This is a genomic window from Aeribacillus composti (assembly GCF_007827555.1).
GTDB classification, from domain to species: domain Bacteria; phylum Bacillota; class Bacilli; order Bacillales; family Aeribacillaceae; genus Aeribacillus; species Aeribacillus composti.
In genome coordinates this window covers 1-57,039 of record NZ_VISS01000026.1, presented here as the reverse complement: position 1 = coordinate 57,039, position 57,039 = coordinate 1, and the positions used below count along the sequence as shown (strand labels likewise).

Here is a 57,039-nt window from a genome sequence, read left to right as displayed (position 1 = left end):
TAAGGCTCGCCGCGGGCTTCTCCGTAAACGGCATTGGCTAAAAGATTTAAGTCATTTTGTGAAAAGCCTCCAGGCATATTCACCGCCATCGGCTGTACCGATTTCCCTGTTTGTTGTTTATTTTGGGCTGCTTGCTGTTTAGGAGCAGCCTGCTTTTGCCCTTGTCCAGCCTGACCAGCTTGTTGTTTTTTTGGCGGTACATTTTTTGCGAGATTTTTTTCGGTTTGCTTCCGCCATTTTGCGCGCAGCTCCTCAGAAGGCGCTGTTTGGATTTTTAGCGGCACTCCGCCATAATGGGTAAAGTCTCTGCCTTTTCGAATTTGTTCGTGGACAAAAGATTTATAATATTTTGTCGTATTGATAAGCTTTTGTTTTGTTTCAGGACCAACTAAACCATCTACTTCTTTAAGTCCGAAATTATTTTGAAATTTTCTAACTGCCCAATAAGTATTCCATCCATATACCCCATCAATTTTCCCATGATAATATCCGTTATATTGAAGTCTTGCCTGCAGTTCAATGACATCATCACCTGTCGCACCTCTCTGAATCACTTGTTCGCTAAAAGCATGAACATGCAGCTGATTGTTAGAAAGAATAAGAAAAACGATTAAAACAAAAGCGTTTGCGAGCAGATATTTCATGTTTTTTCCCATCATCATGCCTCCTCACTTTATATCGTTACATGTATTTTCTGTAGTAGATGTCATTTTATACAACAAAAAAACCGGCTCATGCCGGTTCAAAAATTTTTTTATCCTGATATTGTTTCGATATTTTGCTTGTATACCATGCGCGCTTTTTTTGCTTTATGAAGCCCAAACCACCATAAAAACACCATAAACGGAGTGACCCAAAACTTCCAGTCTTCATTGGAAAGCAAGATATAATTGTACGTTCCGTGCAAAAGAAACGGAATAACTAGAGAATAAAAGAGCCATCTTTTTTTAAGCCTATCATTCGAAAATTTGCTTTTTCCTAAATAATACCCCATGATGACACCGAACAATGCATGGCTTGGGACTGGAAAAATTGCGCGCCCGAATGCAAACTCCACACCGTTCGCAATTAAATATAAAATATTTTCCAATGTCGCAAAGCCGAGAGAGATGGACACACCATAAACGATTCCATCGTAATGTTCATCAAAATGAAAATGGGAGTAAATTGTAAAATAAAAAATAAACCATTTAAAAAACTCTTCCAATAAACTCGAAGCAAAGAAAGCTTGTAAAAAAGAAGAGGGAAATACATTTTCTGTTTCCAGAACGTATTCAATAAACATAATTGGAAAAACAAGCAGCGCACCGAAAATAAACGTCCGAACAACCATGTAAAGGGGTTCCATTTCATATTGATCCTTCAAATAAAAATATGAAAGTATTGCCAGCCCTGGTGCAATGCCTGCTGTAATAATCGCAATCATAATGACAGCCTCTTTTCTTCTAGTATCTCCTTATTTATGTATAGATTTATCAGAATGTTCCTTTTAAAATAAAACAAAATAAAAGAATGAGAAATGATGATTCATGTTAGAGCAGCAGTAAGTTGTTAAAAACATCCTTTTGATAAAATGGTAACATGTATATGACAAAATGAAAATCAAAAATAAGCATGAAAAAATGAAACTTTAATGAAAGGGATAAAAAGATGAAGAAAGTATTGATTTTACATACAGGCGGTACAATTTCAATGCTGGAAGATGAACAAAGCGGTGCAGTGAGACCAGAAGGGTCCAATCCTCTAACAAATTTTTCATTGAATGTAAACAATGTACAAACAATCGTAAAAGAGCTTTTTAACTTGCCTTCCCCGCATATAACTCCTAAGGAAATGCTGGAAATTAAAAAAGAAATCGAACATCATGCCAAAAATGGAAGCATCGACGGTGTCGTCGTCACTCATGGAACGGATACTTTAGAAGAAACAGCTTATTTTTTAGATTTGACTCTTGACCTTCCCATCCCCGTTGTTGTAACGGGTGCGATGAGGTCAAATAATGAACTCGGATCAGACGGATTATATAATTTATTGATGTCCATAAAAGTTGCTGCTTCCGACAAAGCGAAAAACCTTGGTGTGTTAGTTGTCATGAATGACGAGATTCATACAGCAAAAAACGTCACAAAAACGCATACAAGCAATATCGCTACATTCCAAAGTCCGCAATACGGACCGATCGGTATTGTGAACAAAAAAATTCTGGCATTTCATCACTATCCGTTAAGAAAAGAAACATATAGTATAACGAAAATCTCTAAACATGTGCTCCTTTTAAAGGCGTATGCAGGCATGGATGAAAAAATAATGGAAGCAGTTGAAGGACTGAATCCGGATGGAATCGTCATTGAAGCTTTAGGGCAAGGAAATTTGCCGCCGGCTTTAGTCCCCGGCATGAAACGGCTTATTGAGAAGAAAGTGCCGATCGTCATTGTCTCACGATGTTTTAACGGCATTGTGCAGGATGTCTATGATTATCAGGGCGGAGGAAAACATTTAAAACAGCTTGGCGTTATATTTTCGAACGGATTAAACGGGCAAAAAGCTAGAATAAAGCTTTTAGTGGCTTTAGAAAAAACGAGCGATTTAACTGAAATAGAAGAAATGTTTTCGAAATAATAAGCTGTTGTGATGATCAACACAAATTTTACTAAAAAATGTTACAAGTAAAGGGGTGTCTAATAAGCCGTTTTTACGGCTTATTGACGTCCCCATTAATGTGTTAGAAACGTTGATATATCGGTGTTTATGATTTTTTGTTTTCAATGGCGATTTGATTTCTGGACGGCCCCACAACTTATGAAAGCAACAAAATCAAGTAGAGAAAAACGGATTGTTTTTCTCTACTTGATTATTTTCGGGACATCCCCTATTTTTATACTCTTTTGATAATTTCTTCTGCGATCAATTCCCCGTGAAATCTGCCGTTTTCGATAAAAATCTCATTCGCATCATTTCCAGCTGCGATGACACCGGCTATAAAAATCCCGTTTACATTCGTTTCCATTGTATCGGGATTGTAGTAAGGTCTGCCTGTCTGCTCATCAATAAGTACACCCATTTTTTTCAAAAAGTTATGATCTGGATGGTAGCCAGTCATGGCAAAGACAAAATCACAAGGAATAGTTTTTTCTTCTGTTCCGTTCACAATATAACTAATAGAGTCATTTTTAATTTCTTTTACATCTGCCCGAAATTCCATTTTTATATAGCCTTTTTTGATAAGAGAATCAAATTCCGGCAATATCCAAGGCTTAATGCTTGAAGAATACCCGCTTCCTCGGTACAATACAGTTACTCTAGCCCCGGCTTTATAAAGCTCAAGCGCGGCATCAACACTTGAGTTTTTCCCGCCGATCACAACGACATCTTTATCAAAATATGGATGAGCTTCTTTAAAATAATGGAAAACGTGGGGCAGATTTTCGCCTGGAACATTCATGTAATTTGGATTATCATAATAACCTGTAGCAATCACAACAAATGACGCACGATATTTTCCTTTTTCCGTCGTTACCATGAACGTTCCGTCCTGCTGCTTTTCTACCTTCTCTACTTTTTCATATGTATGAATGCGCAAATTTTTTCGCTTCACAACTTCCCGGTAGTAAGCAAGCGCTTGATTGCGGACAGGCTTTCGGTTTTCTGTGATAAATGGGACTCCGCCAATTTCAAGCCTGTCTGCTGTGCTGAAAAAGGTTTGATGTGTTGGAAAGCGATAAATGGAATCAACAATATTTCCTTTTTCAATAACTAAAGGATTTATTCCTTTTTCCTTCAATTCGATCGCAGCCGATAGTCCACATGGACCTCCGCCGACAATGATCACTTTTTCTTCTTGCATCATGATCACTCCTATAGCATTAAGCGGCTGGTGACAAAAGAAAAATTTCCCCTACATTATCATAGGGGAAACTGCAAAACGATGCAAATATTATACCCATCCGCGATATCTGCATGCTTCTGCCATTTTTCTTACGCCTACCATATATGCAGCAAGCCGCATATCTACTCTTCTGTTTTGCGCCGTTTCATATACAGTGTTAAATGCTTTCACCATCATTTTTTCCAATTTTTCTTCCACTTCTTCTTCAGACCAATAGTAGCCCTGATTATTTTGAACCCATTCGAAATAAGAAACCGTTACTCCTCCCGCGCTTGCCAATACGTCAGGCACGAGTAAAATTCCCCGGTCCGTTAAGATTTGAGTGGCTTCAACAGTTGTCGGACCGTTGGCTGCTTCTACGACAATTTGAGCCCGAATATTATGGGCATTTTCTTCTGTAATTTGGTTTTCAATCGCCGCAGGAACTAAAATTTCGCAATCAAGTTCTAACAATTCTTTATTAGTGATCGTATCATTAAACAATTTCGTAACAGTTCCGAAGCTGTCGCGCCGGTCTAATAAATAATCGATGTCTAGTCCGTCTGGATCGTACAGACCGCCGTATGCATCGGAAATACCTACAACTTTTGCTCCGGCATCATGCATAAATTTTGCTAAATAACCGCCTGCATTTCCAAATCCTTGGACAACGACCCTAGCCCCTTGTAAAGAAATTCCACGCTTCTTCGCTGCTTCGCGAATGCAAATGGTCACGCCTTTTGCCGTTGCCGATTCACGGCCATGTGAACCGCCGAGAACGAGAGGCTTGCCGGTAATAAATCCTGGCGAATTAAATTCATCAATCCGGCTGTATTCATCCATCATCCAAGCCATGATTTGCGAGTTCGTAAATACATCAGGTGCAGGTATATCTTTTGTAGGGCCAACAATTTGACTAATTGCCCGAACGTATCCTCTGCTTAATCTTTCTAATTCCCTGAACGACATATCTCTTGGATCACAAACAATTCCACCTTTTCCACCACCGTAAGGCAAATCAATAATTCCGCATTTTAGACTCATCCAAATTGAAAGCGCTTTTACCTCGTTTTCAGTTACATTTGGATGGAAGCGAACGCCTCCTTTTGTAGGTCCTACAGAATCATTATGCTGCGCCCGGTAGCCAGTAAATATTTTAACAGAACCGTCATCCATGCGAACAGGTATTTTCACTGTCAGCATGCGAATCGGCTCTTTTAATAATTCATACACCTCTTCTGGATAACCTAGTTTTCCTAACGCTTTATGTATTACCTTTTGCGTAGCTTTTAGCACATCATGCTTGTCATTGCCTTCGGCTACCATAATAAGTAAACCTCCTATATGTTCTTTAATAATGAAAAGGAAAAGTCCACCTTTCATGACTTAGTATACACCTTCTATAAATTAATTCAATCATTAATTCATAGAAAATAAAGGGATACTGAATTTCTTGTTAAAAAAAGAAAGCGGCAAACCGCTTTGTTTTTTATCAAATAAAATACTAAATCTACGCAAAAAAAGCTGATAAAACATCGCTGAAAGGCGATGTTTTGTCAGCCTCAGGAAAAATAGTCATTCAAAAGACGAACAGCGTGATCCTTTATCAATAATTTTCCATATTCATGCAGTCTATGAGTTGTCATATGTGTCGGCGTTCCATATTCCGCTAAAATTGCAACAAGATGCTCCGTTTCAATCTTAGAGATGTCATCAAACAGCAGGTAGTATCGTCCCTGATATGAATATAGCGCGCCTTCTGTTATTTCGAAACGTTGAAGAACTTTTGCAAGATCGAGGACATCTTCGAAATTCAAAAACTCATACAATATATCTTGATGTTCATCCACTTTTACTTGCATTTCAATATAATCATCTAAAAATTCATCTTCAAGTTCTTCATCATTATTTTTGGAAACAATAATCACCATTCCCTGTGCTTTTAGTGAATAAACCTCGACCGCAATCGAACCGTTTGCATGAAAATCGAGTTCTTCACTTGCCTCATTGATCATTTCCCGGAAAAGCTGATGAACTTTTAAAGAGTTGTTCCATAGATCTTCTTTTGTTAAGCCGCGATCCGACAAATCATCTAGAGTCAGGAAAATTTTAATTTTATTATGATTAAGACGCTCGAGCCGCATCTTCTTCCCTCCTGCCGTCAATACATCATACGATATTGTATGTTGATTCTAAAAGATGGTTCTTTAGTTAGTAAACAGTTTACAATTACGAGGGGGTGAAGACAAGCATTTTTACTCACAAATCACATTTTTATTTCGTTTTATAATAGAGATTAATATCGAATTCTTTTTTCATAACAGAAAAAACCTTGTCGCGATTCATCCACTCTTCTTCGCTTTTCCAAAAATCAGTGCTTTTATCAATAATTTCCCATCTAAGCTCATGATATTCTTTTTCCGCTTTTTCTTCTTTCTTTTTAAAATAAACGGCTGTTGAATAGCTGAATGCAATCAGCAAAACGGCGAATAAGTGTGATGATTGAAAAAAATAGAATAAAACAAACAAAAGATCTGTTTCCAATCGTTGATATACGTTGAAATAAATAAACACTATAAAAATAATCACTTCCACAAATGTAATTATTTGCCAAACCAAACATTTCTGTTTATATGTTTCGAATTCTCTTTTACGCTCAATGAGCCCTTGCAGCATATGCTTGGTAGGTTGATCTGTATAGGGCAGATCTTTAATTTGCCTTTCCATTCGTTTAAAATCCCCCAAAGTTTTTTGTACAAGTTATGCATGATCTTTTTCAAATATGAAAAATTTTTATTTATTGGGGATTATCTAAAGGGATTTTTAAAACTTGTCCGACATAAATGTTGGAATCTTGAAGATGATTCCATTCTCGAATAAGCTCTTCGCCATTTCGGCTTTTATAATACTTCATCGAGATTTTATATAGCGTTTCGTTCGGCTGGACAACATGAGTAATGATGCGTCTGTTTTCTTCCATGTTTCCATCGCTTTCATTTCCAGAAATTTCTTTTCGGGTTTCGTCTCTTGTGCTGTTGGAAGAGGATTGTTCTTCAGTCGTTGGAGAAGCTTCCTGTTCATTCTGATTTCCTTCTTTGTCTGAGTTAGAGGAATTATTTTCTTCCACTCTCTCTTCTTGAACAGACTTCCCGCTATTATTTTTAATAATTACAGAGTCAAAATCTGAAAGATTTTCCCCGCTACGGTTTGATTGATTTCGTTCCAAATAAGAAGTTAAAAATAAAACAACGACTGGCACTAATATAAAAAGAAAGACGAGAATACGCAAAAGCGGATAGTTCATTTTCTTTTTTTTCTTCCGCCTTTTTTTATGCACTTCACTCCGAGACGGATATGTCCCCGTTCTCTCTTTTATTTCATCAATCATTTTTTCCCTTAAACGCTCAGCTTGGTCATGTTCATACGGACTTGTCATCTTCTTCATCGTCCCTCCCATCGCCTTTACTATTTTTCAAATATTGAAAGCGAATTTGCACTGCCGATACAAAGTCGATAAGAAAATGAGCGAAAATTGTTGTTAAAATATTCTCAGTCAGTTCAAATATCACTCCGAGAAAAAAACTGACGAACAAAACCGTTGCAAATAACAGCCATTTTGAAAGATAACGAAAATGCATGAAGGCAAAGATCAAACTGGCGATAAACAGTCCGAAATGGGTTTGCAGAACCCCGCGAAACAATATTTCTTCCGCAAAAGCAACGATAAGGGTCATCCAAAAAATTTCCGGCAAGCTTCTGTTTTGAAACAGTTTTTCATTGATTCCTCCATCATCGTACCAGCTTTTTGGCGCCCATTTCATAATTACCAAATCAATGAGCAGAACGATAACTGTTGCAAGCAAGCCAACAGCTATCGTTTCCCAACTCAATTCCCATAATTGAAAAAAATCCTCCGCACGGTCAAAAAAAATGAACCCTAAAATAATCGATATAAGAAGAAATAGCGACTGAGTGACCATGAGATGAAATAAAAGCTCTCGATCGGTCATGTTCTTTATCAATTCTTCTTGTCTTTTAATCACGCCTTCACCCACTTTGACGAAACAGCCTTTTTAATTCTTGCTTCCAATCCCACTTTATCATTGGCTGGGATGAATGAATTTTTTTTCGGATAAAAAAACGATCGTTTATTCCGCAATTGTCGCAGCAAATCGAAACCTTTGTTGAAGGTTTTTCCTGAAAATAGCTTAAAATCATGTTCCGCCTGCATGCTTTTGCTCGTAAAAATGCTTCCATGTCGGCTAATTTTTTAAATTTCATTTTCATTCGATCTTCAATCTTGCTCCATACATAATTTACGATCTGATCAGTCGTCCAATGATACATGTTTTCATCCAACATTTGGAAATTATATTGTAAAAATCTCCTCTGTACATCAGACAAGCCGAAGCTGCTCCACTCTTCATCTGTTAAATCAAAGCATCCCTTTAACCGAATCGTTTTAACAATCAACTCAATCTCTTTTTTTTCAGGAAATTCAGAACGTATTATCGACCGGGGAAACTCCTCGTCACCCTTTGCTACAAGTGCAATTGCAATGCTTTGGTTTCCATCTCTTCCGGCCCGGCCTATTTCTTGTACGTATGATTCCATGTCAGCAGGATAATGGAAATGGATGACAAATCGAACGTCTTTTTTGTTTATTCCCATTCCAAAAGCATTTGTCGCCGTTATAACCGAAAGTTCGTCATTTAAAAATTGCTGTTGAATCAACATTCTATCTTCATATTCCATTCCGCCATGATAATAAGCCGCATTTGTCATTCCCTTTTGTTCAATCCATCTGGCAAGCTCTTCCGCCCACTTTCTTGTGGAGCAATAAATGATACCCGGCCCTTCTAACATTTTCAGCCATTCGGCTAATCGCTCCAATTTTTCCTCTTGGCTGCTTACGGCTTCAACATTAATGGCAACGTTTTGCCTGTCAATAGAATGAATATGAAATGTTGCATCGGTTAAATGCAAGCATTTCGCGATATCGTTCAGCACTTCTTTAGTGGCTGTGGCGGTCATCGCCAAACAAGGAGGAGAACCGATCATCTCCCTTACCTTTCCGAGCTTTAAATAGTCAGGCCGAAAATCATGTCCCCACTGTGAAATGCAATGCGCTTCATCGACGACAAATAAAGATATTTGGATTTGCGCCAATGCATCCAATAGCCTTTTTGATTTAAACATTTCAGGCGATAAAAATATAAATTTGTAACGGTGCAATTGCCGAAAAGCTTTTTCTTTTTCATATCGGGTTAAAAAGCTGTTTAATGCAATGACTCTTTTTTCTCCAAACATTTTCATCTGCTGTTCCTGGTCTTGCATGAGCGACAATAGCGGGGACACTATTAATACAGCACCTTGTAAACAATAGCCAGAAAGCTGATAGCACAATGATTTTCCACCGCCTGTCGGCAGCATGGCAACTACGTCATGTCCGCTAATAACATCTTCAATTATTTCCTTTTGGCCTGTTTTAAAGCTTGAATAACCGAATTTTTCCTTCAGCAAAGTAAAAAGATCTTTCGTCATTGCCATCTCCTTATTGCAGCCATTGCCAGCCGAATTTGAAAATAGCTGTATTGATCTTGAAGATATTCTTTAACTGTTTTCAGCTTGTTTGTTTGCAGCTTTTCAATCGCTTGCCCGATTTTGAGCACATCTTCTTTGCTTACATAAGGTTCGAAGGCAAAATCGTGCATGTTTAAAGCAATCTCAACAATATGGTCCTCAATCGTATTTCTTTTAAGCTTTCGGACTGCTGCAATTTCATCAATGTCCAACCCCTCCGCCAACAAGCAGTACGTTTTTTCCGCCGATGCGGTTAGCGGGTGTTTTTTTATCAAATCTCGTAAAAGACCGAATAATATCGGATATTGATCAGAACGTTTTTGCAATTCGTTCACCATTTGAATGACGGCAGCTTGAAACATAAGCTTCAAATAAAAAGGATCTTCATTCGCAGCTGCTGCAAGCTGTTCAAAGGTGATTCCATTTTTTTTAAAGCCGGACAAACGATTGACAACTAAGATAGCTCCCTTTTCATCTAAACATTCAAGCAAACGGTTCATTTCCAAAAACGTTCGATTTCCGATATTTTTCTTTGTCTCTTTCATCTGTAATATGTATGTTTTGACAAAATGCAACAGCTGACCATTATTTGTTATAGGTAAAAATTTCGAATGGTTATAAACTAGATGGGAAACCGTTTGAACAAATAAAGATAAACGCTGCCAAAAAATTTTTCCTATATCATTGTAGGTGGCCCCATCCAGCTTATCAGGAAACGGTTTTTCTGACAAAAATTCTTGCAGCACCCGTTCGCCGTTCATTGTGACCATATAAAACTCGCCTTTTACTTGTTTGACATATGACAGCTGAACCAATCTGTTTAACAAGTGATTATATTCTTCAAGCTCGAGCTCACGGCAAATCCCAAATAAGTTCGATAAATGAAAAATAATGCTATCTTGAATCGTTTGAGAAGATTTTTTTCCTTTTAATAAATGAAAAACAGCTGCTTTCGATCGCTCGCATTTGAGCTGTTGAAAACAATAAAGGATAATTCCTTCCAAATAAGAGAGAGGCATTTGATCACCTTAAAAATTGAAACCTTCTGTTCAATCCTTATTTTATCAAAATTTATCCAATAATTGTCGAAAAATATATAATGAATGATTGATTTAAGTAAGTTTATCGAAATACTATGACTTTTCATCTTTTTTTATTGAAATGTTTAATATTCCATCTTACAATAATTATGTGGTATTCTGATTATTATATAAAACATTCTGAAGTGGAAGATAAATGTTTCTTTCTCTTTTATGACTTCTACTCATTTCATTTATACAGGAGGTTAGACAATGCCAAAATATACAATCGTTGACAAAGAAACATGCATTGCATGCGGTGCATGTGGGGCAGCAGCGCCAGATATTTATGATTATGACGACGAAGGAATCGCATACGTTATTCTAGATGATAACCAAGGGACGGTTGAAGTTCCAGAAGTTTTAGAAGATGATTTAATGGATGCTTTTGAAGGTTGCCCAACAGATTCCATTAAAATTGCTGATGAACCCTTTGACGGCGATCCTTTAAAATTTGAATAGCTGTTTCATCAGCTTTAAAAGAACAACCCCCACGGAAAAACGAATTTCTGTGGGGGTTTTGTGTATCATAATTCGGAGCACCGTTATGATGCGAAACATCATAGCGGCTGATCTCCGCTTTTTTGCATATAAATTTATGCATTTTGCACGTTAAATTTATGTTGAAGCCATTCTTTTATTCTGCCGTAAATCATTAAAAAGACAATGGCAATAATTGTTCCTTTAATGAGGTTAAAAGGCAAAATCCCGGCAATAATGACTTGCTTCACTTCTGCAATCGACATTTGCGGCATATTTAAAAACAGCGTATATGCCGGCAAAATGAAATAATAGTTCAATAAGCTCATGGCTACTGACATCGAAATGGTCCCGGCAGCTAAACCGAAAAGAACCCCTTTCATCGAACGAACTTTTTGAAACACGAATGCAAACGGCAAAAGGAAAAACAATCCGGCCAAGAAATTTGCCAACTGATCAATCGGAACTCCTGTCGCGCTTCCTTGAATGATGTAATGAAGCGTATTTTTAATCGCTTCTACAGCCAATCCTGCAATCGGCCCTAATAAAATCGTCGCCAGCATAGCAGGAATTTCGCTGAAATCAATTTTTAAAAATGCCGGAAGTCCCGGAAGCGGAAAGTTAAGAGCCATAAGCAAGTAGGAAATCCCGCTCAACATTCCTACAAAAACAAGTTTAAATGCCTTTGATTTTAACACAGTCCTTCTCTCCTTTTCTTTCTGTGATCCATCTTGAAAAGAAGGAAGGGTCCATCTCCTGCTTCAATAAAAAAACCCTCTACATTGACGCAGAGGGAGAATTGTAAGCAGGTTTAAATAAACGTTTCAATGATCATATTTTTTGAAACGCCTGAACCCTCATCTTCTCCCATCCAGACTATACTGTCGGCTCTGGATTCTCACCAGATCCACCGTAAAGGAAAAACACCTTTACGGGTCACGGGCTAAAAAAGCTTAAAAGCTTTTATCACCGCCGGTCGGGAATTTCACCCTGCCCCGAAGATGAATCCATATTTTTTTTATCTTCATTATATACAATAATAAAAAAAAAAGAAACTTATTTTATTTCATTGTCTTTTTTCTACAATTGCCAATATTTTTTACATCCTCTATAATAAAAAGGCATACATAATAAAGGAGGATTTTGTCGATGGCAAACAATAAAGTTGTCGAAGCTTTTATTGAAATTCCGACAGGAAGCCAAAACAAATATGAATATGACAAGGAAAAAGGCGTTTTTAAACTAGACCGGGTTCTTTATTCGCCTATGTTTTACCCTGCAGAGTACGGTTATTTAGAAAATACTTTAGCACTTGACGGCGATCCTCTTGACATTCTCGTAATCGTCACCAATCCGACTTTCCCTGGATGCGTCATAGAATCGCGTGTCATTGGCTATTTAAACATGATCGACAGCGGTGAAGAAGATGCAAAATTAATCGGCGTTCCTGTAGATGATCCTCGTTTTGACCATGTTCAATCGATTGAAGATCTGCCGGAGCACAAATTAAAAGAAATTGCCCATTTCTTTGAACGTTACAAAGATTTGGAAGGAAAACGGACCGAAATCGGCAGCTGGGAAGGACCTGAAGCAGCGGCAAAACTAATTGACGAATGTATCGCACGATACAATGAATCTAACAATTAAACAAAAAAGAGAGCTGTTTCTTCAGAAGCAACTCTCTTTTTCCCTTTTTACACGCAGTAAACGTTTTCAAACTGTAAAGTTTTGAACCTTGACAACATAGATCAGTTAAGATAAAATAATCAGAAATTTTGTTTTCATTTTTAATTCGTTCACTAGGGGGATCTTAGAAAATGTTTCATGTTCTTGTTTCTGACTCAATATCAAGCGATGGATTAGCACCATTATTGAACGATGAAAACATCAATGTCGTTCAGAAAAAAGTAAGTGAAGTTGACGACCTGGAAAAATATGATGCTCTGCTCGTCCGCAGTGCAACGAAAGTAACAGAAGAACTGCTTCAAAAAATGACAAATTTAAAAATTGTCGCAAGAGCAGGCGTCGGAGTCGATAATATCGATGTTGAAGCAGCGACAAAATACGGAGTTGTCGTGATTAATGCACCTGACGGAAATACGATTTCAACTGCCGAGCATACATTTGCCATGATGGCATCGCTTGTTCGTCATATTCCACAAGCAAATGTTTCCGTTAAATCAGGTGAATGGAACCGCTCCGCCTTTCTCGGTACTGAGCTATACGGCAAAAGCTTAGGAATCATCGGTTTAGGCCGAATCGGCAGCGAAATTGCCAAAAGAGCAAAAGCTTTTGGAATGAACGTCTTGGTGTTTGATCCATTTTTAACAAAAGACCGGGCGCAAAAATTGGGAGTAAACAGCTGCAAGCTCGATGAAGTTTTAGCGCAAGCTGATATCATTACTGTTCATACACCATTGACAAAAGAAACAAGAGGTTTATTAGGAAAAGAAAATATCGGAAAAACGAAAAAAGGAGTTTATTTATTAAACTGCGCCCGGGGCGGCATCATCGATGAAGAAGCATTAATTCATTATTTAGAAATTGGACATGTAAAAGGCGTAGCTCTTGATGTATTTGAAGTCGAGCCTCCAGTAAATCGGAAGCTGCTTGATTTTGAACAGGTCATTGCTACACCGCATCTAGGAGCATCAACGAAAGAGGCCCAATTAAACGTTGCCTCTCAAGTTGCTGAAGAAGTATTAAAATTTTTAAATGGAAAACCTGTTACAAATTCTATTAATCTACCAACATTAACAAAAGATATATTTGACAAAATACAGCCGTTTTATAAATTGGCCAAAAAATTGGGTCAGCTTGCTTCTCAATACATGAAAGAACCTGTTCAACATATCGGAATCGTTTACGAAGGAACGGTTGCTGAACTCGAAACGTCTTTTATTACGAAAGCATTTCTTGCTGGATTTTTAGGAGAACGGGTTGATTCAACTGTTAACGAAGTGAATGCTGGCCTCATCGCCAAAGAACGCGGCATCAGCTTCAGCGAAAAAATTGCTTCAAACGGTTCTGGATATGCAAATTGCATCGCTGTTCAAGTAGATGGAGATCATCGGACTTTTTCCGTAAAAGCAACGTATATTCCAAACTACGGTGAACGAATTGTTGATTTAAACGGTTTTGATATCGATTTTTACCCGGCAGGGGAAGTATTATATGTAGAACACATCGATAAACCAGGTGTTATTGGACGCGTCGGAAAAGTACTTGGCGACCATGGCGTAAACATCGCAACAATGCAGGTTGGACGTAAAAACATCGGCGGCGAAGCAATCATGGTTTTAACTTGTGATAAACTGATTGATGATCAGCTTATTGAAGCGTTAGTCCAGTTCGATGACATCGTTTCTGCCAAAACTATTCATTTATAATATTTAAAGGTGCTGGGAGGGCTTATCTCTCCTGGCTCCTCTGTTTTTAATCCTCCCAAAAACAAAAGACCGATGAAAAGCCCCATAATTAGGGCAATACCCAGCCTCCTCATTAAATCCAGCATCCGTTCATCCTCCTTTCCTCCTTTCATACATTCTCAATATTTATGATGGTGTCTTTATGTTTAGACCTATTTCCGTTCCTTTTGTTATGCATCAACTTTCAGGTCAATAAAATTAGGCGAAAAAGGCACTTCCACCGGTTTTGAAATATCAATATTTCCGATTTTTTTCGCATCAAAGCCTTCGAACTTCACTTTCTTAAAGCCGAATTCTTTCGCTGTCATTAAAATCGCTTCCAGCATAACTTCAGTATGCTCTGTGTTTTTCATTTTTGAAGCATTTTCAAAAGTGACCGTAAGCAGTTCATCATCCTTTTTCAATTGCTTAATTTTAACGGAATTATTAATGGAAGGTTCAAGACCGTCTTCCTTCCCTTTTTGCATGGCATTCATTGCATCTTCAATTGTTTCATATTCATTTTTTGATGGAACGAGCAAAGGATTGCTGCTATTTTTAGGGAAAAACAAGAAATAGGCTTTTTTCAGCAGCTTCTTTATTTGAAATTCGGAAACAAAATGTTCAGAAGGAACATGCTGCTTTTCATTTATAAATAAGCGCACCTTTTTATAATTTTGCCATCGAAATGTTTCTTTTAATACTTCTCTAAAATTTTGTTCATTATGGAAACGGTCTTTTATATTCAATTTTTCAAAATTTATGATCACCTCGTCATTCCGGCTTTTGCTTTCATAAATGTCTGCATCTTGAAAGGCAAAAGCTGAAAGATTGAAACGTTTCACATCGATCTTGTTTAAGACGTCATTTATTTGCTTGACGGCAGGCTCGAATTGATTTCCTTTAAAGCTTAGAGGAACGACATGCTGTTTGCTTTCATCTAAAAGCCCTACTGTGATAATTTGTTCAGTTGAAGAATTTGGAACTATGGAACGATACTTCGGCGAAGCCTCATTCGTTTGACTTTCGGTTAAATGACTGTTTCCTGCGTTTTCGGCCTTTTTGTTGTATGAATATTGGGTTTGTTCATTTTTGCTGTTGCTTAGCGGAAAAACTACTAAAGTGACGGCTGCTGTCAAAGCAACAATCGAAGCTGATGGAACAATGAATTTCAATATTGTTCTTTTTCTTTTTTTCTCGGTAATATTGTTCCAAATCTCGAATGAACTGCGGGAATCTTCTACTTTTGGAAACTCGCTTATCCATTTTTTGATTTGTTCATCGCTCCACCGAGAGTTTTTCACTTGAAACTACCTCCTGTTCTGTCATAGCTCCCTGATCTTTCGTGGCACCTTGTTCTTTCATAGCTTTATCTATATAATTTTTTAACACTTTTAAAGCCCGATGCTGGGTTGTTTTGACTTTGCTTTCCGTCCACCCCAACACCTCGGCTGTTTCTGCAACAGATAATTCTTTTATAAACCGTAAAATTAAAACGGTTCTTTGATTCACATTACAGTCATTCATTGCTTTGTATAGCATCTGTATTTCTTCTCGTTGTAAAGCTATTTCTTCCGGGAGGGGCTCTTGATCCGCAATTTGTGCTTGATCTAAATCAAATTTTTCCATTATTCGCTGACGGAGAGTTTTTTGCTTTCGAAAAAAATCAATCGCTACATGCCGAGCAATGGAAAATAACCATGTTTTTTCACTGCTTCGTCCTTCAAAGCTCGAGTATGATTTTAAAACTTTTATATACACTTCATGCACCAAATCTTCCGCTTGTTCCCGATCCTTCACCAAATAATATAAAAACTGAAAAATATCTTGATGATATTTTTCGTATAATCTTTGAAACGATTCATCCATGCACATACCCTCCGTTTAAAATATTTGTCGAAAGAGACGCATGACATGTTACAAACAAAAAAGAAAGGGTCTTATAAAAGAGACCCTCGGTGTCAATTTTTTTTGCTATTATTTGTCCGGAACACCTTCCCGCTTCGTTCGTATTCGACATCCTTCACGTTTAGGCGGTAATTTACAACCCGAGCAGCAGCAAATAAATAATCAGACAGACGGTTCATGTAAATGAGGACCGGATGATGAATTTTAACCTCTTTCATTAAAGAAACGATTAAACGCTCTGCTCTTCTGGCAGCTGTTCTCGCAATATGTAAAACGCTGGCCGCCTCCGTTCCTCCGGGCAAAATAAATTTTTCTAATGCAGGAGCTTCTTCTACATATTGATCGATTCGTTCCTCTAAAAAATGGATCATATCCTCCGTCGTTTTAAACGGATGTTTTTGTTTTTCGTACACAACCGCTATGTCAGATCCACAATCAAACAAATGATGCTGAATTTTTTCAAGCTCTTCGTAAATATCTTGAAACGCTTTATCTGTTAAAAACGTCCTTGCATAGCCTATGTAAGCGTTCAATTCATCAATCGTTCCGTAAGCTTCCACCCTTGGATCATCTTTATCGACGCGCGCACCAATAACGTTCGTCTGTCCTTGATCCCCTGTACGCGTATATAAATTCATTGCCAAACCTCCCTTCTGTTACGTGTGAAACAATAAAGATCGGCAAATTTTTACGATGTTTGCGGCAATAGTACGGTAAATGTCGTTCCAACATTTAATTTGCTGTGAACTTGTATTACCCCTTTATGGGCATCGACAATATTTTTCGCAATGGCAAGCCCAAGACCCGTACCTGCTCTTCCGCGCGTTCTCGCTTTGTCAGCTTTATAAAAGCGTTCAAACACAAACGGCAGATCTTCTTCACTGATTCCGCTTCCTGAGTCCTGAACATCTATTTTTAAACCATTGCTTTCTGAAATAATTACTTTTACAAATCCTTGTGCACTCGTATGGCGGATGGCATTGTCAATTAAATTGGTCAGTACTTGCTCAATGCGGTCCGGATCAAACGAAAAGGAATCCATTTGAACATTCAGCAAATATTCGAGGTGAATCTGTTTTTCTTTTGCAATGCCTTGAAATTTGCGAATAATTTTTTCAATAAAAGGCTTCAATTTGACATCTTGTATATTTAAGGAAATATGTCCTGCCTCCATTCTGGCCAAATCCAATAAATCATTCACCAATCGGCCCATTCGCAATGATTCGTCATAAATAACCTGAACAATCTCCTTCCGCTCCTTTTCGCTTCCTGCAATGTCATCGCGAAGAGCTTCGCTGTATCCTTGCAGCATGGCAATAGGCGTCCGCAGCTCGTGGGACACATTGGCAATAAAATCAATTCTTAATTTGTCGAGACGTCTTTCCTTCGTTATATCGCGCAATACAACGACCGCTCCTCGAACACGATTTTGATTATAAAGAGAGCTCATGATCACTCCCCATGTTCTGCCTTGCAAAGTAATCTCAGTAACCTGCTCGCGGTGAGTCGTCGTCACTCGTTTAAACAGCTCTTCAATAGCCGGCGGAAGCTCATGTTCCTTTTTCGGATTCATTCCGTTTTCATAATACCATGCCTGCAAAAAACGTTCAGCAGGAGGATTTGTGACTAAAATCGTTCCATCGATATTTAACGTAATGACACCGTCGGCCATGCTGCTTAAAATGTTTGAAAGCTGTTCTTTTTCTTGCCGCAAAGCGTTAATATGGAATTTCACCTGCCGGCCCATTTGGTTAAAGGCAACAGCTAATTCACCAATTTCATCGCTTGTCAGCTTCGGAACTTTCGTATCAAATTTTCCATTCGCCACTTCAATCGCGACTTCTCTCATTTTTCGGAGCGGATAAGTAATGCGGGTTGATAAAAAAAAGGCAAAAACGGTCGTTAATATAATAGCTATAAATGCTGCCATAAAAATATATTTAGTTGTTTGTTTTGTTGTTTCATTAATGGCCGACAAAGATTGTACGACAAATATCGCTCCAGATTGATAAGGCACTCCGACGATCATCATTTCATTGTTGAATTTATTGTGATCATTCGTTTGCGGAAAGCTTTTTACAAGGCTGATTTTTTCTTGATCTTCCAATACTTTTGACAGCTCTTTTTCACTGATGATTTCATTTAATGAATATTGAGCGACACCCGCCCCGTCATTTTGTTTTTGCCAATATGTTTTTCCACCATCAACGATATACACACTTGTTAGTTTATCAGAAAGTTCAGTTGCGATGGAGCCGGCTAATGGTGTATTTTGATGATTTTCCATAATAATGGCTGCTTTATTGGCAAGCTGGGTCAATTTTTGCTCGGCATCTTTTATATGATAATTTTCCATAAACTCGAGCAGCAAAATGGTTAAAATCGACAGAACCACTATCACAAGAAATAAAATGGTCATCCAAAGCTTGCCAACAACGCTTCTCCAAAATTTCATTCTTCAACGACCTCGAATTTATAGCCGACACCCCAAACAGTCACGATCATTTTGGCGGCTTCAGGCGAAACTTTGTTTAATTTTTCCCTAAGTCTTTTCACATGAGTGTCAACTGTTCGTAAATCTCCAAAAAATTCGTAATGCCATACTTCCTTCAGCAGCTTTTCCCGGTCGTATACTTTATCAGGAGTTTTTGCCAAAAAATAAAGCAGCTCGTACTCTTTCGGGGTTAAGTTGACTTCCTTGCCGTCGGCCGTCACGCGATGAGCATCATGATCGATTGTTAAGTGCGGGAAAACGATCACATTTTTCGCCGATGAATCGGTTTTTAAATAGCTTGTTTGTGACGCCCTTCTTAAAATCGCTTTCACACGCAAAACAACCTCTCTCGGGCTGAACGGTTTTACAATATAATCGTCCGCACCGACCTCAAACCCTTGAACACGGTTTACCTCCTCTCCTTTTGCTGTCAGCATAATGACAGGAGTGGCTTTCTTTTCTCTCAGCTGCTTGCACACTTCGATTCCGTCAATTCCGGGCATCATAATATCCAGAATAATCAAATCATAATCGACACAAAGAGCCTTTTCAAGCGCTTCATCACCATTTTCCGCCTCATCTATTTGATAATTTTCCCTTTCTAAGTACATTTTCAAAAGCCTGCGAATTCTTTCTTCATCATCTACCACTAAAATCGTTACATCCTGGTTCTCTGACATATTTTATTCCTCCCTTGATCAGGTTAAAAAAGAGCTGACTCAAATGATAATGATCCAAATTCCAGCATGTATCATGAGTCAGCCAATCCGTTTATGCATATGAATGTAAACCAGCTATCACAAGGTTTACAAAAATTAAATTAAACATGATGATCGCAAATCCGATAACCGCAAGCCATGCTGATTTTTCTCCATGCCATCCTCTCGAAAGCCGTAAGTGAAGATATGCCGCGTAAAACAGCCAAGTGATCAATGCCCAAACCTCTTTCGGATCCCAGCCCCAAAATCGGGTCCAAGCGATCTGCGCCCAAATCATGGCAAATATTAAAGCACCTAGCGTAAATACTGGGAATCCAATCGCTACTGAACGGTAGCCAATTTCATCCACCACATCCAAATTTAAATTTTTCACTAAAGGCTGCAACGCTGCAGAAATACGCTTTCTCAATATTAGGCGGATCACTCCGTATAAAATCAGTCCTACAAATGTGGACCATAAAACAGTGTTCACCTTTCTGGCCGATAAAATCGCCGGCAATTCCACAAAGCCTGCAAGCCGATCTTTTGTCAACAATTCTCCTTCGTGCGGCGCAACGAGAGCAGGCAAATGAAATTCCATTTCCGCCTCTTGTCCATTTTTATCGATCCATTTAAACACTGATTCATAATCCATTGCTCGGAACACGGTTGTGACAATGACAAATGCTAGTGTTGTGACTAATACAAACATGACAAATTCAAGCCAAAACGTCTTTTTTGTTGCTTTTGATTGATCCACAACCTTTGTTAAATACAGGACTCCGGCTACAAAGCTGATCGCCAAAATAGCTTGTCCGGCAGCAGCTGTTGTTACATGGATTTTCAGCCAATCGCTTTGAAGAGCTGGTATTAAAGGGCTGATTTCTGTCGGAAACATGCTGGCATATGCAATCAATAAAAGTGCAACTGGCAATGTAAATAAGCCAAGTGCAGACAGCTTATAAATAAAATAAATAATGATAAATGCTCCTACTAGCATCATACCAAAGAATGTCGTGAATTCAAATAAGTTCGAAACCGGGGCATGTCCAGCAGCGATCCATCTCGTAACGAAGTATCCCAGTTGAGACAAAAAACCGAGGATCGCCGCCGCAATGCCTAATCGCGCCCATCTATTCGTTTTTTCATCCTTTCCTCTTTTGTCACGGATGGAACCGCCAAAAAAGAATGTTCCTATTAAATACAAAATAAACGCAATGTATAATAAAGTGCTGCTAAGTTCAGCCACAAACTTCCCCTCCTTCATGAGGTTCTATTCTTTTAATTGTTTTTGGTCAACAGGCTTTTGAATTTCAGTATCGCGCAAAATGATGTCCAATTCATTTTTTAATCCAAACCAGTTTTTGTTTGTATGCCCCGCCAGCATGATTTTGCCGTTATCCGCTTTCAGCCATATGCGGCGATGCTGCCAGTACAATCCTTGAATTAAGCCTATCATAAAAATGGCTCCGCCGACACCGAGCACCCATAAAGTTAAATCTTTTCTTACAACTAGACCCGTTAAGTTTTTCGTTTCAATTCCTGAAAATTTCATTTTGTATTTGTTATTCTCGTTAGGTTCAATCGTTTGCTGGATGGCAACGAAACTCGTTTCTCCCTTCGGTCTGTCAGGTGCAATCATTTTAAAAACAAATGCCGGGTTGTTTGGCACTCTCGACCGCGTGGCTGGATTGCCTTCGTCATCAAAATAAAAATCTGGAAGATAGCTGGCAATTTCAACAGCATAGCCGTTTCCTAAATCATATTTCTTTTCTGGATTTAAGAGGTCAATGACAACTTTCCCGAAGCTTTTCCCCGATTTTTTATCGATAAGATCAAACGTCATTTTATTTAACTCATTCAGCTTGTAATTCACTTGATAGACAGCATAAGAATCAAATTTCAATGGTTCGTTGACGCGAATGCTGAAGTCTTTTACCTCTTTTAATTTTGGTTCTTCACCCGGCAGGCTGTCTCCCTGCTTTTTATAAAGCGTCACATTTGATTGGAAGTTTTTAGCTACGCTTCCATCGCCGACACGGTCAATCGCTTCCTGAAACACATCTTTTTCTTTTTCCTTTTGATAAGTTTCCAAAATGAATTGATGATGTTTCAAATAATACTCGCCATTTGTCCCGGGTATTTCTTTCGTTTCCCCTTCTCTTAACCAGAGAACCTCATCCACATACATCCCCGGGAAAAAGCGGAGCATGGCTCCAATTAAAAAAATAATCAATCCGATATGATTGACATACGGACCCCATCTGGAAAATCGATTTTTCTCTGCCAAAATGTTTCCATTTTCTTCTCGAATGCGATAACGGCGCGCTGTTAAATTTTTTTTAACTTGTTCTACATTTTTTTCAATATTGTCCACATATGATTCGCTAAAAAGGCGCTGTCTTTTCAAAAAAGACTCGTGCCGAGACACACCTTGATTTTTCAAGGCACGATAAAGTGGAATAACCCGGTCAAGCGAGCAAATCACAAGCGATATTCCAATCGATGCGATCAAGGTCATATACCACCAAGAACCGTATAGGCGGTGGAAGCCTAATTGATAATAAAGCTGGCCTAAAATTCCATATTCATCTTTATAAAATTGCTCTGGCGTTACGTTGGAAGGTATGTACAATTCTTGCGGAAAAATCGTTCCGATTGCTGATGCGATCAGCGTTATCACAATCAGCCAGACTCCAACTTTAACAGAAGAGAAAAAATTCCATACTTTATCGACGATCGTTTTATTATATGTTTGAGAACGTCTGGCACTTCCGTCATAACGCATATCATGAAGTTTTTCCGAATTGCCTTCGCCCTCTGCTGCCAAGGCCCGTCCGCAATTTTCACACAGCACAGTACCGAACGGATTTACATGACCGCATTCACATTTCACATGATTCATGTTGAAAACTCCCTAACTATGGTTTTATCATTTCCATGTAATCTCGAACTTCCCGTTCCGTCATTGGTGCAGTAATGATTTTGACAACCTTCCCGTTCTTATCGATGAGAAACGTAGTAGGCAGCGGATCTACATCATATGCATGAAGCACCTGCTGATTTTTGTCAATGACAATCGGGAAATTGAGTCCGTATTTTTCCGCAAATTTTTCCACTACTAATTTTGATTCGCCAACGTTGACAGCTAAAACTTCCACGCCTAAATTTTTATAGTGCTGATATTGTCTTTCAATGTAAGGCATTTCACGTTCACAAGGTTTGCACCACGTTCCCCAGAAATTGAGAAATACCCCTTTTCCTCTATAATCGGAAAATTGATGCTTTTTTCCTTCTAAATCAGTAAGAACAAAATCAGGCGCAGCTGATCCGACTTTCACTTTTTCTTTGCTCATAAAAAAATTTGAATAGAGTGTATATCCAAGAGCACCTAATAAAATAACAAGAATAATCGAGCGAGTAATGAGTCGCCTTTTTTTCATCGTGTGTACTCCCTTTGTTTTTCATTCGCTTGTTATTATATCATTGAATTTCCGTTCATTCAGAAAAATAATTTTGACGTTTATGTGACATAAAAACGTGTAAGCCCCTAAAGCAGTACATTGTTTGCAACGTTTTGTCGGTATAAATGCGAAAGCTTAACCGATTTTAGGCTAAACTCTCGCATGCTTGCCGTGCTGGGCCAGCGCCCGCAATCTCTTCACCTCGTGGGGAGTAATTTCGCGGAACGCACCCGGATTGAGCCCTTTTAAATCTAAAAATGCGTACCGTTCTCTTTTCAGCTTCAGCACAGGATAGCCGATTTTATCAAACATTCTTCTAATTTGCCGGTTTCTTCCTTCATGAATGGTAATTTCGATTATACACGTTTTTTTTCTTTTATCTAAAGAAAGCATTTTGACTTTTGCTGGTTTTGTCATTCCATCTTCCAGCATGATCCCTTGCTCCAGTTGTTTTAATTCTTTCCTTTCTGGAATTCCTTTAACTTTCGCTACATACACTTTATCAATTTCATATCGTGGATGCATTAACAAATTAGCAAAATCGCCATCGTTTGTCAGGATTAGAAGGCCTGAAGTATCATAATCAAGTCTGCCGACCGGAAAGATGCGCTGCTCAAAATCTCGAAAGTAATCGGTGACGACTTTTCTCCCTTTTTCATCTTTCACGCTCGAAATAACTCCCCTAGGCTTATAAAACAAAATATAAATCGGTTCTTCCCTTTCTACCGGAATCCCGTTTACCTCCACCTTGTCCTCGTCAGATACTTTTGTTCCGAGCTCTGTTACAACTTGTCCATTTACAGTAACTTTTCCGTCCAAAATTAATTGCTCCGCTTTTCTTCTTGAAGCAATTCCCGAACGCGCTATCACCTTTTGCAAACGTTCCATTGATCTCACCTCTCTAAAAATATTACCTTCTTTCGGTCTGGTTACACAAGATGAACGCATTTATTTTTTTGCAAATAAAAAAGCTAAGCTCATTAAAGCTTAACCGAAAAGGAGCGTAACAATTATTATGGAAGAAAGGATGGCTGCAAAATCCGCCAGCAGCCCAACCTTTATCGCATCGCCCATTCGCTTGATCCCAACAGCACCGAAATATACTGTAATGATATACAAAGTCGTGTCTGTGCTCCCTTGCATGGTGGCTGCCAGTCGGCCGATCAACGAATCCGCTCCATGCATTGAAATTAAATCGCTCATAATTCCTAACGAAGCTGTTCCAGAGATGGGCCGAATTAACGCCAGCGGAACAATTTCCGCCGGGACGTGGATAGCTTGAAACATCGGTTTTAACAGGTCCATAAAAAAATCGAGAGCCCCTGAAGCGCGAAAAACAGACACTGCCACGAGCATGCCGACAAGATACGGAATAATGGAAAAAGAAATTTCGATTCCTTCTTTTCCACCTTCAACAAACGCTTCATAAGTTGGAATGCGTTTAAAAGTCCCGTACAACAAAATAAAACCGATGATCAATGGGATCAGCCATATCGAAACAGCACTAATGAACACCATCGTTATTCTCCTTTTCTTTTTCGTAAATAGTAAAAATAGCGGTCAATCATAATAGCGGCTATGGTAGCAAAGAAAGTCGACAGAAGCGTTGGCACGACAATATCAGTCGGATTATGCGAACCGTATGTCATTCGTATAGAAATTACAGTTGTTGGAACAAGAGTCAATCCAGTTGTATTTAATGCTAGAAAGGTGATCATGCTTCTGGACGCCTGGTCTTTATTTTTGTTCAATTTTTTCAACTGCTCCATCGCCTTAATTCCCAACGGTGTAGCTGCGTTTCCTAGCCCAAACATATTGGCGAGCAAGTTTGACAGCATGTAGCCCATCGCAGGATGCTCAGGGGGAACATCAGGAAAAATTCTCCTCATCAGCGGTTTGAACAGATTCCCTAGCTTTTCTAACAGACCGCTTTTCTCAGCAATATTCATTAAGCCTAACCAAAATACAAGCACGCTGATGAAGCCAAAGGCAATGGTGACACCCTCTTTTGCACCTGAAAAGACGGCTTTATTCACTTCCTCCATTGTTCCGTTGAACATTGCAAATACGACGCCGATCAAAGTTAAGGCAACCCAAATAATATGAATCATGCGGAAACACCCAGCATATCAAAAAATAGATCGATCATCTTTCCAAACCAGCCATGCGGAGGCTCTACATCACCGTTTTCAAAATAGATCGGCACTTCTTCAATCGTTTCGCCATCGAGCAACACTCTCAATGTTCCTACTTTTTCTGGAACCTTTTCAGGATGGTTCTTCCACGAAGCCTTCGGTTTTGCTAGGAATAAACGGATGTTTATTTTGTTTTTTTCTTCCTCCATCAGCGGATAAACAATGTCGCGATTAATGAAGATGCGGTCTTTGTAAAACTTGTTGTCAATGGCAAGGTATCCTTCTTTTTTGATCGTCACTTGATCATATTCGCTGAACGCGCTGTTAAACATGGACATATGGTCGTTCCAATCATCGGGAGCATTTAGCGTAACAGCAATTAAATGTAAATCATCTTTTTCCGCAGTGGAGACTAATGTTCTATTTGCCCTCTTTGTGTACCCGGTTTTACCGCCTGTACAATATTCATATAAATTTAAAAGTTTGTTTTTATTTTTCCACTGAAATCCGTCTTTTTTATAAACTTTTGTTCCAAATATTTTGCGGAACGTTTCATTCTCCATGGCGTATTTCGTTAAAAGAGCCATATCATATGCGGTAGAATAGTGGTTTTCGTGATCATCCAAACCGTGCGGGTTGGCAAATTCAGTATTTGTCATGCCGATTTCCTTCGCCTTTTCGTTCATCATAAATACGAAACCATCTAAACTGCCTCCGACAAATTCAGCAATCGCCACCGCAGCGTCATTTCCGGACCTTAGCATAAGACCATAAACCAAATCTTCCAGCTTCACCTTTTGCTTTTGCTTAAGATATATGGAAGACCCTTCAGTTCGGACAGCGCGGTCACTGACAGTCACATTTTGATCCATTTTTCCTGATTCAATTGCTAAAATCGCCGTCATGATTTTCGTAATGCTTGCAATGCGCATTTTTTTATGTGGGTTTTTTTCAAAAAGGATCCGGCCGCTCTCCTGATCCATTAATATGGCGCTTTCTGCACTAACTTCAATCGTATGAGTTGCATGAGCTGTCGGGATAAAAAAATGGCCTATCAATATAAAAAGAATGAATACATTAATACGTGATGTCCATTTGTTCATTAATGCTTTCACGTCCCTTTATTCGATTCGTTTTGTACAAGTTTATGCAAAGAAGACAACCGTATGAACGGAATTTGAAAGAATGTGAAATAAAAATAAGTCTCAGACTGCCGCCTGAGACGACTTACAAGTTATTTAATTTTTCAAAGAATAAATCTGCCTCTTCTTGAATAAAATGCTCTTCATTCTCGATCTCTGTCAATGAAGGCAATTCTTCGATCGTTTTTAATCCGAAATATTCAAGAAACTCTTTTGTCGTTCCGTATAAAATAGCTCTTCCCACTCCCTCTTCTCTGCCGACTTCTTGAATAAGCCCTTTCGCTAAAAGGGTCCGGATCGGCCTTTCTGACTTTACCCCTCTAATTTCTTCTATTTCAATCCGGGTAATCGGCTGTTTATAAGCGATAATGGCCAATGTTTCAAGCGCAGCCTGAGAGAGTGATTGGTTCATAGGAGTTTCCATCAGCCGCTTTAAATATGGTGCATGCTCCTTTTTGGTTGTGAGCTGGTAAACCCCTGCTACTTCTACAAGGTCGATCCCCCGTTCTTTTTTTTGGTATTCCTCTTTTAAATCTTCAATAATGCTTAAAACCGTTGCTTCGTCAATTTCAAGAACGGAAGTTAATTGCTTGATGGAAAGGCCTTCGTCTCCAGCCGCAAATAAGAGCCCTTCCAAAATGGATTTCCATTCAATAATCCCTAAACTCATGCAGCTTTTCACTCCCGTAAATATAAATTTCTGAAAAATTATGTTCTTGTTCTACATGAACGTATTCATTTTTCATCAGCTGAAGCAAAGCTAAAAAAGTCACGACCATATAATCCTTCCTGTCAGCTGGAAAGAAATCGTGAAACTCCTTTTTCTTTTTCGATGCCTTCAGCTCCATGATCATTTCCTTCATTCGTTTTTCGATCGGGATTTCTTCTTTTGCTACGGTTCGTTCGATTGGCTTTTCAATTTTTTTTCGTTTTAGCATTTTTTGAAAGGCAGCGATCATATCATAAACCGTTACGTTTCCTTTTTGCAAAATCGGCTCTTTTTCCTCCAAATATTCGCTCAAGTCGCTTGGAGGCTTCGTATAGACAAGCGCCCGTTCACTTTCCAGTTCTTTCAGCTTTACTGCCGCTTCTTTATATTTCTTGTATTCAATTAAACGGGTAACAAGCTCATCTCTCGGATCGGACTGCTCTTCTTCGATGATTTCCTCGTCTGACCACTCTTCCTCCTGTCTTGGAAGGAGCATTTTGCTTTTAATCGACAATAATGTGGCTGCCATCACTAAATATTCACTGGCAACATCCAGCTCAAGCTCCTGCATCGTGTGAATATATTCCATATACTGTTCTGTTATTTCGCTGACAGGGATGTCATATATATCAATTTCTAAACGATGAATTAAATGCAAAAGCAAATCTAACGGACCTTCAAAAGCTTCTAACTTTACTAGATACATTATCTGATCATCACCCTCGATAAATGGCTAATTTTTAGTATAGACCAATAGAAAAATACATCCAATACTCTTTTTCAACAAAGCTCATTTTTGTTTATTTTAAATCAGGCATGAATACTTTCTTTTTTGCAGCCATTTTCATAAACTATAACATATATAGTAGAAAAAAGGAGTTTTCTCAATATGTACCCACCTGAATATATTGAGTTTTTATATCATTTTCATTGTGACCGGGATTATTTTGAATGTCATGAAATTTTAGAAGAATTGTGGAAAAAAGATCCTAAAGAAGAGAGAAAACAAATCTGGGTCGGGCTCATACAAATTGCCGTTAGCTTTTATCATTACAGGAGAAAAAATCTCAATGGTGCTGAGCGGATGATGAAAAATGCTATTCGCATTTTAAAAAATGAAACGGCGTCTCTTAACAAACTCGGTTTGGATGATGAACAGCTCTTACATATTTTACAAGACACTTTTGGTCGAATTCAAAAAAGAGAACCATATAAAAGCATTCAGCTGCCGATTTTTGATCAAAACCTATACGAAATTTGCTTAACAACAGCAAAGGAACGAGGAAAAACGTTCGGTGAGCCTAGCGATATTTCAAACGTTTTTTTAATACATAAACATAAAACAAGGGATCGAACGGACATCATTGAGGAGAGATTGAAAAATTGGCATAAAAAAAGAAAAAGAAGAGAGTGATCAGCTCTCTTCTTTTTCCAATTGTTCATGGTCGCATTTTTCAAAAAAGGATTGAATTTGTTCGCTAGGAATAACATGTTTATCTTTATATAGCTCTTTTACGGCATTGATCATTTTTTTGCCGATTCCTTCATGACGATGGGACGGGTTTACGCAAATATGCTGAATTTCCACTATTCCTTTATCTTTCAATTCAACGCCGATCACTCCGATAACATCTTCTTCCTTCCATAAGAAAAGCTGCCAATTTTCGTCATTTTCATACGTTTTCATCGTTTGCTGGAGCTGCTTTAAATCCTTTTCACTCGGCATAAAGGAAAGAAGCCCCATCGCAATTTTTTCAAAAGCTTTCTTATATCGAACTAACATGCTGGATCCCTCGTTAATATATAACATTCTTTCAAGAAAGATTTTATGGGCAACTGGTGTTGAATCCCATTTATCATATTGCTCTTAACATTATATACATTTTCTTATGAATTTTAAACTGTTTTCTTTAAAGTTGGGCGAGGGATTTGATTAAATTTGCCATTTCAATTGCCGATAGTGCTGCGTCCCAGCCTTTATTGCCCGCTTTCGTTCCTACTCGTTCAATCGCTTGCTCGATATTTTCCGTCGTGACGACGCCAAATATTACCGGCACTCCTGTTTGCAGAGAAGCGTTCGCAATCCCTTTTGCCGCTTCATTGCATACGTAATCGTAATGCGTAGTGGATCCACGGATAACTGTTCCTAAGGCAATGACCGCATCGTATTTTTTGGACTCAGCCAGTTTTTTGGATACAAGCGGGATTTCAAAAGCCCCCGGAACCCACGCAACATCAATGTCGCTTTCCGAAACGCCGTGGCGGATGAGAGCATCGATTGCTCCGCTTAACAGCTTGCTTGTAATAAATTCATTAAATCTTGATACGACAATTCCGATTTTCAAATCTTTTCCGACTAAATGTCCTTCAATTTTGTTTATGCTCATTAGTATAACCTCCCGCTAAATATGAAGTAGATGTCCTAGTTTCGATTTTTTTGTTTTCAAATATTTTTCATTATCCTTGTTTGCCGGTATTTCAATTGGAACCCGCTCCAATATTTCAAGTCCGTATTCTTGCATTTCTTTCATTTTTCTCGGATTGTTTGTCATTAAACGAATAGACTTGGCTCCAATATCCTTCAGCATCTGTGCTGCAACAGCATATTCTCTTTGATCCGGCTGAAAGCCGAGCTCCTCATTTGCTTCGACCGTATCATAACCTTTTTCTTGAAGCTTATATGCTTTCAATTTATTTATTAGCCCGATCCCCCTGCCTTCTTGGCGCAAATAGAGCAAAATTCCGCTTCCTTCTTTTTCAATTTCACTCAATGCAGAATGAAGCTGCGGGCCGCAGTCGCATCTGTGAGAATGAAAGACGTCTCCTGTCAGGCATTCTGAATGGATTCTAACTAAAACGGGATGCTCCGGCTTAATTTCACCCTTCACCAGCGCAATATGCTCTTTTCCATCATACAAGCTGGTATAACCGATGGCTTTAAAACGGCCAAAACCTGTCGGAAGCTCGATTTCCACTTCTTTTTTGATTAATTCCTCCCGTTTTCTGCGGTATTGAATTAAATCTTGAATCGTGATCATTTTTAAATTGTATTGTTCCGCTATTTCTTTTAATTGAGGAACCCGAGCCATTGTTCCGTCTTCATTAATAATTTCACAAATGACGCCAGCTGGAAAGCATCCTGCCAGCTTTGCCAAATCAACGGCTGCTTCCGTGTGGCCGGCTCTTTTTAATACTCCTTCGTTCTTTGCAATCAACGGGAAAACATGTCCGGGTCTTTTAAAATCCTCCGCCCTTGCATCCGGCTGAATGAGCGACTGAATCGTTTTAGCTCGCTCATATGCGCTGATTCCCGTCGTTGTTGTTTGATGATCGATGCTGACAGTAAACGCGGTTTGGTGCAAATCTGTATTTTCCGCTACCATAGGGTGAAGCTGCAAACGGTGCGCTAACGATTCCGTGATCGGCACACAGACGAGACCTTTTCCTTTCGAAATCATAAAATTGATCATTTCAGGGGTGGAAAACTCAGCTAGACCGACAAAATCTCCTTCGTTTTCCCGATTCTCATCATCCACGACAATGATCACTTTCCCCTGTTTTAAATCTGCGATGGCATCCTCAATGGAATGAAACATTATTCTATCACCTCTATTCACTGTAAAAACCGTGCTTTTGCAAAAAATCAACGGTAATTCCGGTTGGCGCCTCTTTGCGGACAAACTTTTCTAAATATTTCCCGATCAAATCACATTCAATATTGACCTTATCGCCTATCTCCTTTTCCCCAATAATTGTTTCTGAATATGTGTGAGGAATAATCGAAATCGTAAAGGTTTGTTCTGTTAAGCCAAAAATGGTTAAACTCGTTCCGTCAACTGCAACTGAACCTTTTAATATCATGTAATAAAGCAAATCTTTAGGAGCTTTAATTTGATAATAAACAGCATTTTCCTTTCTTTCTTTTTTGACGATCGTGCCAACGCCATCAACATGTCCTGAAACGATGTGGCCGCCAAATCGGTCGCCAACAGCCATTGCCCTTTCCAAATTCACCTTTGATCCGGTTTTTAATGTACCTAATGTCGTTGCCGCCATCGTCTCAGGCATGACATCCACAGAAAAATAATTCGATTCAAAGTCGGTGACCGTTAAACAGACTCCGTTGACGGCAATGCTGTCGCCTATTTTTACATCTTGCAAAATGTTTTTTGCATAAATTTCTAAAATTACTGCTTGATTCGTTCCTTTTACTGATTTGATTTCCCCTATTTCTTCAATGATTCCAGTAAACAATCTTGTCCACCTCTTTTCGGAACGGAGACAATTTTCACATCTTCTCCTATTTTCGTAACGGACTGAATTTCAAATGAATGTGCCATCCTCATCTTTAATGCTTCATCGCCCATGACGGCTGATATTCCTTCAGGGTCTCCCAATATTTTGGGTGCAAAATACACGATTAATTCATTCACTGCTTCCGCTTTTAAAAATGAAGCATGGACTCTTGCTCCTCCTTCAACGAACAGGGAGGTGATGCCTCGCTCGCCTAATATTTTTAAAATATTTGGGATATTCCATTGATCATGTAAAGTCAACACTTCTATTCCTAATTTTTTCAGTTCCGCTTTTTTATTGAGATCTCCATCTTGGCAAATGACCCAAGTTTCTGCTTCCTTGTCAGTTATCACATTGGCATCCAGCGGAATTCGCAGATGGGTATCTAAAATAATCCGTATCGGTGTTCGTTTGCGATCCGGCAGCCGACAAGTCAGACTTGGATTGTCTTTTATAATTGTATTAACACCCACTAAAATGCCGTCGTGTATTTCTCTGTAACGGTGCACATCCTGTCTTGCTTCCTCTCCGGTAATCCACTTGCTGTCACCTGTTTTTGTAGCAATTTTCCCATCGAATGTTGCGGCATATTTTAATGTGACAAACGGAGTGTTTGTTTGAATGTAATGAAAGAAAACTTTGTTAAGTTCATGTCCATTTTTTTGCAATATCCCGGCTTCCACATCGATTCCAGCATCTTGCAAAGCTTTCACACCGCGTCCACTTACGAGAGGATTCGGATCCAAAGCAGCTACAACGACCCGTTTAATCCCTCTTTTGATAATAAGCTCAGAGCAGGGAGGAGTTTTGCCAAAATGGCTGCAAGGTTCAAGCGTGACGTACAGCGTTGCACCTTTTGCCTTTTCCCCAGCCATATTTAAAGCATGAACTTCCGCATGGGGTTCCCCAGCCTTTAAATGCGCTCCAAACCCGATCAGTTCCCCATCCTTCACAACGACCGCTCCCACCAACGGGTTAGGGCTCGTTTGGCCGATTGCTTGTTTCGCTAGCTGAAAGGCAAATTCCATCCATTTTTCGTCATTCATAAAGGACACACCTCCCTTTTGTTGATTTCAAAACAAAAGCCCCGGGTTTGTTCCCCCAGGGCTTGATGATCACTTTAACGAAAAGAAGGTATACTCAAATAAGAGTATAAAATCTGTTCTTTTTGAACAGTTTATACTCCTCACCTTCAAAAGTGATCCTTCTCCCATCCAGACTATACTGTCGGCTCTGGATTTTCACCAGATCCACCGCAAAGGCGTTCCGCCAATGCGGGTCACGGGCTAAAAAAGCTTAAAAGCTTTTATCACCGCCGGTCGGGAATTTCACCCTGCCCCGAAGGATGCATCATTCATTTTATGTTATTTTCAATGGGAAAAACGGCTGCTTCCTCTTGCTTCCCACCTTCCATTTTGAAGCATTCACGAGTTTTTGAAAAAGAAACAAAGCTGAAGAAAACAGCCAATTATTTTACTATTATCTCCCTTCAAACGGTCTTCTGTCAAGAAAGCAATCTTTGACCAATATGAAAAAGTGCCTTTTTATCGATTAGTTCTCTCCTACACTTGACCGCATCTACAAGAATTATATTATCAACTAAAGCTGAGCGGTATTCAGCTAGTCAGCAATGAACATCCAATAGACGAGTCCCCAAATAATGCTCAATACAACAAGAACAATAAATAATATCCAGTTTTTCATTCTCATTTTGTACATCCCTTTCTATTTGAAAGAGGAATTTAATTTTCATACACTTCTACTTTTTTCATTACATCTCCGTTTTTCATGCTCAACACAGTTTCCATGCCTGAAGTTACTTGGCCAAAAACAGTATGAACTCCATCCAAGTGAGGCTGAGGTTCATGAACGATAAAAAATTGACAAGAGCCTGTATCCCTGCCTGCGTGAGCCATAGAAATGGCGCCGGTTACATGTTTATGCGGATTGCCATCTGTTTCGCATTTGATCGTATATCCTGCATTACCAGTGCCGTTGCCATTCGGACATCCGCCTTGGCTTACAAACCCTGGAATAACGCGATGAAAAGTCAAACCGTCATAAAAGCCTGAATTCGCAAGTTTTTCAAAGTTCTTCACTGTATTTGGAGCTTCATTCGGAAAAAGCTCAAATTCAATTTTTTCTCCGTTTTCCATTAAAATGTAGCCTTTTTTGCTCATAAAACAGCTCCCTTTCATGAAAAAATTTTCTCTTTATTTTATCATAGAGTAAAACATAAAATACAGATGAAACGTTTTAGTATATATATACGTCTTAAATGGATGAAAGTTTTTGCACTCTATATCATATAGTCGAAGTCATGTTCGCTTAGGAGGTTAAGTGATGAAAAAAATCGTTTTATCCATATTACTTGCTATTGGATTGGCAACACCAACTACTAGTTTTGCTGATTCTGTTGTTGGAGATGTTATTGTCACGTTAGGCAGCGATTTAACGGAGCAGCAAAAGCAGGATCTCTTAAAGGAAATGGACGTACCAGATAACGTGCAAACGGTCACCGTGACAAACGAAGAGGAGCACAAATATTTAGGGGATTATATTCCGAAAGCGCAAATCGGTTCAAAAGCGATTTCTTCTTCCAAAATACAAATTGAGAAAAAGGGATCTGGTTTAGAAGTCCAAACAAACAACATAAACTGGGTCACGGATGAAATGTACTTAAATGCGCTCATGACAGCTGGTGTCAAAGATGCAAATGTTTATGTCACCGCGCCTTTTGAAGTTTCCGGAACAGCCGCTTTAACAGGGTTGATAAAAGCTTATGAAGTTTCGACTGATAAAGCGATCCCTGAAGACGTGAAACAGGTCGCCAACCAAGAGCTGGTGGAAACAGCAAAGCTTGGAGATAAGATTGGTGACGAAAATGCTTCGGCATTAATTGCAAAAGTAAAAGAACAGATGTCCGAAAACGGCATTCCGAAAAATGACCAAGAGTTAAGAGAAATGATTGAACAAGCAGCAAAAGATTTGCAAATAAATCTTTCCGAAGATGATATAAACAATTTAATCCTCTTATTTAACAATATGATTAACGTCAATATCAATTGGGATGAAGTCGGAAACCAGCTTGACAAAGCAAAAGACAAAATTTCTAAATTTCTCGAATCCGAAGAAGGACAAAGCTTTTTGCAAAAATTGAAAGAATTCTTTTCTTCGATCATTGATGCCATCGCATCGTTTTTCCAATAATGAAAAAGGCGTCTTCAACTAATGTTGAGACGCCGTTTTTCGTTTACGGTTGACCGACTTCCGCTTTTAAAGGCAAATCGAGACTGACTAAATCCTCGTATGTTTCCCTTTTGACGACAAGTCTCGCTTCGCCGTTTTCAACAAATACAACAGCAGGCCGAGCGATCCGGTTATAATTATTTGCCATAGAATATCCGTAAGCTCCCGTGCAAAAAACAGCTAATATATCGCCTGCTTTTACGGTAGGAAGGGATAAATCCCAAATGAGCATGTCCCCGCTTTCGCAGCATTTTCCTGCAATCGATACAGTCTCAGAACATTCGTCATTCATCCGGTTGGCAAGAGCCCCCTCGTATTTTGCCTGGTACAAAGCAGGCCGGATGTTGTCGCTCATGCCTCCGTCCACCGCAACATATTTGCGTATGTTAGGGACGACCTTTTGAGATCCTATCGAGTACAAGGTTGTTCCTGCATCCCCGACGAGAGAGCGTCCTGGCTCAATCCATATTTCAGGGAGAGGAATTTGAAGCTTCTCAGAGTGTCCTTTCACAACTTCCACCATTTTTTCAACATATACATTCATTGGCAGAGGATCATCCTCTTTCGTATATCGAATTCCGAATCCTCCCCCTAAGTTTACAACTTTCGGAACAAACTGAAACTTCTCTTTCCAAATAGAAATTTTCCCAAAAATCTTTCCTGCTGCTAAAACAAATCCTTCAGTGCCAAAAATTTGCGAACCGATATGGCAATGGATTCCTAATAGCTGTAAATGCGATTGATTTTTTACAAGCTCAATCGCTTTTTCGATTTGACCATTATGAAGGTCGAATCCAAATTTCGAATCTTCCTGCCCGGTTGTAATGTAATCATGTGTATGTGCCTCGACGCCTGGTGTAACGCGAAGCAACACCGCAACTTTTTTATTCATTTGCTGGCAAAGAGAAGATAAAACATCAATTTCATAAAAATTATCAATCACAATGCAACCGATATTTGCCTCCAGAGCCATTGCAAGCTCGTCGATGCTTTTATTGTTTCCATGAAAATGAATTTTTTCCGGAGGAAATCCTGCTTTTAATGCCGTATACAGTTCACCGCCTGAAACGACATCAAGAGAAAGCCCTTCCTCATTTGCAAGCTGCACCATTGCAATGGAAGAAAAGGCTTTGCTTGCATAAGCAACTTGATATGGAACTCCTAATGATTCAAATGTATTTTTAAAAGAACGGGCTCGTTCGCGAATGAGTGCGACATCGTATACATATAACGGTGTCCCATACTGTTTGGCAAGTTCAACTGTATCGACACCGCCGATTTCTAAATGCCCTAACTGGTTGATTTTACTTGTTCCCTGTAAATACAAAGACTAGCCCCCGCTTTCGTGAACGTAAAAGTTAAAAATACATTACCATAAAACATTTTCTCTTTCAAATTTTTTTAAGGCTGCTTTTTTACGTTCTGCGGATGAACAATGCTTGGCCTTACTTTTATATGAGGCACCGACGACCTGACGATGATCTGCCAAAAGGCTTGAGGATTAAAAGGGATAAACGGCCATAAATAAGGCGTATTTAACGATCGAATGCTGGCAAGGAAAAGGATGAACAGTGTGCAGCCGATCACTAATCCGGGCACTTTAAAGATCACTACTAATAGCAGCAATACAAAACGAACGATTTTATTGGCTACGCTCAATTCATAGCTCGGGGTTGCAAAAGTACCGACCGCCGCAATGGAAACGTACAAAATAACTTCCGGCGAAAACAAACCGACATCGATGGCAATTTGTCCTATGAGAACTGCTGCAATTAAACCCATCGCCACTGAAAGAGCTGTCGGTGTATGAATGGCTGCCATTCTTAAAAGCTCAATCCCTATGTCAGCAAGAAAAATTTGAACAACAATCGGAATATTTTTTTCTTTGTTTGGTCCGATGTAAGATATAGCCTCCGGCAGTAAAGACGGCTGCACTACATACAACATCCAAAGAGGAAGCAAATAAATAGAAGCTAGCATGCCAAAAAAGCGCACCCATCTGACAAACGTTCCGGCCGCTGGCGCCTGACGGTATTCTTCGGCGTGCTGAACATGGTGAAAAAAAGTAGTTGGCGTAATAATGACACTCGGGGACGTGTCAACAAGAATAATGACATGTCCTTCCAGCAAATGAGTTGCAGCGACATCCGCTCTTTCCGTATAGCGGACAAGCGGAAACGGATTAAAGCCTTGCTTTACTAAAAATTCTTCAATTGTTTTATCTGCCATTGGAAGCCCGTCAATCTTTATCGTTTTTAACTCCTTTTTGATCACTTCAATTAATCCTGGATCCGCCACATCTTCCAAATACGCGATCGCAATGTCGGTTTTTGATCGCTCGCCGATTTTCATGATTTCATATCTCAGACGTTCGTCCCTTATTCTTCTCCGAATCAGTCCCGTGTTGACAACGATATTTTCCACAAAACCGTCACGTGCGCCGCGGATCACTTTTTCCGTATCCGGCTCTTCCGGCTGTCTTCCAGGATAGTTGCGGACATCGACAACAAAAGCAAAATCGCTGTCTTCGACAAAAAAAACGACTAAGCCTGACAACACTTGATCGACTGCTTCATCAAGCGTTTGAACCAATGTTACTTGCTGATGAACGAGACGGTTTTTGACAATTTCCTTTAAACGATTGGCTTCCGTTTCATGATCATTGATTTTCAAAAGCTCCTTGATCAGTTCGATGACATAAAGTGAATCGCAAAGTCCTGTCACATAATATAAATGCACTTGTTTTCCGAGAAGCGTAAATTTGCGCACGCCTAAATCAAAGCTTGTTCCTAAGCCAATATGATCTCGAAAAAATTTTTCGGTATCTTGCAGTTTGGGAGAGATTTGACTTTTTTCTTGATCGGTTAATTTCGTCATGCTATCGAATCCTTTCTCTTCATCATTCATGTTCAGCTCACCTTTTCCCGCCTTTCTATCTCTGTCTTTCAAAAACTACTCCGTGAGCTATGGCCGGGATCGATTCGTTCAGCTTGATCATCGTTTTACTTAACAGAGCCCCGGTTGCCACCATCAATACTCGTTTTAAATTTCCTTTTTTCATTTCTTGGAATATGTGACCGTAAGTTACAACTGCTGAACAAGCACATCCGCTCCCGCCGGCAAATGCTCTTTGTGCTGGATGAAAAATTAACAGCCCGCAATCTGAATGGTTGCCTCGGATGTCGTACCCATCCTCAAGCAATAATTCCTTCAGCTTCGGACTGCCGACTCCCGAAAGATCGCCGGTAAGAATTAAATCGTAGTCAGAAGGAGTCCGATTTAAATCACGAAAGTGCTGCTTAATTGTATCTGCAGCTGCCGGCGCCATTGCGGACCCCATATCATAAGGGTTTTTCCTGCCAACATCGATCACCTTGCCGATCGTTGCAGCCGTTATGGCAATCTCACTTTCGTCTTTGCTGATTAATACAGCACCTGCCCCTGTTACGGTTGTCGTCGCTGTTTCTGGTTTTTGTCCGCCGAAATTCGTTGGATGCCGAAACTGCTTTTCAGCTGCGCCATAATGGCTGCTTGTGGCAGCGATAATTTTGTTCGCGAACCCCCCATCGATCAGCGCGCATGCCGCAGCGACTGTTTCCATTGAAGTCGAACAGGCCCCGTACATACATAACAGCGGAATATTGAGCATTCTAGCTGTATAGTTCGATGTAGCATTTTGGTTCAATAAATCCCCCGCCAAAAACAAATCAATATCCTCTTCCTTTAATTCAGCTTTTTTTAAACAGCGGCTGATCGCCTGCTCCATTAAATTCCGCTCGGCCAATTCCCAAGACGGCGCACCGCAGTACATATCATCAAAATGAGCATCAAATGTTTCCTTAAGCGGTCCTTTCGCTTCCTTCGGTCCAACGACAGTTGCCGTTTTATTGACAAACAATTTATGCTGAAACACCCATGTTTGCTTTCCCGTTAACCGCATCATGCTATGTTTCCTCCGATCATATGACAAATTGCCTTTACAGACCAGCAAAATAAAGCCAATGAAACAAAGAGCCGCAAATTTTTCCTAAAACGATCGCCATCATCAACATAACGATTTTGTCATCAATGCCGATCCTTTTCGCTAATATCGGAAATACATTCAGCACTTCTGTTAATGCTGCTGCAAGCATTCCGACAAATATTCCGTAAAGGAGACCGATCGGGATAAACCAATAATGCGAAGCATGCAAATAGACGGGAGAGAGGCTGAACCAACCGCCGGACACGGCGCCAAGAATAACAGCCCATTCATACAAACGAATCCATTTTATTGTCTTCGTCAGCTGCATGAGTCTTGGAATGATTCCGAGAACAGATAAAAACGCAACAAATCCACACCCGACAGCCAAGCCCCCTGCAAACCCCGTAAACAAAAGCATGAACCATTTAATCATCATCATTTTTCACGCTTTCTTTGTTTTCGTTTATGGCGATGTATTGGTCGAGATCCATTTGATAATTAAAAATCTCGACTTCCAACGGACTCGGCTCTTCATTAAATTTCTTTTTAAAAACGTGATTAAAAAACAGAACCATTCCCAGCCCCAAACCGATGGAGTAGGGGATTTGCAAAATTAACGGCTTATCGATCTTATTGCCAGTGAAAAACTGATACAAATTGCGATGCATCCGCTGCATGCTGACATCTTCATGAAAGTTCATAATCGTTAAAGCCGATCCGACAAATAATAACAGCCATACAAGAAAAAAAAGGACGGGAGCAAATTTTTTTCGATGATTTTGAATTTCAACAATTGTTTGCGTCGGCCCAACAGGTTGGACATCAAGGGAAGGATCAATGGATTGGATTTTTTCTATGACGTTGATGACATCAATGACAACATATGTTTTATCTTTTGATTGAATTTGATGAATGATTTGATCCCCCATTTTGCTGATTAACGCTTCGTCTGCAATTATTTTCGCGATTTTGTTAAGCGTGATCCTTTCGTTCGGTTTTGCCTGAATACGATGCTTTAGACGCACATAAACCGTTTTATTCACGCCCTGTCACATCCTACTTTTTTCTAATAGTATGAAACGTTCGCCACTCCCTCATGCAAAATGATCAAGACCATTTATTTCCACAAAAAAGACCAAAGAGCTATCCGCTCATTCGGTCTTTCATTTGCTTTAATATTTTCTTTTCCAGTCTGGACACCTGAACTTGTGAGATTCCTAACCGTTTTGCGACTTCCGACTGTGTTTGATCTTTATAATACCGCAAATAAACGATCAGCCGCTCCCGCTCGCCTAAATCGTTCATAGCATCTTTTAATGCTATTTGATCAAACCATTTTTGCTCATTTTGATCTGCAATTTGATCCAGCAATGTAATCGGATCGCCATCATTTTCATAAACCGTTTCATGGATGGAGGAAGGTGCACGTACAGCTTCTTGTGCAAGAACGATATCTTCAGGTGAAATATCTAAGTAGTCAGCGATCTCCCCTACTGTTGGCACCTTGCCAAGTGTTTTGGACAGTTCCTCTCTAGCCCGTCTAATTTTATTTCCGAGCTCTTTTAATGAACGGCTCACTTTTACTGTTCCGTCATCCCGGATGAATCGTTGAATTTCTCCTATAATCATCGGAACAGCATAAGTGGAAAATTTAACATCATACGACAAATCAAACTTATCGACCGATTTCACTAAGCCAATGCAGCCGATTTGAAATAGATCATCCGCCTCATAGCCTCGGTTTAAAAATCGCTGCACAACTGACCAAACGAGCCGCATGTTTTTTTGGATAAGCAAATCGCGGGCTGCCTGATCGCCTTGCTGGCTTCTTTTAATCAAATCCCTGACTTCCTGATCCTTCAATTGTCCATTCGAATGTTCGTTCTTGACCTCCACATCCATAAGCTAATCTCCTTAATTACATAAAGCTTTGCTTTTTGTAAGATGTTTTGTTAATCGAATGATTGTGCCTTTATTTTTTTCCGATTCTATTTTCACTTCATCCATAAAATTTTCCATGATGGTAAATCCCATTCCTGAACGCTCCAGCTCAGGCTTTGTTGTAAAAAGCGGCTGTCTAGCTTCTTCAATGTTGTCAATTCCTACCCCTTCATCTCGAATCGTCAAATGAACGATATGGTCCTCTAGCGTGCAGGAAATATACACAATACCGTCAGGATTATTTTCATAACCGTGAATGATCGCATTTGTCACAGCTTCGGAAACTACTGTTTTGATTTCGGTTAGTTCATCGATCGTCGGATCCAGCTGTGCGATAAAGGAAGCTACAGCTACTCTTGCAAATGATTCATTTTGACTTACAGCGGAAAATTGAAGCTTCATTTCGTTTTTCATGACGCCACCCCCAACGTTTGCAAAGCCGCTTTCTCTGTCTCGGCCAGATGAATAATTTTAAATAAACCTGACATGTCAAAAAGACGCTTTACACTCGGGGAGATGGCGCAAACAATCATTTCACCGCCGAGATGTTTTATTTGCTTATAACGCCCGAGAATCACTCCAAGTCCAGAGCTATCCATAAAAGTTAATTGTTCTAAATTTAATAAAATATGTTGAATAGAGTTATTTTCGATGGCATCATTGACTTTTTGCCGAAGTTCCTCTGCTGTATGGTGGTCGAGCTCCCCTGACAGACGTATCAATAACACGTTTTCTTTTACTTCAAGGTCAACCGCTAGACTCAAGATCATATTCCTCCTTCAACTATGATATTGAATCTTTCGAGTTGACCTTTCATATTTCCTGCCTGAAGACAAAACTAGTGGAATTTCGCCAAAAATATCATTTTTCGGCCTTCGTCCATTCGCCTAGAACCCTTTTGAACAGCTTCCACCAGCTCGCAACGCGAACATCTTGTTTAGCCACAAGCTTGCTTTCAGCAAAAACCTTTCCATTCTTTTTCAGCACGAGGGTTCCAAGCTCATCTCCTTTTTTCACTGGCGCTACCAGGTGGTTTTTAAACATAATTTCTTGTTTAATATCATCAATGCTTTCGCCCTTTTTGGTTATAATGGAAACAGGCTCCGAAGTAATCAGCTGTACATCTTTATCGCTTCCTTTGCTCAGTTTTGCTTTTGTCACCACTTCGTTTCGTTTAAACAGAGGATGGGTTTCATACTGGGAAAAGGCATAGTCTAACAGCTTCGTGATTTGAGCATTTCGATCTTTTGGCGTTTTAGCTCCAAATACAACAGCAATCACCCGCATATTCCCTTTTTTGGCTGTTGCCGTTAAACAGTATTTCGCTTCGTTTGTATAACCTGTTTTTACACCGTCAACTCCGTCGTAAAATTTCACAAGCCGATTTGTATTGACCAACCAAAATTTTTTGTCTGTTCCTTCTCGTAAATAATCCTCATATGTTCCCGTAAATTTCGTAATTTCTTCATATTTTAATAGCTCTTTGGCAATAACCGCCATGTCCTTTGCCGACGAATAATGTCCTTTTGCAGGTAATCCGGTCGAATTTTTAAAATGCGTATTTTTCAGTCCGAGCTCTTTCGCTTTTTGATTCATCATGGATACAAACTGTTCTTCTGATCCTGCAATTCTCTCCGCCATCGCGACAGACGCATCATTGCCGGAAGCAATCGCAATTCCTTTTAATAAATCTTCCACTGTCATTTCTTCCCCAGGCTCCAAAAAGATTTGCGATCCCCCCATGGATGCTGCATATTCGCTCGCTCTTACTTTTTCATCCATTTGAATCTTTCCTTTATCAAGAGCTTCCATAATAAGAAGAAGCGTCATGATTTTCGTCATACTGGCGGGCGGCAGCGGTGTATCTGAATTTTCTTCATATAGTACTTGACCTGTATCCCGCTCAATCAATATAGCCGATTTCACTCCATCTACTAGTTTGACATTTTTTTCTTCTGCCCACGCAGCCGTTGAAACCCCAAAAAAAAGAACAAATGTTGCCATGACAGACAGTAGTAATTGTTTCATCTCCACATCCTCCATTCCTCATATGTAACTGCAATCTAATCTAATGAAATGTAAAAGACTCTAAAAATGAAATGAGAATGAATTTTTACTGGTAAAATTATCTGTATAAAACCCATTTTTTCCAATTATTAAAAAGTTATACAAAAAAAGAATCGGGATTACCCGATTCTTTTTTTCTTTCCTAATTTGTTATTGTTTCATAAATAAGGACAGGCTTTTTTGTTTTGTTTTTCGAAATTTTAATGCTGTAGTATAAAGTTTGTTTCACCTTTTCAATATCTTGTTGATTGCTGTAAATTGTAACGAATGTTTCTCCCTTTTTTACGTAATCGCCTATTTTTTTATGGAGGATGAGGCCGACTGCCAAATCAATTGCAGCATCTTTCGTCGCTCTTCCGGCACCAAGCCACATGGCGGCAGTCCCGACTGCATCAGCTGCAATTTCGTTTACATAGCCTTCTTCTTTCGCCTTTAATTCGAATGTATACGAAGAATGCGGCAATTTTGATGGATCGTCCACAATTGAGGCATCTCCCCCTTGGGCAGAGACAAATGTTTTAAAAGTCTCTAAAGCTTTTCCTGAAGCAATGGATTGCTCGAGCAGTTTACGCGCTTTTTCTAAACTGTCTGCTTTTTCCGCCATATACACCATATAGCTGCCAAGCGTTAAACATAGTTCAGTTAAATCTTCAGGACCTTCACCTTTTAATGTATCAATCGCTTCTTGGACTTCAAGAGCGTTTCCGATGGCAAACCCTAACGGCTGACTCATATCGGAGATCACGGCAATCGTTTTTTTGCCGACGTTTTCCCCTATTTTCACCATCGCTTTTGCCAGTTTTTTTGATTCTTCTATATTTTTCATAAAAGCGCCCGATCCGGTTTTAACATCTAAAACAATGGCATCCGCTCCGGCAGCGATTTTTTTGCTCATGATGGAGCTGGCAATAAGAGGAATACTGTTAACCGTCGCTGTCACATCTCTTAATGCGTACAGTTTTTTATCAGCGGGAGTTAAATTCCCCGTTTGTCCAACGACTGCAATTTTATTTTGATTGACTAAACGGACAAACTGTTGATTGTCTATTTCAACATGAAACCCCGGGATCGATTCTAGTTTATCAATCGTTCCGCCGGTATGGCCAAGACCTCTTCCGCTCATCTTGGCAACAGGAACACCAGCTGAAGCCACAAGCGGCGCAAGCACCAACGTAGTTTTATCGCCAACTCCTCCGGTCGAATGCTTATCCACTTTTATTCCTTTAATTTCACTAAGATCGATCTTTTCTCCAGAATCAACCATCGCCATTGTGAGCTCCGCCATTTCCTCTTCCGTCATCCCTCTAAAAAAAACGGCCATGGCGAAAGCGCTCATTTGATAGTCCGGAATCTCCCCGGCCGTATATCCTTCAATGATATAACGGATTTCTTTTTTTGTGAGCGCTTTCCCATCCCGCTTCTTCTCTATTAAATCGACCATTCGCATGCAAATCACCTTTTTCTACATTTTGGCTACGATGGATTTTACTAGCGCTATAAAATCAGCCCGAACCATTTCCGCCGTTTTCATGACTTCTTCATGCGTCAAAGGCTGTTTTAAAATACCAGCCGCCATGTTCGTAATACATGAAATGCCAAGCACTTTCATTTTGACTTGATTCGCCACAATTACTTCTGGAACTGTTGACATGCCAACTGCGTCTCCCCCGATCGCTCTTAACATCCGTATTTCAGCCGGCGTTTCATAGGACGGTCCAGTATTGGCAACATAAACCCCCTCTTTTATTTCGATGCCAAGCTCTTTCGCTGCTTCTTTTGCCAGCTGGATTAGTCTGCTATCGTACGCTTCCGACATATCGGGAAAACGGTCGCCAAGCTCAGGGCTATGTTCGCCAATTAAAGGGTTTTGTCCCATGTTGTTAATATGATCGGTAATCAGCATTAAATCACCTGGTTGATATGACTGATTGATCCCTCCGGCTGCATTTGTCACAATTAAGGAATGAATACCCAGCGCCTTCATGACTCGCACAGGAAATGTCACTTGCTTTACACTATACCCTTCGTAAAAATGGAATCTGCCTTGCATGATCGCTACTGTTTTTCCATTTAGCTCCCCAATTACGAATTGGCCTTTATGCCCTTCAACAGTGGAAACCGGAAAATAAGGAATGTCGCTGTATGGAATGGTTACAGCATCCTCCACTTCTTCAGCGAGAACTCCTAAACCTGATCCTAGAACGAGACCGATCTCTGGAGTTTGTTTGCATTTATCTTTTAAAAATTGAGAAGCCTTTTCAACTTCTTCCACAATTGACATTGATCAATCCCCCTGCTTCAATTCTGTTAAAAAGCTTGTTCCGTAATTTGGCATTTGCACGCCGAAATTTTCTGCAATGGTTGCTCCTACATCTGCAAATGTTTCTCTGATTGGCAGTTCTTTTCCTTTTGTATAGGTTGAATTATAAACTAACAGCGGAACATATTCTCTAGTATGATCCGTACCGTGGTGAAGAGGGTCGTTTCCATGGTCTGCTGTGATGATGAGCAGGTCTTCTTCCTTCATTTTTTCGAACACTTCAGGAAGACGAGCATCGAATTCCTCAAGCGCTTGTCCATACCCTTCAGGATCTCTTCTATGGCCGAATTTTGCATCAAAATCGACAAGGTTCAAAAAGGAAAGACCTGTAAAATCCCGGTCGAATGTTTGGATCAATTTGTCCATTCCATCCATATTCGACTTTGTCCGGATTGCATCTGTAATGCCTTCGCCGTCATAAATATCGGAAATTTTCCCAAGGGCAATTACATCAAATCCTCCGTCCTTCAACTCGTTCATAACTGTTCGGCCGAAAGGCTTTAAAGCATAGTCATGCCGGTTGGCAGTCCGTTCAAAATTCCCCGGCTCCCCGACAAACGGACGAGCTATAACGCGCCCAACCATGTACTTTTCATCCAAAGTCAGTTCGCGGGCAATTTGACAAATTTGATATAATTCGTTCAGAGGAATGACTTTTTCATGTGCAGCAATCTGTAAAACAGAGTCTGCCGACGTATAGACAATGATGGCTCCTGTTTTCATATGTTCTTTTCCAAGCTCTTCTATAATTGCCGTACCGCTTGCCGGCTTATTGCCAAGCACTTTTCGCCCGGTTCTTTTTTCAAGCTCCTCTATCAGTTCTTCTGGGAAGCCGTCTGGAAATACTTGAAAAGGAGAATCGATTTTTAACCCCATCAGCTCCCAATGACCAGTCATCGTATCTTTTCCTGCTGAAGCTTCTTTCATTTTTGTATAGAAGGCGAGCGGCTTGTCTGTCTTTGGAACACCTTTTATTTCACGTATATTCCCCAATCCGAGCTTCGCTAAATTCGGCAAATGCAAACCGCCGAGATGTTCAGCGATATGGCCAAGCGTGTCAGCACCTTTGTCGTTATAAAGCTCTGCATCCGGTGCTTCGCCGATTCCAACTGAATCCATTACAATTAAAAAGACGCGTTTATATGTATGCTGCATGTTAAATTCCTCCTGCCATTTGAAAGCGGTGATGATTATATTTTTTCCTAATGCTTGCCGAAACAGACGAGCAACTTGATTTTTAGCATGACGATGGCATTAAGCACGGGGGTGGTACATTTTATATACATCTTTTAAACGTGTTTTTGTCACATGAGTATAAATTTGCGTGGTTGAAATATCAGCATGACCTAGCATTTCTTGCACCGCTCTTAGATCAGCGCCGTTTTCAAGCAGATGGGTGGCAAAGGAATGTCGCAATGTATGAGGAGTCAATTCTTTTTGTATTCCTGCTTTAACCGCAATCGATTTTAAATTTTTCCAAAATCCTTGGCGGGAAATTCTTTTTCCATGATGGTTTAAAAATAAGGCATCCGTTTTATGCTTCTGTCTTACAAGCTTTGGCCGGCCCTTTTCCAAATATTCCTCCAGCGCTTTTGTTGCTTTTTCTCCAATCGGAACGAGCCGTTCTTTTTTCCCTTTACCGTAGCATCGGATAAATCCCATGATCAAATGGACGTCTGAAAGATTCAAATGAACCATTTCACTCACCCGAATACCTGTCGCATATAAAAGTTCAAGCATTGCTTTATCTCTATATCCAATCGGTGAGGTCAGCTCAGGCGTTTCAAGAAGCCGCTCCACTTCCTCAAGAGACAGCACTTTCGGAAGCTTCCGTTCAATCTGCGGTGTTTCAATATGGACGGACGGGTCTTCATCCGCAGCTTTTTCCCTTAACAAAAATTGATGGAAAGCGCGGATTGAGGCGATATGCCGGGCGATTGTCTTGCTGGATTTCCCTTGATCTTTCAAAAAATGCAAATATTGCAAAATATGATAGCGTTGAATATTTTGCACTTCTTGAATATTCAGTTTTTCGTTCAAAAATTGCTTGTACGATTTCAAGTCTCGCTCATATGAAACGATCGTATTGTTCGCAAGTCCTCTCTCAACGGTCAAATAATGAATAAAATCTTGGATATGATCGTTCAATCTTCTCTACTCCCCGTTTAAATAAAAGAATATTAAGCGATTCAGCCAATTATCGTTCTGTTCTTCCACAACGCTTGTCACCTTTACGGCAGATCCTTCAGGCTCGTCATAGCGATGGTAATCTTGATATTCCAAGTTAACCCATATAATAGCATAGTAGAACAAAATCGTAAATCCTGTAAACAAGATAAAAATTTTAAGCATATTCTTTACGGTTTTCGTCCATTTTTCCATGTTCGTCCTCCACAAGGCCATATTTTCTTATATTTAAAGATATGACCGTCTGGACAATCTTTATACGTATATAATATAAAAAAACCTTTCCCCTCGCGGAAAAGGCTTTATTCTTTCTTGTTATCTTCTTTTTCTTTTTCCTGACAGCGGTGGCATATGCCGTGAAAAGTTAGACGATGATCTTTAATTTTAAACTTCCAATCTCGTTCGACAATTTTTTCAACATCTTCTAATAAATCTTCCTGAATCTCATCAACGGAACCGCATTCCATACATACGAGATGATGGTGAAAATGAGCGGCTCCTTCCCTGCGCAAATCATATCTGGAAACCCCGTCTCCAAAGTTTATTTTATCAACAATTTTCAGCTCAGTTAACAATTCCAGCGTTCTGTACACTGTTGCGAGCCCGATCTCAGGCGATTTTTCCTTAACGAGGAGGTAAACATCTTCGGCACTTAAATGATCCTCTTCATGTTCAAGCAAAACACGAACGGTTGCTTCCCTTTGCGGGGTTAATTTATAGCTTGAAGAATGCAACTGCTTTTTTATACGCTCTATGCGGTTTTCCATGACACTTTCCCTCCCTCGCCGCATTCCTCATATATTATAACAAAATAAAAGAAAGTGTCCAACTGAAATAATTTTAAATTAAAAAATAAAATTTATATTAAATAATAATTATTATTTATAAATAAAATCAATCGTCCCTCTCATCAGGATCGGGGAAACATATGCTTCTAACATTGCAGCGAGCAATATAACGGCGATCAAGCAAGAAAATGTGACTGCATAGCCTGCAAACATTCGAAACGGCTGATCGTGGAACTTTTTTACAAAAAGCTGTCTAATGAGCTTGAAGGAAAAAGAAATTGCCGATGCGCTCATAATAAGAAACACAGGTATCAGCAGCAAATTTTGCGGCAAAACGGAAACGAATGACAGCAAAAATCCGCCCCATTTCATTTGATTTACTAAAAATCCGACTGTAAATCCAACGACCATTCCTTTTAAAAATAACATGATAAAAATAATCGGCAGACCAATGATCGAAATGCCTAGAAGCCACATAAGCCCTACATATTTTGTATTGTGGAAAAAACTTTGCTTGAACATTTCAAACGAGCTGGCAAGTTTTCCGTCCGATACTTGTCCAAAAAACAGGTTTAAATAATAATACAGATCTTCTTTTTGCGTAATGCTCATGCTGTTTACGATGATTGCGCCAAAAATTACTCCCATTATGAACAATATAAGCACAAATAAATAGACGGTTGATTGATCTTTCAATTGTTTTAGTAAAAAACGCTGAATATTCTGCATATCCTATCCTCTCCTGTCTTTCTTTACTAGATTGTATGAGAGAACGGATGGTACATATTCGTATTTTTACTAGAAAAAAAGAAAAGGCGCGAAAATTTACGCACCTTCCACTTTTCCGTATTTTCCTCCTCCCCCTGATTGCACATAAAGGGTGCCTTCTCTTGCCGAGATGATGGAAGCGGCGATTTTTTCCGGAACCACTTCGACAAGATCGGCGTACGGAACTTTGTGTAAAATATTCATTTCCGTTCCAAAATAATGCTTTAATTTTTTTAATGTTTTAGGGCCAATGCCAGGCAGAAAAGCTAGCGGGACTTGATGAATATAAGGGGGCCTTTTCTCCACATGATTTGTTTTATCCCCCAGTTCTTCAACCCGCTGTTTTACACCTTTTGTAATTTTTACTCCTCCGCATATTTGACAGCATCCCTCATCTGTCAAGCCTACTGTTTTTTGGCACGCTTCACAAAACGTTTCGTAATACTTTCCAAGTTTCGGGTTTAATCCGTAATTCGCCTCAATTTTTCTGTCGTTTTCTTTTTTGATCGCCATCACCAATTCCTGAAACGTCGGCGCTTTTAACAACAACTTCTGATATTCCCGCCCGATTTTTGGCAATGAATGGGCGTCTGAGTTCGTTAAAAATGGATAGGAAGCTAGTTCACGAATACGGCTTGCCATGTTAGTATCGCTGCTCAAACCGAGCTCGACCGCATCGATGAGTGTTTGATCAAAAACTTCTGTCAAGCTTCGCTGAACCCCTTTTCCGTACAAGCTTTTAAAAGGAGTAAAAATATGCGCCGGAATGAACAATCCGCCCAAGCTCTTCACTTTATGCTGAAGTCTTTTCCCTTCAACATATACCCGTTGAGAGCTTAAATGAATATTTTTTAAATGGGAGCTGAGCCAATGGGAAAATTCCTTCATCTTTTCTAAAGTCGGCATAAAGCATAGAACATGAATCGGCCCATTGCAATGTTCATCAAATATTTCAAGCTCCGTACCTAAAATAAGTGTCGAATTTTGATAGCGGACTCCCCCTTCCATTAATTCCTCATACTTTCCTCTTCTGATGCCATCTTCAATTTCCTTGATTACTTCGGGAACATGGCAATCAATGATGCCAATTATATCCATACCTTTGCTCTCAACTGCTTCTATAAAAATATTTTCAAGCGTCAGCGACTTGGCCCCCGTAATCTTTACCGGTTTTCCTGTATTTGTTCTGCCGATATGAATGTGCAAATCTGCGAAAAAAGCGTTCATATCTCCTCACTCAATTGTTTTAATGTTAAATATTGAACTGCATAAGCTGTTTTTGCATCGTAAATTTCTTTTTCTTCTATCAATTTTCTCGCTTCCTCAAGGGTTACTTCCAGCACCTCGACAAACTCGTCTTCATCCAAACTCGCTTTATTTTCCAGCTTTATCAATCCTTCAGCTAAATAAAGATGAACGAGTTCATCAGCAAAGCCCGGTGAAGTATAAAACGAAATGACATGTTTTAATGATCCACATCCATAGCCCGTTTCTTCTTCCAACTCTCTTCTTGCTGTGATTTCAGGTGACTCCCCTTTTTCAAGCTTGCCGGCAGGAATTTCCACAAGCTGACGTTCTAAAGCTTTGCGATATTGTCTCACCATGACAATTTTCCCTTCATTTGTAATAGGGATCACGGCAACTGCACCCGGATGCTTCACGACTTCACGTTTCGCATTTTCCCCGTTTGGGAGACGGACATCTTCCACATATACATCAATAATCTTCCCTGAAAAAATTTTTTCCTTCGCAATCGTTTCCTCGTTTAAACGGTTCATATATTCAACTCCTGTTCTATTATCCAATCATTCTTCATACATTCTACCATAATTAAAAAGGAGGCGGAGCGATTGCTCATGTATCGGAATTATAACCGGGTCGTGATGATTGGAAAGCCGAAGGAAATTGCTTACAGCTTAAAGGAAGCCGCAAAACGATATAAAACAGTCTATGAATGGCTTCATCATGAATATGAAACATTTGCTTTTTCAAAAAGTTTATACTACTTTCAAATTAGAAGAGAAAAAGAGAGGTGATCTTTTTGAAAAAGCGCAGATTAGGAACATCCGAGCTGTATGTGAGCGAAATCGGTCTTGGATGCATGTCGCTTGGCCGCGACGAAAAGCATGCGCGTTCGCTGATTGACCAAGCGCTTGAATTGGGGATTAATTTTTTTGATACAGCAGATCTTTATGATCAAGGCCTGAATGAAGAATTTGTCGGAAGGGCTCTTAAATCGCGTCGAAACGATATCATTTTAGCAACAAAAGTAGGAAACCGGTTTGAAGTTGGCAAAGACGGATGGTGGTGGGATCCATCCAAGAAATACATAAAGGAAGAAGTGAAAGAAAGCCTCAGACGGCTGGGTACAGATTATATCGACTTATATCAGCTTCACGGAGGAACAATCGACGACCCGATCGATGAAACGATTGAAGCGTTCGAAGAGTTAAAGCAGGAAGGCGTCATCCGCTACTACGGCATTTCTTCGATTCGGCCGAACGTTATTAAAGAATGGTTGAAACGCTCCAATATCGTTTCAATCATGATGCAATACAGCCTTCTTGACCGGCGCCCAGAAGAATGGTTTCCTTTGATTCAGGAGCATAACGTTTCTGTTATTGCCAGAGGGCCGTTGGCTCAAGGCCTCTTGACAGAGCGCCCGCTCGAAAAAGCCTCTGAGCGCGTCAAGAACAATGGATATTTAGACTACACGTTCGATGAATTAAAAGAAGCTTTGCACAGCATCGATTCAGCATGCCCGGATCGCACTCGGACGGAAACAGCCGTAAAATATGTTCTTCATCAGCGTGTTGTAGCCTCCTGCATTGCCGGAGCGAGCAAGCAAGAGCAGCTGCTTGAAAATGTCCAAGCAGCGAAAGCAAAAGATCTGCTGGAAGAAGAGTACGAAGCGCTTATAAACGCAACAAAACAGTCTCTTTATACAATCCATCGCGATTAAAACAGGCGGGGACGATCCCCGCTTATTTATTTTCGGATTCACATGACTGTTGAAAATTCAATTTAGCTATCCAGTTGATGTTCCTGCCGAAACGGATGGGATTCGCATGATCATGTTGCAATCTCAATGGCTAAACGATTGTTCATAGCACATAAACCGGATTTACAACTATATGTATCGGTTCATTGAACAGCGCCGTCCATTCCTATCTTGAAAAATTTTGGACTAATATATTTTGAAATCCGTTTAAGCTTGAATATTTTCTAATGAGGGGATCGAAGCAAATTTTGCAGTGCTTTTCCATATAAATGAAGAGGCACACGGTCTTCGCTAATATAATAAAATATCGCTAAACCGTTTTCTAACGAAAGAATAGTCCATGCTATTTCATCCGCAGATAGAGCAGAATCGTTATTCTCTTTCGACTTCAATTTTTCAATCGCCTTGGAAATTTGTTGTACCGCTTCCGTTATCATGTCAGACCATTTTCGGCGTACCGATTCTTCACGCATCGCATAAAGAAAAAATTCCATGTTAAGCATGCTCCACGTTCGATTTTTCTGCCTAACTGACAGGAAATATTCATCCATCGTTTCGATAAAATGTGAAAGCGAATGCTGTCCGTCTATGACTTGAAGAATGTTGTCCACATGCAATTGCATTTGTTGCTCCAAAATAGCTAAAAAGAGCTCTTCTTTGGAACGAAAATGGGCATATACCGCCCCTTTGCTAAATCCGGCATGTTCTGCAATTTTATCAACAGAAGCGCCGTGAAAGCCGAATCGAGCAAAGATTTCAACAGCTGACTCTAAAAGTAATTGCCGCGTTTCTTTTTTTCGCTCCTCTTGGGTTAATCTTCGTCTGACCAATTTGCTATCCTCCCTCTCTCTTGACAATCATACCATATAGCATTAACATACCAAATAGTATATAAATTCTAATCAGTATACAAATTATAATTTCTCATTATGCTGGACGCAACTATCAACAATGTCCTCCTAGATTTATAGATCATGAGTGAAAAAGGAAGAGGGGAAGAATGCGAAAAGAAGAAAGCCTTACAACACAGAAACCAACTTTGCCCCAAATTTTGGCTGAAACTTGTAAAATTGGAATTATTCAATCAAATCTCGTTCCGATGTTGGCTGGATTGACATTGGCATTGTATACGTATCAGATCAGCCTGTTTGAGAAATTGCCGGAAATGTTATTTGCTTTGATTGGATCGATTTTCGTAATGGGTGCAGCTGGAGCTTTTAACAACTTATATGACCGAGATATAGATTCTATCATGGAAAGGACGAAAAACAGACCGACTGTGACAGGAGCAATAAAGCCTAAAACAGTATTATGGCTTGGAATCTGTATGTCTATTTTAGGAATTGCAGCTCTTGCATTAACAACTCCTCTAGCAGCATTCCTAGGGTTTCTAGGTTTGTTTTTTTATGTTGTCCCATATACGATGTGGAGCAAGAGAAGAACAATTTATAATACGGAAATTGGCAGTATTTCTGGAGCAATGCCCCCTCTCATCGGATGGGCTGCTGTTCATCCGGACGTGACACATCCAGCCATTCTTGGTTTGTTTGTGATTTCAATTATTTGGCAAATGCCTCATTTTTATGCTATAGCTATTCGCAAGCACGATGAGTATAAGGCTGCGAAGGTTCCTATGCTCCCAGTTGTCAAAGGTGTTAAAAGAACATATATACAAACGAATATTTATTTAATTATTTTAATTGCAGCAAGCTTTCTTTTTGGGCCTTTAAGCCTCGGTCTTATGCTAGTAGCCCTTCTTTTAAGCGTTCTGTGGCTTATGTTAAGCATTTTCGGCTATAAAAAAATGGATTCAGAGAAATGGGCAAAATCAATGTTTCTTTATTCTCTGTTTCATATGACAATCTTATTTTCAACTGTCATTATCTATTCTCTTGTGGGAATTCTTTTTCATTTATAAAAGAAAGTGTTTCTAAACAAATTCATGGCGGCATAATAAATGTTGGGAATTAAGGGGCTGTCCGATGAGTTCCTAAAATGAAGGATCGGGGAAAAATACTACTGTGAAGGACAAAAATAATCTAATAAAATTTGTAAATGTCCTTCATAGAGGCAATGAAGTCCAACAAGAAGCAATTGTATATGCTGAATGTCCGTCATACAACTTTTGAAGAACCTAATGAAGAAAAGTCCTTCATAAGACTTCTGGAGGATATAAACAAGACAGGAAAAATGGTCTGTCCGATAAGTCCCTAAAATGAAGGGGCTCCAAAAAGTCAGTGAACCCTGACTTTTTGGACAGCCTCCTTTCCAGCTTTTTATTTAAAATCTTCCCATTTCAAGTCGCTTTCTGCGAGCAATTCAGCAAAGCTTTTCTGTTTTTCCCGCTTTTGTTCCTCTTTTCTTTTACGCTCCAATTCCAGTTTTTTTAATTTCTCCTTTTCTTCTTCAATTTGCTTCTTCATATCTATAAGCTTTTTCGCTTTTTCTTCGCCGATCTGATCTTTGAGATTCCATGCATCTTTCATGTTTTTCCCTTCCTTTGACCAATGCATGCTCTTTTTTATCCTAATACATCGTGAATATTCTGCATGTTTTTTTCCATCCATGCAATTGCTTCATCGATCGTGGCAAACTCTTCCGCTTCAAACGTCATTTCATCTTGAATCAGCCACACATCCTTTTTTTCATATCCCATTCCTCCTACAGACCAATGCAGAAGGGTGTACGGATGATTGTCATGGAGAAAGGACACCCATGTTTTATTTAAAGCAATGTTCTTTAAAGAAGCTAGACGTTCCTTCAATTTTGTTCCCTCATTTCACAATGCAGCTCATTCTTGGATTGTAAATTTGCATTGGACTTTTGAGCATGAATATTTGTTTTTGCCCGTGATAATCGATTTGCAATTCATCATCTAAAAAAACAAGCTTTGATCGCTCCACGTACACCGGGACAAAATTTGTATCAATTTTCATATCATCCTCATCAAGATCTTTCACAAGCCAAAGAACAGTAACACCGCTCATGACACAGCCGCAGCCATCTGTATCATATTTCAGCTTTATATAGCGGTTTTCGTTCATTTCCAATATCTCTTTAAGTTTTGCTTTCGCTGCGTTTGTAAACGAAATGTTCATAGGCTAAAATCATCCTTTTTTAATTTTGCCTCCATTCTATCATATTTTAGCTCTCTCCGCTTATTGAAGCAGAATGAACATAACCGATTAACGTTTTTTAAACATTTATAGAGAAATATTGACAAACTATTAGCCGGGTTAGTTGAATAAAGCTGTTGTTTTTATTTGTGAGAAATCAGTGTTATTTTCACAAGCAAATTATGACACGTCTATTTTCTTCTAATCAATATCATTGCATTCCCTAATACTTTTTTGTTCAATAAAAGCTTTGGCAGTTTCATTACTTTAGCGAGTTTGTAGCTTTTCAATTCAGATACACCATGTTTCTTTAAGGAATTTAAGAGCTCTTTTTCATCCCCAAATATTTTTTCATCCATAAACAAATCTAAAAAGACAAATCCACCACCAGGTTTTAACACTCTTAATGCCTCTTTCATTACTTCTGTTTTATTTCTTTCATCTTTAACTTCATGAAATGTTAGACAACTTACAATTATATCGAATTCATCATTTTTAAAAGGCAGTTTTGTGGCACTTGCTTTCAGAAAATTTATTCGATCAGAAACCCCTTCAATTTCAGCGTTTCGTTGGCATTGATCTTTCGAATATTCCCAATCGTCGCCCCAATAATCAATTCCAGTTAATAGGGACTCAGGAAAAGCCTTTGCAAGTTTAATAATCAGTGAACCGCTGCCTGTTCCTATATCCAGTATTTTTCCTTGCCCATCCCAATTCACCTTGGCAACAATTAAGTCATGTATTTTTGACTGATAATTTCCCCCAAATGCTGCGAATTGGTAATAAGAATAAGAAAGGATAAATGTAATATAAATTAATGGTAACGCTATAATACCTGACAAAACTCGCAGATATAAATTAATAGGTAAGAATGTCAACAAAATGAATAAAAGTGAAAAAAGCAAAAAAATTAGTAGTTTATTCATTCGAATCCAAGTTTGATACCTAGCATTTGTTTTCAAGTTATCAGCCATCCTTAAATCATAAACTGATTACCGTAGCAATTCGGTCATTGAATTGCTACGGCTCGTGTAGTTGACTAGCGAAAAGATACAGCATAAATTAAACTAATATTCATTTAATTTGGTGCTGTATCCTTTCCTTTAGTTTAAGTAAATTGTTTCACAATATCATGGTTTTATCAATCTTTATTATAAATAATCAAGTTTTGCTTTAAATGGTCGAACCTTTTTTTAACTCTACATTCGGATGGAAAATTTCAAAACTAATTTGCATTTTAAGCCATTTTGACTATTCAGGTTGTAAAATATATAGTGGAAATAGGTGTCGTGTTCTGAGCGGTTCTGTGAGGAGTTTTAACGACGAATGGGTTTGAGGAACTTCTCTGAACGATTTTTATTTTAGGAGGAAATAACATGGAAGTTTTTGTAAAATATTTAGCAGGTATTGATAACCCCGACCACCGCGACCGAACAGAGGAAATTTTGGCGTGGGTTGCTAATAAATTTCCAAATTTGAAACCGCAAATCAAGTGGAACAAACCCACGTTTACCGATCACGGCACATACATCATTATGTTTGCCGCAGCAAAGAATCATTTGAGCATTTTACCCGAAGAAAAAACAATGGTGCATTTTGCCGATGAAATCGCCCAAGCTGGCTACAGCGCTTCTTCACGCTTGTTCCGAATTCAATGGTCTGAACCAGTTAATTATGAATTGTTAGAGAAAATAATTGAATTTAATATCAAGGATAAGGCGGAGAATTCGAATTTTTGGCGGAAATAGCATAATATCGAAGGAGGAAGACATGGAAGTTTTTGTAAAATATTTAGCAGGTATTGATAACCCCGGCCACCGCGACCGAACAGAGGAAATTTTGGCGTGGGTTGCTAATAAATTTCCAAATTTGAAACCGCAAATCAAGTGGAATACGCCAATGTTTACCGATCACGGCACATTTATCATCAGCTTTTCCACAGCGAAGCATCATTTGAGCGTTTCACCTGAAGAAAAAACAATGATGCATTTTGCCGATGAAATCGCCCAAGCTGGCTACAGCGCTACCAAAGGCTTGTTTCGAATTCCGTGGAATGAGCCGGTAAATTACGAATTGCTGGAGAAAATGATTGAATTTAATATTCAGGATAAAGCAGACTGTTCAACTTTTTGGCGGAAATAGAATAGGATAGTCCTTAGAAAGCCTGTGAGGGCTTCTGAGAGGCTTTAAAGAAGTTGATAGCTACAAAAACGCTTTTTCTTCATGCCCCAACACTCTTGTTGTGGACGCCCTGACACAGCTAATGTCAAACCTTTTTTTAATAACTGTAGTTGAGCAATTTTCATTACAATAATTACCATGTAAAAAGAGACAAACGGAGTACCCCTTATGCCACATGAAGCTGTTTTTTAACGACA

At 39.4% G+C, this 57,039-nt stretch carries 66 protein-coding genes and 2 riboswitches (1 of these 68 only partly in view); of the genes, 11 read left to right on the top strand and 55 right to left on the bottom strand.

The annotated features are described in order from the left end of the window. Positions 1-662, bottom strand: the 5' portion of a protein-coding gene (gene sleB / locus FB379_RS13590; protein WP_094246145.1) for a spore cortex-lytic enzyme. 292 nt of this gene lie to the left of the window's left edge; only the first 662 of its 954 coding nucleotides appear in the window; its start codon is at positions 660-662; its stop codon lies beyond the left edge, outside the window. Positions 663-754: 92 nt separating this feature from the next. Further along, positions 755-1,426, bottom strand: coding sequence for a glutamic-type intramembrane protease PrsW (gene prsW / locus FB379_RS13585; protein WP_066251976.1), 672 nt, complete (start codon positions 1,424-1,426; stop codon positions 755-757). Between the two features lie 224 nt (positions 1,427-1,650). Here prsW and FB379_RS13580 point away from each other — a divergent pair, with 224 nt between their 5' ends. Next, positions 1,651-2,619, top strand: a complete 969-nt coding sequence (locus tag FB379_RS13580) for an asparaginase (protein ID WP_144598199.1) — start codon at positions 1,651-1,653, stop codon at positions 2,617-2,619. Positions 2,620-2,875: 256 nt separating this feature from the next. On the opposite strand, the gene FB379_RS13575 is transcribed toward FB379_RS13580, so the two are convergent. The 8 genes from FB379_RS13575 to FB379_RS13540 all read right to left on the bottom strand — a co-directional run bounded on the left by FB379_RS13575 (position 2,876) and on the right by FB379_RS13540 (position 10,467). Next, on the bottom strand, positions 2,876-3,844 hold the full coding sequence (locus FB379_RS13575) for a YpdA family putative bacillithiol disulfide reductase (RefSeq protein ID WP_066247690.1): 969 nt from the start codon (positions 3,842-3,844) through the stop codon (positions 2,876-2,878). A gap of 90 nt (positions 3,845-3,934) precedes the next feature. Further along, positions 3,935-5,191 (bottom strand): Glu/Leu/Phe/Val family dehydrogenase, encoded by a 1,257-nt coding sequence (locus FB379_RS13570; RefSeq protein WP_063388611.1) that lies wholly within the window; start codon positions 5,189-5,191, stop codon positions 3,935-3,937. A gap of 236 nt (positions 5,192-5,427) precedes the next feature. Next, complete coding sequence (locus FB379_RS13565) at positions 5,428-6,009, bottom strand: genetic competence negative regulator (protein WP_063388612.1); 582 nt, start codon at positions 6,007-6,009, stop codon at positions 5,428-5,430. Between the two features lie 130 nt (positions 6,010-6,139). Beyond that, complete coding sequence (locus FB379_RS13560; RefSeq protein WP_063388613.1) at positions 6,140-6,592, bottom strand: DUF2663 family protein; 453 nt, start codon at positions 6,590-6,592, stop codon at positions 6,140-6,142. A gap of 70 nt (positions 6,593-6,662) precedes the next feature. After that, complete coding sequence (locus FB379_RS13555) at positions 6,663-7,310, bottom strand: LysM peptidoglycan-binding domain-containing protein (RefSeq protein WP_158640203.1); 648 nt, start codon at positions 7,308-7,310, stop codon at positions 6,663-6,665. Further along, complete coding sequence (locus FB379_RS13550) at positions 7,285-7,908, bottom strand: CPBP family intramembrane glutamic endopeptidase (protein ID WP_063388615.1); 624 nt, start codon at positions 7,906-7,908, stop codon at positions 7,285-7,287. The genes FB379_RS13555 and FB379_RS13550 overlap by 26 nt, the downstream gene beginning before the upstream one ends. Before the next feature lie 4 nt (positions 7,909-7,912). After that, on the bottom strand, positions 7,913-9,409 hold the full coding sequence (locus FB379_RS13545) for a RecQ family ATP-dependent DNA helicase (RefSeq protein WP_144598198.1): 1,497 nt from the start codon (positions 9,407-9,409) through the stop codon (positions 7,913-7,915). Then, entirely contained in the window at positions 9,406-10,467 is a 1,062-nt protein-coding gene (locus FB379_RS13540) for a YpbB family protein (RefSeq protein ID WP_144598197.1), read from the bottom strand. The genes FB379_RS13545 and FB379_RS13540 overlap by 4 nt, the downstream gene beginning before the upstream one ends. Before the next feature lie 273 nt (positions 10,468-10,740). On the opposite strand from FB379_RS13540, the gene FB379_RS13535 reads away from it, so the two are divergent. After that, positions 10,741-10,989, top strand: coding sequence for a ferredoxin (locus FB379_RS13535; RefSeq protein ID WP_063388618.1), 249 nt, complete (start codon positions 10,741-10,743; stop codon positions 10,987-10,989). A gap of 134 nt (positions 10,990-11,123) precedes the next feature. On the opposite strand, the gene FB379_RS13530 is transcribed toward FB379_RS13535, so the two are convergent. Continuing rightward, a complete protein-coding gene (locus FB379_RS13530; protein WP_144598196.1) occupies positions 11,124-11,705 on the bottom strand; it encodes an ECF transporter S component in 582 nt (193 codons plus the stop codon). A gap of 157 nt (positions 11,706-11,862) precedes the next feature. After that, a riboswitch (FMN riboswitch) is annotated at positions 11,863-12,014 on the bottom strand. Between the two features lie 142 nt (positions 12,015-12,156). On the opposite strand from FB379_RS13530, the gene FB379_RS13525 reads away from it, so the two are divergent. Both FB379_RS13525 and serA read left to right on the top strand, forming a co-directional pair. Then, positions 12,157-12,654, top strand: coding sequence for an inorganic diphosphatase (locus FB379_RS13525; protein ID WP_063388619.1), 498 nt, complete (start codon positions 12,157-12,159; stop codon positions 12,652-12,654). Between the two features lie 170 nt (positions 12,655-12,824). Next, a complete protein-coding gene (serA, locus tag FB379_RS13520; protein WP_066247685.1) occupies positions 12,825-14,396 on the top strand; it encodes a phosphoglycerate dehydrogenase in 1,572 nt (523 codons plus the stop codon). On the opposite strand, the gene FB379_RS19040 is transcribed toward serA, so the two are convergent. From FB379_RS19040 to FB379_RS13450, 15 genes are all read right to left on the bottom strand, one after another. Then, a complete protein-coding gene (locus FB379_RS19040; RefSeq protein WP_261308724.1) occupies positions 14,387-14,521 on the bottom strand; it encodes a hypothetical protein in 135 nt (44 codons plus the stop codon). The two genes, serA and FB379_RS19040, sit on opposite strands and share 10 nt — an antisense overlap. Before the next feature lie 84 nt (positions 14,522-14,605). Beyond that, positions 14,606-15,718 (bottom strand): GerMN domain-containing protein, encoded by a 1,113-nt coding sequence (locus tag FB379_RS13515; protein ID WP_144598195.1) that lies wholly within the window; start codon positions 15,716-15,718, stop codon positions 14,606-14,608. Next, on the bottom strand, positions 15,693-16,283 hold the full coding sequence (gene sigX, locus FB379_RS13510) for an RNA polymerase sigma factor SigX (RefSeq protein ID WP_130157469.1): 591 nt from the start codon (positions 16,281-16,283) through the stop codon (positions 15,693-15,695). The genes FB379_RS13515 and sigX overlap by 26 nt, the downstream gene beginning before the upstream one ends. A 92-nt stretch (positions 16,284-16,375) precedes the next feature. After that, complete coding sequence (locus FB379_RS13505; RefSeq protein ID WP_144598194.1) at positions 16,376-16,960, bottom strand: cob(I)yrinic acid a,c-diamide adenosyltransferase; 585 nt, start codon at positions 16,958-16,960, stop codon at positions 16,376-16,378. Between the two features lie 50 nt (positions 16,961-17,010). Beyond that, the gene (locus FB379_RS13500; protein ID WP_063388624.1) at positions 17,011-18,777 is read right to left on the bottom strand and encodes an ATP-binding protein; all 1,767 of its coding nucleotides are present in this window, start codon (positions 18,775-18,777) and stop codon (positions 17,011-17,013) included. Next, on the bottom strand, positions 18,774-19,496 hold the full coding sequence (locus FB379_RS13495; RefSeq protein ID WP_063388625.1) for a response regulator transcription factor: 723 nt from the start codon (positions 19,494-19,496) through the stop codon (positions 18,774-18,776). Before FB379_RS13495 ends, FB379_RS13500 begins: the two co-directional genes overlap by 4 nt. Positions 19,497-19,587: 91 nt before the next feature. Next, positions 19,588-20,763 carry a c-type cytochrome biogenesis protein CcsB gene (gene ccsB, locus FB379_RS13490; RefSeq protein ID WP_144598193.1) on the bottom strand — a complete coding sequence of 392 codons (1,176 nt, stop codon included), beginning with the start codon at positions 20,761-20,763 and terminating at the stop codon, positions 19,588-19,590. Positions 20,764-20,787: 24 nt separating this feature from the next. After that, positions 20,788-22,419, bottom strand: coding sequence for a cytochrome c biogenesis protein ResB (resB, locus tag FB379_RS13485; protein WP_063388627.1), 1,632 nt, complete (start codon positions 22,417-22,419; stop codon positions 20,788-20,790). A gap of 16 nt (positions 22,420-22,435) precedes the next feature. After that, complete coding sequence (gene resA / locus FB379_RS13480) at positions 22,436-22,957, bottom strand: thiol-disulfide oxidoreductase ResA (RefSeq protein ID WP_063388628.1); 522 nt, start codon at positions 22,955-22,957, stop codon at positions 22,436-22,438. A 171-nt stretch (positions 22,958-23,128) separates the two neighbouring features. Further along, positions 23,129-23,866, bottom strand: coding sequence for a pseudouridine synthase (locus tag FB379_RS13475; protein ID WP_063388629.1), 738 nt, complete (start codon positions 23,864-23,866; stop codon positions 23,129-23,131). Positions 23,867-23,965: 99 nt separating this feature from the next. Beyond that, positions 23,966-24,496: a spore maturation protein gene (locus tag FB379_RS13470; protein WP_063388630.1), complete on the bottom strand. Its 531-nt coding sequence runs from the start codon at positions 24,494-24,496 to the stop codon at positions 23,966-23,968. A gap of 2 nt (positions 24,497-24,498) precedes the next feature. Further along, the gene (locus tag FB379_RS13465) at positions 24,499-25,089 is read right to left on the bottom strand and encodes a nucleoside recognition domain-containing protein (protein WP_063388631.1); all 591 of its coding nucleotides are present in this window, start codon (positions 25,087-25,089) and stop codon (positions 24,499-24,501) included. Further along, positions 25,086-26,216: a D-alanyl-D-alanine carboxypeptidase family protein gene (locus tag FB379_RS13460; RefSeq protein WP_066247679.1), complete on the bottom strand. Its 1,131-nt coding sequence runs from the start codon at positions 26,214-26,216 to the stop codon at positions 25,086-25,088. The genes FB379_RS13465 and FB379_RS13460 overlap by 4 nt, the downstream gene beginning before the upstream one ends. 124 nt (positions 26,217-26,340) lie before the next feature. After that, positions 26,341-26,925, bottom strand: a complete 585-nt coding sequence (scpB, locus tag FB379_RS13455; protein ID WP_063388633.1) for an SMC-Scp complex subunit ScpB — start codon at positions 26,923-26,925, stop codon at positions 26,341-26,343. Further along, on the bottom strand, positions 26,906-27,670 hold the full coding sequence (locus tag FB379_RS13450) for a segregation/condensation protein A (RefSeq protein WP_063388634.1): 765 nt from the start codon (positions 27,668-27,670) through the stop codon (positions 26,906-26,908). The genes scpB and FB379_RS13450 overlap by 20 nt, the downstream gene beginning before the upstream one ends. A gap of 183 nt (positions 27,671-27,853) precedes the next feature. On the opposite strand from FB379_RS13450, the gene FB379_RS13445 reads away from it, so the two are divergent. Next, positions 27,854-28,378: a DUF309 domain-containing protein gene (locus FB379_RS13445; RefSeq protein WP_144598192.1), complete on the top strand. Its 525-nt coding sequence runs from the start codon at positions 27,854-27,856 to the stop codon at positions 28,376-28,378. On the opposite strand, the gene FB379_RS13440 is transcribed toward FB379_RS13445, so the two are convergent. From FB379_RS13440 to FB379_RS13415, 6 genes are all read right to left on the bottom strand, one after another. Then, positions 28,379-28,747 carry a GNAT family N-acetyltransferase gene (locus FB379_RS13440; protein WP_063388636.1) on the bottom strand — a complete coding sequence of 123 codons (369 nt, stop codon included), beginning with the start codon at positions 28,745-28,747 and terminating at the stop codon, positions 28,379-28,381. Between the two features lie 127 nt (positions 28,748-28,874). Continuing rightward, positions 28,875-29,345: a 6,7-dimethyl-8-ribityllumazine synthase gene (gene ribH / locus FB379_RS13435; protein ID WP_144598202.1), complete on the bottom strand. Its 471-nt coding sequence runs from the start codon at positions 29,343-29,345 to the stop codon at positions 28,875-28,877. Between the two features lie 21 nt (positions 29,346-29,366). Further along, on the bottom strand, positions 29,367-30,560 hold the full coding sequence (locus FB379_RS13430) for a bifunctional 3,4-dihydroxy-2-butanone-4-phosphate synthase/GTP cyclohydrolase II (RefSeq protein ID WP_063388637.1): 1,194 nt from the start codon (positions 30,558-30,560) through the stop codon (positions 29,367-29,369). A gap of 13 nt (positions 30,561-30,573) precedes the next feature. Then, a complete protein-coding gene (gene ribE, locus FB379_RS13425) occupies positions 30,574-31,218 on the bottom strand; it encodes a riboflavin synthase (protein WP_063388638.1) in 645 nt (214 codons plus the stop codon). Then, positions 31,191-32,306, bottom strand: coding sequence for a bifunctional diaminohydroxyphosphoribosylaminopyrimidine deaminase/5-amino-6-(5-phosphoribosylamino)uracil reductase RibD (gene ribD / locus FB379_RS13420; protein WP_144598191.1), 1,116 nt, complete (start codon positions 32,304-32,306; stop codon positions 31,191-31,193). The genes ribE and ribD overlap by 28 nt, the downstream gene beginning before the upstream one ends. A gap of 152 nt (positions 32,307-32,458) precedes the next feature. Continuing rightward, a riboswitch (FMN riboswitch) is annotated at positions 32,459-32,610 on the bottom strand. A gap of 392 nt (positions 32,611-33,002) precedes the next feature. Beyond that, positions 33,003-33,440: a peptidylprolyl isomerase gene (locus FB379_RS13415; protein ID WP_063388640.1), complete on the bottom strand. Its 438-nt coding sequence runs from the start codon at positions 33,438-33,440 to the stop codon at positions 33,003-33,005. Positions 33,441-33,603: 163 nt separating this feature from the next. Between FB379_RS13415 and FB379_RS13410 the strand changes: the two genes are divergently transcribed. After that, the gene (locus tag FB379_RS13410) at positions 33,604-34,470 is read left to right on the top strand and encodes a DUF1002 domain-containing protein (protein WP_144598190.1); all 867 of its coding nucleotides are present in this window, start codon (positions 33,604-33,606) and stop codon (positions 34,468-34,470) included. A 43-nt stretch (positions 34,471-34,513) separates the two neighbouring features. Here the strand turns inward: FB379_RS13410 and lysA are convergent, their stop codons facing one another. The 18 genes from lysA to FB379_RS13320 all read right to left on the bottom strand — a co-directional run bounded on the left by lysA (position 34,514) and on the right by FB379_RS13320 (position 50,322). After that, on the bottom strand, positions 34,514-35,836 hold the full coding sequence (gene lysA, locus FB379_RS13405; protein WP_066247674.1) for a diaminopimelate decarboxylase: 1,323 nt from the start codon (positions 35,834-35,836) through the stop codon (positions 34,514-34,516). Positions 35,837-35,910: 74 nt separating this feature from the next. Beyond that, a complete protein-coding gene (locus FB379_RS13400; protein WP_144598201.1) occupies positions 35,911-37,386 on the bottom strand; it encodes a spore germination protein in 1,476 nt (491 codons plus the stop codon). Between the two features lie 55 nt (positions 37,387-37,441). Beyond that, the gene (gene spoVAD, locus FB379_RS13395) at positions 37,442-38,449 is read right to left on the bottom strand and encodes a stage V sporulation protein AD (protein ID WP_063388662.1); all 1,008 of its coding nucleotides are present in this window, start codon (positions 38,447-38,449) and stop codon (positions 37,442-37,444) included. 37 nt (positions 38,450-38,486) lie between these two features. Then, positions 38,487-38,909, bottom strand: coding sequence for a stage V sporulation protein AB (locus FB379_RS13390; protein ID WP_063388663.1), 423 nt, complete (start codon positions 38,907-38,909; stop codon positions 38,487-38,489). After that, positions 38,899-39,516, bottom strand: coding sequence for a stage V sporulation protein AA (locus FB379_RS13385; RefSeq protein ID WP_063388643.1), 618 nt, complete (start codon positions 39,514-39,516; stop codon positions 38,899-38,901). The genes FB379_RS13390 and FB379_RS13385 overlap by 11 nt, the downstream gene beginning before the upstream one ends. 100 nt (positions 39,517-39,616) lie before the next feature. Beyond that, complete coding sequence (gene sigF, locus FB379_RS13380) at positions 39,617-40,375, bottom strand: RNA polymerase sporulation sigma factor SigF (RefSeq protein ID WP_063388329.1); 759 nt, start codon at positions 40,373-40,375, stop codon at positions 39,617-39,619. Between the two features lie 12 nt (positions 40,376-40,387). Further along, positions 40,388-40,828 (bottom strand): anti-sigma F factor, encoded by a 441-nt coding sequence (gene spoIIAB / locus FB379_RS13375; RefSeq protein ID WP_063388330.1) that lies wholly within the window; start codon positions 40,826-40,828, stop codon positions 40,388-40,390. Beyond that, positions 40,825-41,178, bottom strand: coding sequence for an anti-sigma F factor antagonist (spoIIAA, locus tag FB379_RS13370; protein ID WP_063388331.1), 354 nt, complete (start codon positions 41,176-41,178; stop codon positions 40,825-40,827). The genes spoIIAB and spoIIAA overlap by 4 nt, the downstream gene beginning before the upstream one ends. A gap of 97 nt (positions 41,179-41,275) precedes the next feature. Continuing rightward, complete coding sequence (locus FB379_RS13365) at positions 41,276-42,442, bottom strand: D-alanyl-D-alanine carboxypeptidase family protein (RefSeq protein WP_063388332.1); 1,167 nt, start codon at positions 42,440-42,442, stop codon at positions 41,276-41,278. Between the two features lie 181 nt (positions 42,443-42,623). Further along, a complete protein-coding gene (locus FB379_RS13360) occupies positions 42,624-43,928 on the bottom strand; it encodes a pyrimidine-nucleoside phosphorylase (protein WP_094246164.1) in 1,305 nt (434 codons plus the stop codon). A 15-nt stretch (positions 43,929-43,943) separates the two neighbouring features. Continuing rightward, a complete protein-coding gene (locus FB379_RS13355; RefSeq protein ID WP_094246165.1) occupies positions 43,944-44,762 on the bottom strand; it encodes a purine-nucleoside phosphorylase in 819 nt (272 codons plus the stop codon). 3 nt (positions 44,763-44,765) lie between these two features. Further along, positions 44,766-45,956 carry a phosphopentomutase gene (gene deoB / locus FB379_RS13350; RefSeq protein WP_144598189.1) on the bottom strand — a complete coding sequence of 397 codons (1,191 nt, stop codon included), beginning with the start codon at positions 45,954-45,956 and terminating at the stop codon, positions 44,766-44,768. A gap of 99 nt (positions 45,957-46,055) precedes the next feature. After that, on the bottom strand, positions 46,056-46,949 hold the full coding sequence (gene xerD, locus FB379_RS13345) for a site-specific tyrosine recombinase XerD (protein ID WP_063388336.1): 894 nt from the start codon (positions 46,947-46,949) through the stop codon (positions 46,056-46,058). Positions 46,950-46,955: 6 nt separating this feature from the next. Then, positions 46,956-47,183, bottom strand: a complete 228-nt coding sequence (locus FB379_RS13340) for a YqzK family protein (protein WP_063388337.1) — start codon at positions 47,181-47,183, stop codon at positions 46,956-46,958. Between the two features lie 107 nt (positions 47,184-47,290). After that, the gene (fur, locus tag FB379_RS13335; RefSeq protein WP_063388338.1) at positions 47,291-47,755 is read right to left on the bottom strand and encodes a ferric iron uptake transcriptional regulator; all 465 of its coding nucleotides are present in this window, start codon (positions 47,753-47,755) and stop codon (positions 47,291-47,293) included. Positions 47,756-47,866: 111 nt separating this feature from the next. Beyond that, positions 47,867-48,505, bottom strand: coding sequence for a stage II sporulation protein M (gene spoIIM / locus FB379_RS13330; protein WP_066247667.1), 639 nt, complete (start codon positions 48,503-48,505; stop codon positions 47,867-47,869). 96 nt (positions 48,506-48,601) lie between these two features. Then, a complete protein-coding gene (locus FB379_RS13325; protein WP_066247665.1) occupies positions 48,602-49,771 on the bottom strand; it encodes a TIGR00375 family protein in 1,170 nt (389 codons plus the stop codon). Continuing rightward, positions 49,768-50,322 (bottom strand): NUDIX hydrolase, encoded by a 555-nt coding sequence (locus FB379_RS13320; protein ID WP_144598188.1) that lies wholly within the window; start codon positions 50,320-50,322, stop codon positions 49,768-49,770. The genes FB379_RS13325 and FB379_RS13320 overlap by 4 nt, the downstream gene beginning before the upstream one ends. Before the next feature lie 78 nt (positions 50,323-50,400). Between FB379_RS13320 and mciZ the strand changes: the two genes are divergently transcribed. Together mciZ and FB379_RS13310 are read left to right on the top strand one after the other, a co-directional pair. Next, positions 50,401-50,580, top strand: coding sequence for a Z-ring formation inhibitor MciZ (gene mciZ, locus FB379_RS13315; RefSeq protein ID WP_145976098.1), 180 nt, complete (start codon positions 50,401-50,403; stop codon positions 50,578-50,580). 5 nt (positions 50,581-50,585) lie between these two features. After that, positions 50,586-51,506, top strand: a complete 921-nt coding sequence (locus FB379_RS13310; RefSeq protein WP_066247702.1) for an aldo/keto reductase — start codon at positions 50,586-50,588, stop codon at positions 51,504-51,506. 263 nt (positions 51,507-51,769) lie between these two features. Here FB379_RS13310 and FB379_RS13305 read toward each other — a convergent pair whose 3' ends face one another. Beyond that, on the bottom strand, positions 51,770-52,375 hold the full coding sequence (locus FB379_RS13305) for a TetR/AcrR family transcriptional regulator (protein WP_066247661.1): 606 nt from the start codon (positions 52,373-52,375) through the stop codon (positions 51,770-51,772). Between the two features lie 170 nt (positions 52,376-52,545). On the opposite strand from FB379_RS13305, the gene cyoE reads away from it, so the two are divergent. Then, entirely contained in the window at positions 52,546-53,463 is a 918-nt protein-coding gene (gene cyoE, locus FB379_RS13300; protein ID WP_066247660.1) for a heme o synthase, read from the top strand. A 358-nt stretch (positions 53,464-53,821) separates the two neighbouring features. Here cyoE and FB379_RS13295 read toward each other — a convergent pair whose 3' ends face one another. From FB379_RS13295 to FB379_RS13280, 4 genes are all read right to left on the bottom strand, one after another. Continuing rightward, the gene (locus FB379_RS13295; RefSeq protein ID WP_063388345.1) at positions 53,822-54,058 is read right to left on the bottom strand and encodes a DUF3886 domain-containing protein; all 237 of its coding nucleotides are present in this window, start codon (positions 54,056-54,058) and stop codon (positions 53,822-53,824) included. 8 nt (positions 54,059-54,066) lie between these two features. Next, entirely contained in the window at positions 54,067-54,309 is a 243-nt protein-coding gene (locus tag FB379_RS13290; RefSeq protein ID WP_063388346.1) for a DUF2552 family protein, read from the bottom strand. Positions 54,310-54,319: 10 nt separating this feature from the next. Continuing rightward, complete coding sequence (locus FB379_RS13285; RefSeq protein ID WP_066247658.1) at positions 54,320-54,643, bottom strand: iron-sulfur cluster biosynthesis family protein; 324 nt, start codon at positions 54,641-54,643, stop codon at positions 54,320-54,322. Between the two features lie 209 nt (positions 54,644-54,852). After that, a complete protein-coding gene (locus FB379_RS13280; protein ID WP_066247657.1) occupies positions 54,853-55,635 on the bottom strand; it encodes a class I SAM-dependent methyltransferase in 783 nt (260 codons plus the stop codon). A gap of 402 nt (positions 55,636-56,037) precedes the next feature. Here FB379_RS13280 and FB379_RS13275 point away from each other — a divergent pair, with 402 nt between their 5' ends. Both FB379_RS13275 and FB379_RS13270 read left to right on the top strand, forming a co-directional pair. Beyond that, a complete protein-coding gene (locus FB379_RS13275) occupies positions 56,038-56,409 on the top strand; it encodes an iron chaperone (protein ID WP_144598187.1) in 372 nt (123 codons plus the stop codon). Positions 56,410-56,431: 22 nt separating this feature from the next. Beyond that, positions 56,432-56,803: an iron chaperone gene (locus tag FB379_RS13270; protein WP_144598186.1), complete on the top strand. Its 372-nt coding sequence runs from the start codon at positions 56,432-56,434 to the stop codon at positions 56,801-56,803. The last annotated feature ends 236 nt before the right edge of the window (positions 56,804-57,039 follow it).

Bases quoted from the DNA above. Each gene is read 5' to 3' on its own strand.
- FB379_RS13280 (WP_066247657.1), bottom strand. From the start codon at position 55,635: ATGGCTGATAACTTGAAAACAAATGCTAGGTATCAAACTTGGATTCGA.
- FB379_RS13580 (WP_144598199.1), top strand. From the start codon at position 1,651: ATGAAGAAAGTATTGATTTTACATACAGGCGGTACAATTTCAATGCTG.
- spoIIM (WP_066247667.1), bottom strand. From the start codon at position 48,505: ATGCAGAATATTCAGCGTTTTTTACTAAAACAATTGAAAGATCAATCA.
- fur (WP_063388338.1), bottom strand. From the start codon at position 47,755: ATGGAAAACCGCATAGAGCGTATAAAAAAGCAGTTGCATTCTTCAAGC.
- prsW (WP_066251976.1), bottom strand. From the start codon at position 1,426: ATGATTGCGATTATTACAGCAGGCATTGCACCAGGGCTGGCAATACTT.
- sigF (WP_063388329.1), bottom strand. From the start codon at position 40,375: ATGGATGTGGAGGTCAAGAACGAACATTCGAATGGACAATTGAAGGAT.
- FB379_RS13285 (WP_066247658.1), bottom strand. From the start codon at position 54,643: ATGAACATTTCGTTTACAAACGCAGCGAAAGCAAAACTTAAAGAGATA.
- FB379_RS13465 (WP_063388631.1), bottom strand. From the start codon at position 25,089: ATGATTCATATTATTTGGGTTGCCTTAACTTTGATCGGCGTCGTATTT.
- mciZ (WP_145976098.1), top strand. From the start codon at position 50,401: ATGTATCGGAATTATAACCGGGTCGTGATGATTGGAAAGCCGAAGGAA.
- FB379_RS13295 (WP_063388345.1), bottom strand. From the start codon at position 54,058: ATGCATTGGTCAAAGGAAGGGAAAAACATGAAAGATGCATGGAATCTC.
- FB379_RS13340 (WP_063388337.1), bottom strand. From the start codon at position 47,183: ATGGAAAAATGGACGAAAACCGTAAAGAATATGCTTAAAATTTTTATC.
- FB379_RS13545 (WP_144598198.1), bottom strand. From the start codon at position 9,409: ATGACGAAAGATCTTTTTACTTTGCTGAAGGAAAAATTCGGTTATTCA.
- FB379_RS13505 (WP_144598194.1), bottom strand. From the start codon at position 16,960: ATGAATTTATATACGCGTACAGGGGATCAAGGACAGACGAACGTTATT.
- FB379_RS13495 (WP_063388625.1), bottom strand. From the start codon at position 19,496: ATGTCAGAGAACCAGGATGTAACGATTTTAGTGGTAGATGATGAAGAA.
- FB379_RS13410 (WP_144598190.1), top strand. From the start codon at position 33,604: ATGAAAAAAATCGTTTTATCCATATTACTTGCTATTGGATTGGCAACA.
- FB379_RS13525 (WP_063388619.1), top strand. From the start codon at position 12,157: ATGGCAAACAATAAAGTTGTCGAAGCTTTTATTGAAATTCCGACAGGA.
- FB379_RS13365 (WP_063388332.1), bottom strand. From the start codon at position 42,442: ATGAAACAATTACTACTGTCTGTCATGGCAACATTTGTTCTTTTTTTT.
- FB379_RS13325 (WP_066247665.1), bottom strand. From the start codon at position 49,771: ATGAACGCTTTTTTCGCAGATTTGCACATTCATATCGGCAGAACAAAT.
- ribD (WP_144598191.1), bottom strand. From the start codon at position 32,306: ATGAATGACGAAAAATGGATGGAATTTGCCTTTCAGCTAGCGAAACAA.
- FB379_RS13415 (WP_063388640.1), bottom strand. From the start codon at position 33,440: ATGAGCAAAAAAGGCTACATTTTAATGGAAAACGGAGAAAAAATTGAA.
- FB379_RS13400 (WP_144598201.1), bottom strand. From the start codon at position 37,386: ATGACGAAATTAACCGATCAAGAAAAAAGTCAAATCTCTCCCAAACTG.
- serA (WP_066247685.1), top strand. From the start codon at position 12,825: ATGTTTCATGTTCTTGTTTCTGACTCAATATCAAGCGATGGATTAGCA.
- FB379_RS13560 (WP_063388613.1), bottom strand. From the start codon at position 6,592: ATGGAAAGGCAAATTAAAGATCTGCCCTATACAGATCAACCTACCAAG.
- cyoE (WP_066247660.1), top strand. From the start codon at position 52,546: ATGCGAAAAGAAGAAAGCCTTACAACACAGAAACCAACTTTGCCCCAA.
- scpB (WP_063388633.1), bottom strand. From the start codon at position 26,925: ATGAGTTTAGGGATTATTGAATGGAAATCCATTTTGGAAGGGCTCTTA.
- FB379_RS13475 (WP_063388629.1), bottom strand. From the start codon at position 23,866: ATGGAACGTTTGCAAAAGGTGATAGCGCGTTCGGGAATTGCTTCAAGA.
- FB379_RS13275 (WP_144598187.1), top strand. From the start codon at position 56,038: ATGGAAGTTTTTGTAAAATATTTAGCAGGTATTGATAACCCCGACCAC.
- FB379_RS13460 (WP_066247679.1), bottom strand. From the start codon at position 26,216: ATGAACAAATGGACATCACGTATTAATGTATTCATTCTTTTTATATTG.
- FB379_RS13555 (WP_158640203.1), bottom strand. From the start codon at position 7,310: ATGAAGAAGATGACAAGTCCGTATGAACATGACCAAGCTGAGCGTTTA.
- sigX (WP_130157469.1), bottom strand. From the start codon at position 16,283: ATGGATGAATCGTTTCAAAGATTATACGAAAAATATCATCAAGATATT.
- FB379_RS13535 (WP_063388618.1), top strand. From the start codon at position 10,741: ATGCCAAAATATACAATCGTTGACAAAGAAACATGCATTGCATGCGGT.
- FB379_RS13500 (WP_063388624.1), bottom strand. From the start codon at position 18,777: ATGAAATTTTGGAGAAGCGTTGTTGGCAAGCTTTGGATGACCATTTTA.
- FB379_RS13575 (WP_066247690.1), bottom strand. From the start codon at position 3,844: ATGCAAGAAGAAAAAGTGATCATTGTCGGCGGAGGTCCATGTGGACTA.
- FB379_RS13270 (WP_144598186.1), top strand. From the start codon at position 56,432: ATGGAAGTTTTTGTAAAATATTTAGCAGGTATTGATAACCCCGGCCAC.
- spoIIAB (WP_063388330.1), bottom strand. From the start codon at position 40,828: ATGAAAAACGAAATGAAGCTTCAATTTTCCGCTGTAAGTCAAAATGAA.
- FB379_RS13540 (WP_144598197.1), bottom strand. From the start codon at position 10,467: ATGCCTCTCTCTTATTTGGAAGGAATTATCCTTTATTGTTTTCAACAG.
- FB379_RS19040 (WP_261308724.1), bottom strand. From the start codon at position 14,521: ATGCTGGATTTAATGAGGAGGCTGGGTATTGCCCTAATTATGGGGCTT.
- FB379_RS13565 (WP_063388612.1), bottom strand. From the start codon at position 6,009: ATGCGGCTCGAGCGTCTTAATCATAATAAAATTAAAATTTTCCTGACT.
- FB379_RS13430 (WP_063388637.1), bottom strand. From the start codon at position 30,560: ATGTTTCATTCCATTGAGGATGCCATCGCAGATTTAAAACAGGGGAAA.
- FB379_RS13470 (WP_063388630.1), bottom strand. From the start codon at position 24,496: ATGGTGTTCATTAGTGCTGTTTCGATATGGCTGATCCCATTGATCATC.
- spoVAD (WP_063388662.1), bottom strand. From the start codon at position 38,449: ATGCGGTTAACGGGAAAGCAAACATGGGTGTTTCAGCATAAATTGTTT.
- FB379_RS13390 (WP_063388663.1), bottom strand. From the start codon at position 38,909: ATGATGATTAAATGGTTCATGCTTTTGTTTACGGGGTTTGCAGGGGGC.
- FB379_RS13570 (WP_063388611.1), bottom strand. From the start codon at position 5,191: ATGGTAGCCGAAGGCAATGACAAGCATGATGTGCTAAAAGCTACGCAA.
- deoB (WP_144598189.1), bottom strand. From the start codon at position 45,956: ATGCAGCATACATATAAACGCGTCTTTTTAATTGTAATGGATTCAGTT.
- FB379_RS13440 (WP_063388636.1), bottom strand. From the start codon at position 28,747: ATGTTAGTTCGATATAAGAAAGCTTTTGAAAAAATTGCGATGGGGCTT.
- FB379_RS13320 (WP_144598188.1), bottom strand. From the start codon at position 50,322: ATGAACCGTTTAAACGAGGAAACGATTGCGAAGGAAAAAATTTTTTCA.
- FB379_RS13450 (WP_063388634.1), bottom strand. From the start codon at position 27,670: ATGTATCTAGTAAAGTTAGAAGCTTTTGAAGGTCCGTTAGATTTGCTT.
- FB379_RS13355 (WP_094246165.1), bottom strand. From the start codon at position 44,762: ATGTCAATTGTGGAAGAAGTTGAAAAGGCTTCTCAATTTTTAAAAGAT.
- resA (WP_063388628.1), bottom strand. From the start codon at position 22,957: ATGAAAAAAAGGCGACTCATTACTCGCTCGATTATTCTTGTTATTTTA.
- FB379_RS13360 (WP_094246164.1), bottom strand. From the start codon at position 43,928: ATGCGAATGGTCGATTTAATAGAGAAGAAGCGGGATGGGAAAGCGCTC.
- FB379_RS13445 (WP_144598192.1), top strand. From the start codon at position 27,854: ATGTACCCACCTGAATATATTGAGTTTTTATATCATTTTCATTGTGAC.
- resB (WP_063388627.1), bottom strand. From the start codon at position 22,419: ATGAATCATGTGAAATGTGAATGCGGTCATGTAAATCCGTTCGGTACT.